The 51594-nt window shown below is 72.6% G+C and carries 45 protein-coding genes and 1 tRNA gene; 15 read left to right on the top strand and 31 right to left on the bottom strand.

Going from position 1 to position 51594, the window contains the following annotated elements; translation table 11 throughout:
* Positions 1–420: 420 nt before the first annotated feature.
* The 3 genes from AB0O29_RS15995 to rsmI form a co-directional block, all read right to left on the bottom strand.
* The gene (locus AB0O29_RS15995; RefSeq protein ID WP_365151964.1) at positions 421–1314 is read right to left on the bottom strand and encodes a TatD family hydrolase; all 894 of its coding nucleotides are present in this window, start codon (positions 1312–1314) and stop codon (positions 421–423) included.
* A gap of 9 nt (positions 1315–1323) precedes the next feature.
* On the bottom strand, positions 1324–1707 hold the full coding sequence (locus AB0O29_RS15990; protein ID WP_365151975.1) for a hypothetical protein: 384 nt from the start codon (positions 1705–1707) through the stop codon (positions 1324–1326).
* Positions 1708–1976: 269 nt separating this feature from the next.
* Positions 1977–2873 carry a 16S rRNA (cytidine(1402)-2'-O)-methyltransferase gene (gene rsmI / locus AB0O29_RS15985; protein ID WP_365151962.1) on the bottom strand — a complete coding sequence of 299 codons (897 nt, stop codon included), beginning with the start codon at positions 2871–2873 and terminating at the stop codon, positions 1977–1979.
* 155 nt (positions 2874–3028) lie between these two features.
* On the opposite strand from rsmI, the gene AB0O29_RS15980 reads away from it, so the two are divergent.
* From AB0O29_RS15980 to AB0O29_RS15970, 3 genes are all read left to right on the top strand, one after another.
* Complete coding sequence (locus AB0O29_RS15980; protein WP_365151973.1) at positions 3029–4708, top strand: phospholipid carrier-dependent glycosyltransferase; 1680 nt, start codon at positions 3029–3031, stop codon at positions 4706–4708.
* A 91-nt stretch (positions 4709–4799) separates the two neighbouring features.
* A complete protein-coding gene (locus tag AB0O29_RS15975; RefSeq protein ID WP_365151960.1) occupies positions 4800–6452 on the top strand; it encodes a penicillin-binding transpeptidase domain-containing protein in 1653 nt (550 codons plus the stop codon).
* Positions 6453–6559: 107 nt separating this feature from the next.
* A complete protein-coding gene (locus tag AB0O29_RS15970) occupies positions 6560–7039 on the top strand; it encodes a YbaK/EbsC family protein (protein ID WP_365151958.1) in 480 nt (159 codons plus the stop codon).
* Between the two features lie 81 nt (positions 7040–7120).
* Here AB0O29_RS15970 and AB0O29_RS15965 read toward each other — a convergent pair whose 3' ends face one another.
* The 4 genes from AB0O29_RS15965 to AB0O29_RS15950 form a co-directional block, all read right to left on the bottom strand.
* A complete protein-coding gene (locus AB0O29_RS15965) occupies positions 7121–8278 on the bottom strand; it encodes a serine hydrolase domain-containing protein (RefSeq protein WP_365151971.1) in 1158 nt (385 codons plus the stop codon).
* A 127-nt stretch (positions 8279–8405) separates the two neighbouring features.
* Positions 8406–9212, bottom strand: a complete 807-nt coding sequence (locus AB0O29_RS15960; RefSeq protein ID WP_365151956.1) for an ABC transporter ATP-binding protein — start codon at positions 9210–9212, stop codon at positions 8406–8408.
* Positions 9200–9961, bottom strand: coding sequence for a cobalt ECF transporter T component CbiQ (gene cbiQ, locus AB0O29_RS15955; protein WP_365151954.1), 762 nt, complete (start codon positions 9959–9961; stop codon positions 9200–9202). Before cbiQ ends, AB0O29_RS15960 begins: the two co-directional genes overlap by 13 nt.
* A 1-nt stretch (position 9962) precedes the next feature.
* Positions 9963–11018, bottom strand: coding sequence for an energy-coupling factor ABC transporter permease (locus AB0O29_RS15950; protein ID WP_365151952.1), 1056 nt, complete (start codon positions 11016–11018; stop codon positions 9963–9965).
* 176 nt (positions 11019–11194) lie between these two features.
* Between AB0O29_RS15950 and AB0O29_RS15945 the strand changes: the two genes are divergently transcribed.
* Positions 11195–11629: an SsgA family sporulation/cell division regulator gene (locus tag AB0O29_RS15945; RefSeq protein WP_365151950.1), complete on the top strand. Its 435-nt coding sequence runs from the start codon at positions 11195–11197 to the stop codon at positions 11627–11629.
* 98 nt (positions 11630–11727) lie between these two features.
* On the opposite strand, the gene AB0O29_RS15940 is transcribed toward AB0O29_RS15945, so the two are convergent.
* Positions 11728–13938 carry an MMPL family transporter gene (locus AB0O29_RS15940; RefSeq protein ID WP_365151948.1) on the bottom strand — a complete coding sequence of 737 codons (2211 nt, stop codon included), beginning with the start codon at positions 13936–13938 and terminating at the stop codon, positions 11728–11730.
* A gap of 159 nt (positions 13939–14097) precedes the next feature.
* Positions 14098–14706: a TetR/AcrR family transcriptional regulator gene (locus AB0O29_RS15935; RefSeq protein WP_365151946.1), complete on the bottom strand. Its 609-nt coding sequence runs from the start codon at positions 14704–14706 to the stop codon at positions 14098–14100.
* 160 nt (positions 14707–14866) lie between these two features.
* Between AB0O29_RS15935 and AB0O29_RS15930 the strand changes: the two genes are divergently transcribed.
* Positions 14867–18130, top strand: a complete 3264-nt coding sequence (locus AB0O29_RS15930) for a S41 family peptidase (protein ID WP_365151944.1) — start codon at positions 14867–14869, stop codon at positions 18128–18130.
* A 93-nt stretch (positions 18131–18223) separates the two neighbouring features.
* On the opposite strand, the gene AB0O29_RS15925 is transcribed toward AB0O29_RS15930, so the two are convergent.
* From AB0O29_RS15925 to AB0O29_RS15915, 3 genes are read right to left on the bottom strand one after another with little or no spacing between them, the layout of a single operon-like run.
* Positions 18224–19108, bottom strand: a complete 885-nt coding sequence (locus AB0O29_RS15925) for an SDR family oxidoreductase (protein ID WP_365151942.1) — start codon at positions 19106–19108, stop codon at positions 18224–18226.
* The gene (locus AB0O29_RS15920; RefSeq protein ID WP_365151940.1) at positions 19105–20085 is read right to left on the bottom strand and encodes an alpha/beta hydrolase; all 981 of its coding nucleotides are present in this window, start codon (positions 20083–20085) and stop codon (positions 19105–19107) included. The genes AB0O29_RS15925 and AB0O29_RS15920 overlap by 4 nt, the downstream gene beginning before the upstream one ends.
* On the bottom strand, positions 20082–21671 hold the full coding sequence (locus tag AB0O29_RS15915) for an NAD(P)/FAD-dependent oxidoreductase (RefSeq protein ID WP_365151969.1): 1590 nt from the start codon (positions 21669–21671) through the stop codon (positions 20082–20084). Before AB0O29_RS15915 ends, AB0O29_RS15920 begins: the two co-directional genes overlap by 4 nt.
* Before the next feature lie 217 nt (positions 21672–21888).
* Between AB0O29_RS15915 and AB0O29_RS15910 the strand changes: the two genes are divergently transcribed.
* Positions 21889–22605 (top strand): MerR family transcriptional regulator, encoded by a 717-nt coding sequence (locus tag AB0O29_RS15910; protein WP_365151938.1) that lies wholly within the window; start codon positions 21889–21891, stop codon positions 22603–22605.
* On the opposite strand, the gene AB0O29_RS15905 is transcribed toward AB0O29_RS15910, so the two are convergent.
* A complete protein-coding gene (locus AB0O29_RS15905) occupies positions 22587–23390 on the bottom strand; it encodes an exodeoxyribonuclease III (protein ID WP_365151936.1) in 804 nt (267 codons plus the stop codon). The two genes, AB0O29_RS15910 and AB0O29_RS15905, sit on opposite strands and share 19 nt — an antisense overlap.
* 38 nt (positions 23391–23428) lie before the next feature.
* Between AB0O29_RS15905 and AB0O29_RS15900 the strand changes: the two genes are divergently transcribed.
* Positions 23429–23938 carry a GNAT family N-acetyltransferase gene (locus AB0O29_RS15900; protein WP_365151934.1) on the top strand — a complete coding sequence of 170 codons (510 nt, stop codon included), beginning with the start codon at positions 23429–23431 and terminating at the stop codon, positions 23936–23938.
* A 134-nt stretch (positions 23939–24072) separates the two neighbouring features.
* Here the strand turns inward: AB0O29_RS15900 and AB0O29_RS15895 are convergent, their stop codons facing one another.
* From AB0O29_RS15895 to galU, 9 genes are all read right to left on the bottom strand, one after another.
* Complete coding sequence (locus tag AB0O29_RS15895; RefSeq protein ID WP_365151932.1) at positions 24073–25389, bottom strand: CoA transferase; 1317 nt, start codon at positions 25387–25389, stop codon at positions 24073–24075.
* Positions 25390–25478: 89 nt separating this feature from the next.
* Positions 25479–26750, bottom strand: coding sequence for an MFS transporter (locus tag AB0O29_RS15890; RefSeq protein ID WP_365151930.1), 1272 nt, complete (start codon positions 26748–26750; stop codon positions 25479–25481).
* Between the two features lie 679 nt (positions 26751–27429).
* Positions 27430–27503: transfer RNA gene (locus AB0O29_RS15885), tRNA-Ala, on the bottom strand.
* A gap of 128 nt (positions 27504–27631) precedes the next feature.
* Positions 27632–28678, bottom strand: a complete 1047-nt coding sequence (locus AB0O29_RS15880; protein WP_365151928.1) for a hypothetical protein — start codon at positions 28676–28678, stop codon at positions 27632–27634.
* Between the two features lie 154 nt (positions 28679–28832).
* Positions 28833–29453, bottom strand: a complete 621-nt coding sequence (locus AB0O29_RS15875; RefSeq protein ID WP_365151926.1) for a GNAT family protein — start codon at positions 29451–29453, stop codon at positions 28833–28835.
* Between the two features lie 17 nt (positions 29454–29470).
* The gene (locus AB0O29_RS15870) at positions 29471–29962 is read right to left on the bottom strand and encodes a MogA/MoaB family molybdenum cofactor biosynthesis protein (RefSeq protein WP_365151966.1); all 492 of its coding nucleotides are present in this window, start codon (positions 29960–29962) and stop codon (positions 29471–29473) included.
* A 101-nt stretch (positions 29963–30063) separates the two neighbouring features.
* The gene (gene moaC / locus AB0O29_RS15865) at positions 30064–30543 is read right to left on the bottom strand and encodes a cyclic pyranopterin monophosphate synthase MoaC (protein WP_365151924.1); all 480 of its coding nucleotides are present in this window, start codon (positions 30541–30543) and stop codon (positions 30064–30066) included.
* Between the two features lie 227 nt (positions 30544–30770).
* A complete protein-coding gene (gene glp / locus AB0O29_RS15860) occupies positions 30771–32114 on the bottom strand; it encodes a gephyrin-like molybdotransferase Glp (protein WP_365151923.1) in 1344 nt (447 codons plus the stop codon).
* 4 nt (positions 32115–32118) lie between these two features.
* Positions 32119–33021 (bottom strand): UTP--glucose-1-phosphate uridylyltransferase GalU, encoded by a 903-nt coding sequence (gene galU, locus AB0O29_RS15855; RefSeq protein ID WP_344151316.1) that lies wholly within the window; start codon positions 33019–33021, stop codon positions 32119–32121.
* 94 nt (positions 33022–33115) lie between these two features.
* On the opposite strand from galU, the gene AB0O29_RS15850 reads away from it, so the two are divergent.
* Positions 33116–33742 (top strand): 5-formyltetrahydrofolate cyclo-ligase, encoded by a 627-nt coding sequence (locus AB0O29_RS15850; RefSeq protein ID WP_365151921.1) that lies wholly within the window; start codon positions 33116–33118, stop codon positions 33740–33742.
* Here AB0O29_RS15850 and AB0O29_RS15845 read toward each other — a convergent pair whose 3' ends face one another.
* Entirely contained in the window at positions 33743–36802 is a 3060-nt protein-coding gene (locus tag AB0O29_RS15845) for a penicillin acylase family protein (RefSeq protein ID WP_365151919.1), read from the bottom strand.
* A 281-nt stretch (positions 36803–37083) separates the two neighbouring features.
* Between AB0O29_RS15845 and AB0O29_RS15840 the strand changes: the two genes are divergently transcribed.
* The 7 genes from AB0O29_RS15840 (at position 37084) to mscL (ending at position 43779) form a co-directional block, all read left to right on the top strand.
* Positions 37084–38544, top strand: a complete 1461-nt coding sequence (locus tag AB0O29_RS15840; protein WP_365151917.1) for a potassium/proton antiporter — start codon at positions 37084–37086, stop codon at positions 38542–38544.
* A gap of 414 nt (positions 38545–38958) precedes the next feature.
* Positions 38959–40290, top strand: a complete 1332-nt coding sequence (locus AB0O29_RS15835; protein ID WP_365151915.1) for an MFS transporter — start codon at positions 38959–38961, stop codon at positions 40288–40290.
* A gap of 67 nt (positions 40291–40357) precedes the next feature.
* The gene (locus AB0O29_RS15830) at positions 40358–40669 is read left to right on the top strand and encodes an FmdB family zinc ribbon protein (RefSeq protein ID WP_365151913.1); all 312 of its coding nucleotides are present in this window, start codon (positions 40358–40360) and stop codon (positions 40667–40669) included.
* Between the two features lie 77 nt (positions 40670–40746).
* Complete coding sequence (locus AB0O29_RS15825) at positions 40747–41580, top strand: S-methyl-5'-thioadenosine phosphorylase (RefSeq protein ID WP_365151911.1); 834 nt, start codon at positions 40747–40749, stop codon at positions 41578–41580.
* Positions 41581–41826: 246 nt separating this feature from the next.
* On the top strand, positions 41827–42384 hold the full coding sequence (locus AB0O29_RS15820) for a carboxymuconolactone decarboxylase family protein (protein ID WP_365151909.1): 558 nt from the start codon (positions 41827–41829) through the stop codon (positions 42382–42384).
* Positions 42385–42618: 234 nt separating this feature from the next.
* Positions 42619–43155, top strand: coding sequence for a hypothetical protein (locus AB0O29_RS15815; RefSeq protein WP_365151907.1), 537 nt, complete (start codon positions 42619–42621; stop codon positions 43153–43155).
* A gap of 123 nt (positions 43156–43278) precedes the next feature.
* Positions 43279–43779, top strand: a complete 501-nt coding sequence (gene mscL / locus AB0O29_RS15810; protein ID WP_365151905.1) for a large conductance mechanosensitive channel protein MscL — start codon at positions 43279–43281, stop codon at positions 43777–43779.
* Between the two features lie 13 nt (positions 43780–43792).
* On the opposite strand, the gene AB0O29_RS15805 is transcribed toward mscL, so the two are convergent.
* The 8 genes from AB0O29_RS15805 to pflA form a co-directional block, all read right to left on the bottom strand.
* Positions 43793–44020 (bottom strand): hypothetical protein, encoded by a 228-nt coding sequence (locus AB0O29_RS15805; RefSeq protein WP_365151903.1) that lies wholly within the window; start codon positions 44018–44020, stop codon positions 43793–43795.
* Positions 44021–44075: 55 nt separating this feature from the next.
* Complete coding sequence (locus AB0O29_RS15800) at positions 44076–45503, bottom strand: NarK family nitrate/nitrite MFS transporter (RefSeq protein ID WP_365151901.1); 1428 nt, start codon at positions 45501–45503, stop codon at positions 44076–44078.
* Positions 45504–45505: 2 nt separating this feature from the next.
* Positions 45506–45874 carry a hypothetical protein gene (locus tag AB0O29_RS15795; RefSeq protein ID WP_365151899.1) on the bottom strand — a complete coding sequence of 123 codons (369 nt, stop codon included), beginning with the start codon at positions 45872–45874 and terminating at the stop codon, positions 45506–45508.
* Complete coding sequence (locus AB0O29_RS15790) at positions 45871–46527, bottom strand: Rieske (2Fe-2S) protein (protein ID WP_365151897.1); 657 nt, start codon at positions 46525–46527, stop codon at positions 45871–45873. Before AB0O29_RS15790 ends, AB0O29_RS15795 begins: the two co-directional genes overlap by 4 nt.
* Positions 46524–47123: a 4Fe-4S dicluster domain-containing protein gene (locus tag AB0O29_RS15785; protein WP_344151276.1), complete on the bottom strand. Its 600-nt coding sequence runs from the start codon at positions 47121–47123 to the stop codon at positions 46524–46526. The genes AB0O29_RS15790 and AB0O29_RS15785 overlap by 4 nt, the downstream gene beginning before the upstream one ends.
* Before the next feature lie 7 nt (positions 47124–47130).
* A complete protein-coding gene (locus tag AB0O29_RS15780) occupies positions 47131–49449 on the bottom strand; it encodes a molybdopterin oxidoreductase family protein (protein ID WP_365151895.1) in 2319 nt (772 codons plus the stop codon).
* Positions 49446–50546: an MFS transporter gene (locus AB0O29_RS15775; RefSeq protein ID WP_365151893.1), complete on the bottom strand. Its 1101-nt coding sequence runs from the start codon at positions 50544–50546 to the stop codon at positions 49446–49448. Before AB0O29_RS15775 ends, AB0O29_RS15780 begins: the two co-directional genes overlap by 4 nt.
* 67 nt (positions 50547–50613) lie before the next feature.
* Positions 50614–51444 (bottom strand): pyruvate formate-lyase-activating protein, encoded by an 831-nt coding sequence (gene pflA / locus AB0O29_RS15770; protein ID WP_365151891.1) that lies wholly within the window; start codon positions 51442–51444, stop codon positions 50614–50616.
* Positions 51445–51594: the final 150 nt, after the last annotated feature.

Raw genomic sequence — 51594 nt, 5'->3', positions numbered from 1 at the left:
CGCGCCTCAAACGCCGGCGGGGCTGGAATGTGCTGCGCACGGAAAGGGGTCCGGGCCGGGGGCGCCGCGGCCCGTGTCCGGGCCCGCGCCCGGGTCGGTTCCCGCGCCGAGGCCGGCGTCCGGGCCCGCGCCCAGGCTCATGTCCGGTTCGGCCTCCGGCCAGGAGACACGGCGGTGACTGCCCTGCGTATCGCTCACGTCGCTCGCTCCACTGGTCCGGCCCCGGCTGGTTCGGGCACGGCACCCTAGCGGGAGCGGCCGTCACGCACCAAAGCCGTTCGACTACCCAGCGTGTCGAACGAACGGGTGTACCGAAGGTGTCGCCACGACATGCCGAAATGTCGGCACATCGCCATGGCGTCATGTCGTTACGTCGTTACGTCGTTATGTGGCCATATCCACACACCCGCGCGGCGGCGGTCAGTAGTCGAAGGCGCGCGCCGTGTTCGCCGCGAGGGCCGTGGCCATCGCGTCCTCGTCGATGCCGCGCACCGCCGCCATCGCCCGCACCGTCAGCGGGATGAGGTACGGGGCGTTGGGCCGCCCCCGGTAGGGCGCCGGCGTGAGGTACGGGGCGTCGGTCTCGACCAGCACGAGCTCGAGCGGGGCCACCGCCAGGGCCTCGCGCAGCGGCGTCGCGTTCTTGAAGGTGACGGTGCCGGCGAAGGACATGTAGTAGCCGGCGGCCGCGCACTCCCGGGCCATCTCGGCGTCCCCGGAGTAGCAGTGGAAGACGGTCCGCTCGGGCGCGCCCTCCTCGCGCAGCACGCGCAGCACGTCGGCGTGGGCGTCGCGGTCGTGGATGACGAGGGCCTTGCCCTGCCGCTTGGCGATCTCGATGTGGGCCCGGAAGGAACGCTCCTGCGCGGCCATGCCCTCCGGCCCGGTGCGGAAGTAGTCCAGTCCGGTCTCGCCGACCGCCTTGACGTGGGCGAGGGCGGCCAGCGCCTCGATCTCGGCGAGCGCCTCGTCCAGCGCGCCCTCCCCGCCGCCGGCCCGGGCGCCCTGGCGCGACCAGCCGTCGGGGTCGCCGAGGACGATGCGGGGGGCCTCGTTCGGGTGGAGGGCCACCGCCGCGTGCACGTTCGGATGGGCCGCCGCCGTCTCGGCGGCCCAGCGCGAGCCCTTCACGTCGCAGCCCACCTGGACGACGGTGGTCACGCCCACCGACGCCGCCTTCGCGAGCCCCTCCTCGACGGTGCCGGACTGCATGTCGAGGTGGGTGTGCGAATCGGCCACCGCCACCCGGAGGGGTTCGGGCAGCGGGGGCGGGGCGTCCTTGGCGGCGGCGGCGGAGGAAGGGCTAGGGCTCATGGGCCGATCTTATGACCGGCGCAGCAGCCCCAGCAGGCGGGCGAGCAGGCCGGGACGCCGCCCGGGCTCGTTGACCGCGACCGGCCCCGGCGAGTCGTGCGAGGGCCTGCGCTGCCTCGGCGCGCGCGGGGGGTTCTCGCCGGCCGGCACGGGTCCGGCGATCCCGGGGGCGATGCGGTGGTGGTAGAGCCGGTCGATGGTGGCGTTCACCTGGGAGACCGTGCCGGCCCGCATGATCCGTACGACGTGCCCGTCACAGTTCAGGCAGGTCGGGTTGGACAGCGGGGAGGGCACCCGCTCGCCGTTCACCTTGTACATGATGAACGGCTGGCCCTTGCCGTCGGTGTGGTGCTCGATCGCGTAGGCCTGCTCCCAGCCGTACCCGCACTTCATGCACGCGAAGGAGTAGGCCTCGTGCACGGTCTGCACGTCGGGTGTGGAAACGGCGGCAGGACCTGCGGCGGTGGGGACGGGTACCGGGGTGTCTGCGATCTCACTCATGCCAGCTCCTCTTGTTCCACTGGTGCCATTGCCAGTGGACGCCTCTTCGGGCGGGAGCGCATCAGGCCCTGTCCAGTGTTGGACGGTCTTTGGGCCAGTCATGTCTCAAAGCGGCCGGTGCGCGGTCTGAGCTTTGCTTTTCAGGTTAGCCCTTTACCGATCTACGGCATCTTTTGTGCCGCATTCTTTGCCGCGACCACCGCGTCGAAGACCTCGCGCTTGGGTACCCCGGCCTCGGCCGCGACCGCCGCGATGGCCTCCTTGCGCCGCTCGCCCGCCTCCTCGCGCACCCGCACCCTGCGCACCAGCTCCTCGTCGTCCAGGTCGCCGGGGCCGGCGGCCGGGGCGCCCTCGACGACGACCGTGATCTCGCCGCGCACGCCCTCGGCGGCCCAGGCGGCCAGTGCGCCGAGCCCGCCGCGCTTGACCTCCTCGTACGTCTTGGTGAGCTCCCGGCACACGGCGGCCCGCCGGTCAGCGCCGAACACCTCGGCCATGGCCGCCAGGGTGTCGTCGAGCCGGTGCGGGGCCTCGAAGTAGACGAGCGTGCGCCGCTCGCCCTCCACCTCGCGGAGCCGGCCGAGGCGCTCGCCCGCCTTGCGCGGCAGGAACCCCTCGAAGCAGAAGCGGTCCACCGGGAGCCCGGAGAGCGCGAGCGCGGTGAGGACGGCGGAGGGCCCGGGCACGGCCGTGACCCTGATGTCCTTCTCGACGGCGGCGGCGACCAGCCGGTAGCCGGGGTCGGAGACCGAGGGCATCCCGGCGTCGGTCACCAGCAGCACCCGCCGGCCCGCCTCCAGGGCCTCGACCAGCTCGGGGGTGCGGGCGGACTCGTTGCCCTCGAAGTACGACAGGACGCGCCCGGTGGTGTGCACACCGAGGCCCTGGGTGAGCCGGCGCAGCCGCCGGGTGTCCTCGGCGGCGATCACGTCGGCCCGTTCCAGCTCGGCGGCGAGCCGGGGCGGGGCGTCGGCGAGGTCGCCGATCGGGGTCCCGGCGAGGACGAGTACGCCGTCGGAGGAGGGGGATCGGTCGGCGCGGGGCTGGTCTGCTGTCACCGCCTCATCCTCTCATTGGGGCTCGTGGGGACTGGGGCTCGCACAGGGGCGTTCCCTACGATGACCCGGTGACCAGTACCGCGACGCCGCCGCCCAGCCCCGCGGGGGCCCCGCCCGTCCCGCCGGGCGGACGCGGCCCCGAGCACGAGCCGCCCGTGTGGCTGCGCCGCCTGCGGGGGTTCGGCTACCTGCCGGCCGCGCCGGCGGCCGATGTCCGCACCCGCCTCGTGCCCCCGTACGCCCGGCCGTCCGCCCAGCTCTGGGCGGCGCTCGGGATCCCGGAGGCGAGCCGGCGCGGCTGGCGGCGGGCCATGGCGTGGGTGGGGCCGCTGCTGGTGGCGGCCGTGGCGGGGGTGCTGCGCTTCACCCATCTGGGCAGCCCGAAGGCGGTGATATTCGACGAGACGTACTACGCCAAGGACGCCTGGGCCACCATCCGGCAGGGCTACGAAGCCAGTTGGCCCAAGGATGTCGACAAGTCGATCCTCGCGAATCCCGACCTCGTCCCGCTGCCGGCCGACCCCGGCTACGTGGTGCACCCGCCGGTCGGCAAATGGGTGATCGGGCTCGGCGAGTGGATGTTCGGGTTCGACCCGTTCGGCTGGCGGTTCATGACCGCGCTGCTCGGCACCCTGTCCGTGCTGATGCTCTGCCGCATCGGCCGGCGCCTCTTCCGCTCCACCTTCCTCGGCTGCCTCGCGGGCGGGCTGATGGCGGTCGACGGCCTGCACCTGGTGATGAGCCGCACCGCCCTGCTCGACCTCGTGCTGATGTTCTTCGTCCTGGCCGCCTTCGGGGCGCTGCTCGTCGACCGCGACAAGGCGCGCGCCCGGCTCGCCGCGGCGCTCCCCGTCGACGAGGAGGGCCGCGCCCGCCCGGACGCGGAGATCGCGGAGACCCTGCGCCTGGGCTGGCGCCCGTACCGGCTGCTGGCCGGCGTCTGCCTGGGCCTGGCGTTCGGCACCAAGTGGAACGGCCTGGTCGTCCTGGCCTTCTTCGGGGTGCTCACCGTGCTGTGGGACGCGGCCGCGCGCCGCACCGCAGGCGCCGGCGCCCCGTACGCGGCGATGCTGCGCCGCGACGCGCTGCCCGGCTTCCTGTCGACGGTGCCGGTGGCGATCGCCGTGTACCTGACCACCTGGCTCGGCTGGATCCTGAGCCCGGACGACGGCAAGGGCGGCTACTTCCGCGACTGGGCCGCCAAGAACGACCAGAGCAGCGCCTTCTCCTTCCTCCCGGAGTGGCTGCGCAGCCTGTGGCACTACGAGACGGAGGTCTACAAGTTCCACGTGGGCCTGACCTCCGGCCACACCTACCAGTCCAACCCGTGGAGCTGGCTGGTCCTGGGACGGCCCGTCTCCTACTTCTACGAGTCCCCCGCGCCCGGTACCGACGGCTGCCCGGCGACCGAGGCGGGCAAGTGCGCCCGCGAGGTGCTGGCGCTGGGCACCCCGCTGCTGTGGTGGGCTGGCTGTTTCGCGCTGCTGTACGTGCTGTGGCGGTGGTTCTTCCGGCGCGACTGGCGGGCCGGGGCGATCGCGTGCGCGCTGGGAGCGGGCCTGCTGCCCTGGTTCAACTACCAGGAGCGGACCATCTTCTACTTCTACGCGGTGGTCTTCGTCCCGTACCTGTGCCTGGCGGTGGCGATGATGATCGGCGCCCTGCTGGGGCCGTCGGGCTCCTCGGAGCGGCGGCGGGCGCTGGGGGCGATCGGGGCGGGCGTGCTGGTGCTCCTGATCGTCTGGAACTTCATCTATTTCTGGCCGATCTACACCGGCCAGACCCTGCCCATGGACTCGTGGCGTGGCCGGATGTGGCTGGATACGTGGATTTGATCTGGAACCGGCCCTTGACCCACGCGTAAGGTAGGCCGCTCAGGTTCTTTGAACATGTTCAGAGAACCGTGGCTCCTGGGGAGGGGACGTAGTGAACGGGGCGGCTAAGGGTGCCATCGTCGGCGGGGTGTTCCTGGCGATGGCCGGCGGCGCGGCGTACGGGGTGGTCACCCTGGTGGGTGACGGCGGCGACGCCGGCGGCGGACCGGGCGGGAACGGGGCCGGGAAGAACGGCTCGGCGACCGCGCAGAAGACGACCGGGCCGGTCACCGACCGGGAGACGGCCCAGGTCGCCAAGGACTTCCTGGCCGCCTGGGCGGCCGGCGACGCCTCCACGGCCGCCGCCCTGACCAACAACGCGCAGGCCGCACAGCCCGCGGTGGCCGATTTCAAGGCCAAGGCACTCGTCTCCAAGGCCGTCATCACGCCCGGCACCCCGAACGGCGCCACCGTGCCCTTCAAGGTCGAGGCCGAGATCGCCCACGACGGGACGGCCACACCGTTCGCCTACGACTCGCAGCTGACCGTCGTCCGCGGCGCCAGCAGCGGCAAGCCGCTCGTCGACTGGCAGCCCTCGGTGATCCACCCACAGCTCCAGAAGGACGAACGGCTGCGCGCGGGCACCCCGGCCAGCCCCCCGGTCAAGGCCGTCGACCGCAACGGCACGGAACTCACCCCGGAACGCTTCCCGTCGCTGCGGCCCGTGCTGGACGCGCTGCGCAAGACGTACGGGGAGAAGGCGGGCGGCACCCCCGGCGTCGAGGTGTGGATCGAACCGGCCACCGCCGACGCCCCCAGGCGGACCCTGGCGACGCTGGTCGAGGGCAAGGCGGGGCAGCTCCAGACGGTGCTCGACGCCGACGTGCAGGCGGCGGCGGAGAAGGCGGTCGCCCGGTACGCGGAGGCCTCGGTCGTCGCCGTCCAGCCCAGCACGGGCGACATCCTGGCGGTGGCCAACCACCGGCAGGACGGCTTCAACGCGGCGATGCTGGGGCGGCGGGCGCCCGGCTCCACCATGAAGATCGTGACGGCGGCCATGCTGCTGGAGAAGGGCCTGGTCGCCGCCGACCGGCCGGCCGCCTGCCCGCCGAGCGCCACGTGGGACGGCAAGGTCTTCCGCAACCAGGGCGGCTTCTCGCTCCAGGGGCAGCCCTTCTCGACCAGCTTCGCCCGGTCCTGCAACACCGCCTTCATCAGCCTGATCGACGACGTGAAGGACAACGGCGCGCTGCCGAGGACGGCCAAGGAGGCCTTCGGGCTCGGGCTGGACTGGAAGACGGGCATCCCCTCGCAGGACGGCACCGTTCCGGTGACCTCGGGTTCGGCCGCGGCGGCCGAGTACATCGGCCAGGGCGCGATCCAGATGAACCCGCTGAACATGGCCTCCGTCACGGCGACCGCCCGCACGGGCGTGTTCCGCCAGCCGGTCCTCGTCAAGGCCTCCCTGGACGGCCGCGCCCTGGCCACCGCGCCGCGCCCGCTGGCGCCGGGGGTGTCGGCGCAGCTGGTGCGGATGATGCGGCAGACGGCGACGAGCGGGACGGCGGCGCAGGCGATGGCGTCGGTCGGCGGCTCCGACAAGGGGGCGAAGACCGGCTCGGCGGAGGTCGACGGCGCGACCGCCCCGGACAGCTGGTTCACCGGCTTCAGCGGCGACGTGGCGGCGGCGGCCATGGTCGAGGGCGGCGGCCACGGCGCGGACGCGGCGGGCCCCGTCGTCGCCACGGTCCTCAACGCCTCCTGACGGGTCCGGGGCTTCGCCCTGCGGAACGGAGGAAGGGCGGGGCAGGGCGGGTCGGGGCGGGGACAAAACACCTCGACTCCGGCCCGGCACGGCGCTAGCGTCCCGCCATGACGACGAGCACCCCGCACCCCCTCTTCGCCCGGGCCCTCACCGACCTCGGCCTCGACCTCGCCATCCGCACCTTCCCCGAAGGCACCCGTACCGCCGCCGACGCCGCGGCCGCGATCGGCTGCGAGCTCAGCCAGATCGTGAAGTCACTGGTCTTCGCGGCGGACGGCGTCCCGGTCCTGGTCCTCATGGACGGGGCCTCGCGGGTCGACGTCGAGGCGGTGCGACGTCAACTCGACGCCGCGGAAGTCACCCGCGCCGACGCGGCGCTCGTCCGCGAGACCACCGGCTACGCCATCGGCGGCGTCCCGCCCTTCGGGCACCGCACCCGCACCCGCGTCCTGGCGGACCGGGGTCTGCTGACGCACGACGTGGTCTGGGCGGCGGCCGGCACCCCGCACACCGTCTTCCCGATGCCCCCGCGCGAACTCGTCACGCACGCCGCCGCCGAACTCACCGACGTCCGCGAACGCGCCTGACGGCCGGCCGCCGGGCCGACCTACCGGCCGACCGGCCGACCGGCCGACAGTCGCCGGAAAAGGCGCCAAAGCGATAAATCCCTACAGGCAGCCGCGCAACGCCCGCACCAGCGCCTGCGCCCTCGGGTCGGCGGTCACCGACTTGGCGTGCGCGTTGGTGACATAGCCGAAGCCGACGCCCGCCTCCGGGTCCGCGAAGGCCAGCGAGCCGCCGCGCCCCGGGTGGCCGAAGGAGGCCGGGGACAGCAGCGGGGACGCCGGACCGTGCAGCATGTAGCCGGGCCCGAAGCGGGTACCCACGACCAGCACCCGGTCCGCTCCCGCCGCGAACTCGGTGCCGGCCAGCGCGGTCGTCGCCGGCGTGAAGATACGGGCCCCGTCCTCCACCACCCCGATGGTCGCGGCGTAGAAGCGGGCCAGGGCGCGCGCCGTGCCGACGCCGGCCGAGCCGGGGAGTTCCGCCGCCTGGTAGACGGGGTCGTTCTCGTCCGGCTGCGGGTCGATGGCGGCGAAGGCGCGGCGGGTGAGGGACGCGGGGTCGGCGTACGCCTCCGAAACGTTTCTCCTCGGCCGCGTCCTCAGCAGTCCCGCACTCGGCGGCGGCTCGACCGGCGCGACCCGGCCCACCCGGTGCGCCTCGCCCTCCGGCAGGCCGATCCAGAAGTCCAGCCCGAGCGGCTCGGCCATCTCCTCGGCCAGGATCCCGCCGATGGTCCGCCCGGTGGCCCGCAGCACCAGCTCGGACACCAGCCAGCTGAAGGTCTGCGCGTGGTAGCCGTGCGCGCTGCCCGGCTCCCAGAACGCCTGCTGCGCGGCGACCGCCCGTGCCCCGGAGACCCCGTCCGCGGCCTCGGCCACCGTCAGGCCCCGGTCCAGGGCGGGGACGCCGGCCTGGTGGGCGAGCAGGTGGCGGACCAGCGTCCGCTCCTTGCCGCCCGCCTTGAACTCCGGCCAGTACGAGCTCACGGGCGCGTCCAGGTCCAGCAGCCCGCGCTGGTGCAGCAGCAGCGGGACGGCCGCTGCCACGCCCTTGGTCGCGGACCGGACGATCGTCGCCGTGTCCTCGGTCCAGGGCTCGGTGCCGTCCGCGTCCTTCGTGCCGCCCCACAGGTCGACGACCTTGCGGCCGTCGCGGTACACGGCCACGGCCGCGCCCCGGTCCCCGAGGACCTCGAAGTTGCGCGCGAAGGCCTCACGGACGGGCTCGAAGCCCTCGGTCACCACACCCTGGATGTTCACGAGCACACCAACAACCAAAGACCTGCGCTTATGCCGCGCCGACGACACCCCCGGCGCACGCTCCGGCCCGCCTCGGCCGCCCCTCGTCCACCCCTCCGAGGCCCCTCCGGAGCCCCTCCGGGCGGGCTTACGCCGCAGCCACCGAACGCGGGTCGAAGCCGAACGGCAGCTCCAGCCGGTGCGCGCCCATCAGCTCCTCGTCGCACAGCAGGTCGCGGGTGCGTCCGTCGGCGGCGATGACCCCCTCGCTGAGGATGACCGAGCGCGGGCAGAGCTCCAGGGCGTAGGGCAGGTCGTGCGTCACCATCAGCACGGTGACGTCCAGCGCGCGCAGGATGTCGGCCAGCTCGCGGCGCGAGGCGGGGTCGAGGTTGGAGGAGGGCTCGTCGAGGACGAGGATCTCCGGCCGCATCGCGAGCACGGTCGCCACGGCCACCCGGCGCCGCTGCCCGAAGGACAGGTGGTGCGGGGGCCGGTCGGCGAAGCCGGCCATGCCGACCAGTTCGAGTGCCTCACTGACGCGGGTCTCCAGCTCGGCGCCGCGCAGGCCGGCGGCGGCCGGGCCGAAGGCCACGTCCTCGCGGACGGTCGGCATGAACAGCTGGTCGTCGGGGTCCTGGAAGACGATGCCGACGCGCCGCCGGATCTCGGCGAGGTTGCGCTTCTCCACGGGCAGCCCGGCCACGGTGACGGAGCCGACGCCGCCGCCCAGGATGCCGTTGAGGTGCAGGACCAGGGTGGTCTTCCCGGCGCCGTTGGGTCCGAGGAGGGCGACGCGCTCGCCGCGGCCGACGGTGAGGTCGACCCCGAAGAGGGCCTGGTGCCCGTCCGGGTAGGCGTAGGCGACCCCGGAGACCTCCAGCGAGGGCGCGGGGCTAACGTCACCAGAGGCGGCGGATGCATTAGGAGCGGGGGAAGCGGTCACAGCGTCCATCCCATCAGACAGACGGCGAGCGCCGTCACCGGGAGCACGGCCGAGTACGCCCACTGGGCGCGGGTGGCCGTCACTTCGTCGATCACCGGCATGGAACCGGCGTAGCCGCGGCTGACCATCGCGAGGTAGACCCGCTCGCCGCGCTCGTAGGAGCGGATGAACAGGGCGCCGGCGGTCTTGGCGAGCACCCCCCAGTGCTGGATCCCGCGCGCCTCGAAGCCGCGCGAGCGGCGGGCGATGGACATCCGGCGCAGTTCGTCGCTGATGACGTCGCCGTACCGGATCATGAACGAGGCGATCTGCACGAGCAGCGGCGGGAGCTTCAGCCGCTGGAGGCCCAGCAGCAGCGCGCGCAGTTCGGTGGTGGAGGCCAGGAGCACCGAGGCGGCCACCCCGAGGGTGCCCTTGGCCAGCACGTTCCAGGCGCCCCACAGCCCGGAGACGCTCAGCGACATGCCGAGGAAGTCCACCCGCTCGCCCTGCGACACGAAGGGCATGAGCACGGCGAACAGCACGAACGGCACCTCGATCAGCAACCTCCGCAGCAGGAACCCGGCGGGGATGCGGGCCGCGACGGCGACGGCGGCGACCAGCACGGCGTACACCCCGAAGGCCCACATCGCCTCGCGCGGTGTCGACACGACGACGACCACGAAGCCGGCGGTCGCGGCGATCTTGCAGTGCGGCGGCAGCTCGTGCACGGGCGAGTGCCCCCGCCGGTAGAGCTTGTGCGCGTGACCCGCCCCCATGTCAGCTCGCCGACGGGGCGGCCGTGGAGGAGGCGGTCAGGTCCTGGGCGCGGCGGCGGCGCACGGCCCAGAAGATCCCGCTGCCGACGGCGACGGTCGCGCCGACGCCGATGACTCCGGCCATGCCGCCGGACAGGCGGGCGTCGCCGACGTCCTTGACGCTGTAGTCGGCGAGCGGGGAGTCGGCGCTGGTGTGCGGGCGGGTCTTGGCGTCGATGCCCTGGTCGGCGGCGACCTTCTCCAGTCCGTCGGGGCTGCTGGAGGCGTAGAAGGAGACGAATCCGGCGAGCACGAGGGCGGTGACCAGGCCGGTCAGCCAGAGCTTGCGGGTGGAGCGGGCGGCGACCGGCGCGGGGGCCGCGGCGGGGGCGTCGACCAGCTCGCCGCCGACGCGCAGCTTCAGCGGGGCGGTCAGGCCGCGCGCGCCGTGCACCAGGTCGGGCCGTACGGCGATCACGGCGCCGACGGTCGCGGCGGTGATCAGGGCCTCCCCGATGCCGATGAGCACGTGGACGCCGACCATGGCGGTGAACACCTTGCCGATCGGGACGTCGGTGGTGCCGCCGAGGGCGTAGAGGAGGGTGAACATCACGGCCGCGGCGGGCACCGAGAGCAGGGCTCCGGTGAAGGCGGCGACGGTGACCGAGCGCCGGCCGGCGGGCAGGAGCCGCAGCAGGACGCGGAAGACGGCGTAGGAGACGAGGACGGTCACCACGGCCATGTTCAGGATGTTGACGCCGAGCGCGGTCAGGCCGCCGTCGGCGAAGAGGATGCCCTGCATCAGCAGGACGACGGCGACGCAGAGCACGCCGGTGTAGGGGCCGACGAGTATCGCGGCGAGCGCGCCGCCGAGGAGGTGGCCGCTGGTGCCGGCGGCGACGGGGAAGTTCAGCATCTGCACGGCGAAGATGAAGGCGGCGACGAGGCCGGCCAGGGGCGCGGTGCGTTCGTCGAGCTCGCGGCGGGCGCCGCGCAGGCTGACCGCGACAGCGGCGGTGGCCGCCACTCCTGCGGCCACCGAGACGGGTGCGTCGATGAATCCGTCGGGCACGTGCATGGAGCGGCTCCGCTTCCTCTTCCTCACATGAGTGTTTAACCGTTCAAGAGTAGTGCTTACTTGCAAACGGTTGGCAAGAGCTGGCGGCTCACAAATACATACGTGCGGTTTCGTGGGAATGTGCGAGGCTGGACGGGCAAACGGACGTGAATGTTCCGATTCGAGGAGTCCGGTCGATGTCAGCCACCGCCGAGAATCCACCAGCCACCGCCGCGGCCGTCGACGAGCGGGTCAGCGCCCGCGTGATCACCGACGACCCCCTCTACCGGGCGGTCCCGGTCGCCCTGCGGTTCACCCCCGCCGAGCCCCTGGCCGTACGCATCGTCTTCCCCGCCGAGCTGTCCCCCGAGGGCACCGACAACGAGTGGGTCTTCCCCCGCGCCCTCCTGGAGGCCGGGCTGCTCGCGCCGACCGGGACCGGGGACGTACGGGTCTGGCCCTGCGGCCGGGTCCAGGCGGTCGTCGAGTTCCACTCCCCCGAGGGCGTCGCCGTCATCCAGTTCGACAGCGCGGTCCTGCGCCGCTTCCTGCGCCGCACGTACGCCGCCCCCGCCGCCGGCGGCGCGAGACCGGGCTCGGTCGCGCGGCCCACGGCCACCCGTACGGCGTAGCGCACGCGAGCGGCCCCGCACCTGGGGTTCCAGATGCGGGGCCGATGTTCACATGCTTCGCGGGCTCAGTCAGGCATTAGCCGCACGCGGGCGCCAGGTCAGGCGTTGACCAGCTCGCGCTGCTTGTCCGGGTCCTCCGGGGACCCGGCCTTCCCCTCGGACTCGCCGAGGTGCTTGCGCAGGCTCTCGCCCTCCACGTCCACGTTGGGCAGGATCCGGTCCAGCCAGCCCGGCAGCCACCAGGCCTTGTGGCCGAGCAGCGCGAGCACCGCCGGCACGATCGCCATGCGCACCACGAAGGCGTCGAAGAGGACGGCGACGGCCAGGCCGAAACCGATCATCTTGACCATCGCGTCGCTCGCGCCCAGGAAGCCCGAGAACACGGCGATCATGATGACCGCGGCGGCCACGACCACACGCGCGCTGAACTGGAAGCCGGTCACCACGGCCTGGCCCGGGCGCTCGCCGTGGACGTACGCCTCCCTCATCCGGGTGACGAGGAAGACCTCGTAGTCCATCGCCAGGCCGAAGACGACGCCCACCATGAAGATCGGCATCATCGACATGATCGGACCGGTCTGCTCCACCCCGAACACGGAGCCGAGCCAGCCCCACTGGAACACCGCGACGACCGCGCCGAGGGCCGCGACGACCGACAGCAGGAAGCCGAGGGCCGCCTTCAGCGGCACCAGGATCGAGCGGAACACCAGCATCAGCAGCAGGAACGCCAGTCCGACCACGAGCGCCAGGTAGGGCAGCAGCGCGTCGTTCATCTTCTGCGAGAAGTCGATGTTCATCGCGGTCGCGCCGGTGACGAACACGTCGCCGCCGTTACCCGCGCGGATCTTGTGGACCAGGTCCTCGGTCTCGGTCGAGGACGGGCGCTCCTTCGGGATCACGCTGATGACAGCGGCGTCCTTGGCCTCGTTCTGGTGCGGCGGGGTCACCGCGACCACGCCCTCCAGCCCCTTGATCCGGTCGACGGTCTTGTCGGCGAGCGCCTTGTCGCCGTCCACGACCACCATCAGCGGACCGTTGAAGCCGGGGCCGAAGCCCTCGGACAGCATGTCGTACGCCTTGCGCTGGCTGGTGGAGACCGGCTTGGAGCCGTCGTCCGGCAGGCCCATCTCCAGCTTGCTCGCCGGCACCGCGATGGCGCCGAGGCCGACCACACCGGCCAGCAGCACCGTCACCGGGCGGCGCAGTACGAAGCGGGCCCAGCGGGTACCGCCGTTGGGCTTGGCCTCGGCACCGTCGGGACGGCCCTTGCCGAAGAGCCGGCTCTTCTTGCCGGCGGGCAGCACCTTCTTGCCCGCGAAGCCGAGGATCGCCGGGACCAGCGTCAGGGCGACGAGCACCGCGATGACCACCGTTCCGGCGGCCGCGACACCCATCTTCGTCAGCATCGGGATGTTGACGACGGCCAGGCCCACCAGGGCGATGACCACGGTCAGACCGGCGAAGACGACCGCGGACCCGGCGGTTCCGGCGGCGCGGCCGGCGGCTTCGTCGCGCTCGCGGCCCTCGGCGAGCTCCACGCGGTAGCGGGAGACGATGAACAGCGCGTAGTCGATGCCGACCGCGAGGCCGATCATCATCGCGAGGGTGGAGGTGGTGGAGCCGAGGTCCAGCACGTTGGCGAGCGCGGTGATCGAGGAGACGCCGATCCCGACGCCGATCAGCGCGGTCAGCAGCGGCAGCCCGGCCGCGACCAGCGAGCCGAAGGTGATGACCAGCACGATGCCGGCGATCAGGATGCCGATGGCCTCGCCGGAGCCCGTCTCGGGGGCCTCCATCAGCGCGTCGCCGCCGATCTCCACCTGGAGGCCGGCCTTCTGCGCGTCGTGCCCGGAGTCCTTGAGGGCGTCACGCGTGACGTCCTTCAGCTCCATACCGCTGACCTTGTACTTCACCGTGATGTAGGTGGTGGAGCCGTCCTGGCTCACCGCCTGCATCTGGTAAGGGTCGTCGACGGTGGCGACCTGCGCGGCGCCCTCGCCCTGCTTCAGGCCGGAGATGAGCTTCTGGACCTCGGACTTGGGGCCCTGGTCGGTGACCTTGGCGCCGGCTGGGGCCTTGACGACGATCCGGGCGGTCGCGCCGTCGGCGGACATGCCCGGGAACTTCTTGTCCAGCAGGTCGAAGGCCTTCTGGGCCTCGGTGCCGGGGATCGAGAACGAACCGGAGGTCGGCGCGGCGGCCGTCGCGGCGCCGAAGCCCGCGGCGAACAGCAGCGCCACCCATATGAGGGCGACGAGGCCGCGGCGCCTGAAGGCGCCGCGCCCGAGCCGGTAGAGGAAGGTGGCCACGTCGTGGTTCTCCCGTTTCAGGTCGTGGGATGGATCCTGCGCCCGCGCGGACCGGGGGTGCGCGCGGGCGGATCAGGGCGTGTAGAGCCGGCCCGACGACGAGAGCGGCGTGTCAGGAGCAGCAGGCGGTCTTGCTGGGGTGCGGGGAGGTGCGGGGACTCAGACGCCGAGGGCGGGGAAGACCACGGCGTCGATGAACTGGGTGAGGAACGCCCGGTCGACGGACCGGTCCTCGATCAGCGGGAGCGCGATGAACGCCCCGATGAGCATGTGCGGCACGAAGTCCAGCGCCGGACAGTCCGGACGGACCTCGCCCCGCTCCACCGCGCGCCGGAGCATGGCCTGGAGACCGTTGATCTCCGGGTCGACGAGCAGGTCGCGCAGCGCCCGGTGCAGCTCCGGGCTCTCGTGGACGGCATGGGCCAGACCCCGCATCAGGGCGGTGTCCTTGGCCATCTGCGCGTCGTCGGAGTGCGCGACCATCCGTGCGAAGTCCCCGCGCAGGGTGCCCGTGTCGATCTCCCCCAGGGAGACCGGCTGGGCGCACCGGAGGGCCTTCGCGACCAGCTCCGGCTTGCTCCCCCACTGGCGGTAGAGGGTGGCCTTGCTGGATTTCGTACGGGCGGCGACCGCGTCCATGGTCAGCGCCTCGTATCCGACCTCGCGGAGGAGGTCGAGGACCGCCCCGTGGAGTTCGGCCTCCCGCTCGGGGGTGATCCGGCTGCGCCGCGCCGACATCGCGTCGGAGACCCGGCAGCTTCCCTTCATCACGACCACCCATCCGAACGAAACGGTTTCGTACACCTGAGAGCCTACCCGCGCCCTTAACGAAACGAAACCGTTCCGTTTCGCTTCGGCGGTGGCGTCGGTCACACACCGGTCACCTGTACGAGTTGCCGGGCCCCCCTGGCGCGGAAAGCATTGGGGGGTGAGTCACGACGTCGCGTACCTCCGCTTCCCGCACCTGCACGACGAACTCCTCTGCTTCGCCACCGAGGACGATCTGTGGGTCGCCCCCCTCGTCCCGGCGGGCCACAGCCCCGGCCGGGCCTGGCGGCTCACCGTCGACCGCACCCGGGTCGGCCACCCGCGCTTCTCCCCCGACGGACGGCACATCGCCTTCACCACCTGGCGCAGCCTCGACCCCGAGATCCACCTCGCCCCCGTGGACGGCGGCCCCGCGCGCCGGCTCAGCTACTGGGGCTCCACCGACACCCGCGTCTGCGGCTGGGACCCCGACGGCAACGTCCTCGCCGTCTCCTCCCACGGACAGCCGTTCTCCTACTACTCCTGGGCCTACAAACTGCCCACCGACGGCAGCCCCGGCGGCCGCCTGCCCTGGGGCCCGGTCTCCGACATCCAGGTCGCCGACGTCGACGGCGAACACCACAGCCTGCTGCTGACCGGCAAACCCCCGCACGAGCCCGCCGCCTGGAAGCGCTACCGCGGCGGCGCCACCGGACGGCTCTGGCTGCACGGCAAACGCCTGCTGGAGGACATCGAGGGCCACCTGGAGGCCCCCATGTTCGTCGGCGGCCGCATCGCCTTCCTCTCCGACCACGAGGGCGTCGGCAACCTCTACTCCTGCCTGCCCGACGGCACCGGCCTGCGCCGCCACACCGACCACGAGGAGTTCTACGCCCGCCACGCCTCCAGCGACGGCTCGCGCGTGGTCTACCAGTGCGCCGGCGACCTCTGGCTCGTCGACTCCCTCGCCGAGGACGCCTCCCCGCGCCGGCTCGACGTCCGGCTCGGCGGGCCGCGCGCGGGACGGCGTACGTACCAGGTGCCCGCGGCCAGCAACGTCGACTCGCTGTCCGTCGACACCACCGGCCGGGCCAGCGCCGTCGTCGTCCGCGGCAGCCTGTACTGGCTCACCCACCGCGACGGCCCGGCCCGCACCATCGCCGACACCCCCGGCGTACGGGTTCGCCTCCCCGAGATGCTCGGCGGCGGCGGCCAGGTCGCCTACGTCACCGACGCCGAGGGCGAGGACGCCGTCGAGATCGCCTACCTGCCCCGCGCCTCCGGGGAGCGCGAGCCGCGCCGGCTCGCCTCGGGCGAGCTGGGCCACGTCACGGAACTGCTGTCGGACCCGGCCGGCGAACGGCTCGCCATCGCCTCCAACGACGGACGGCTGCTGCTCCTCGACGCGACGGAGGAGTCCAACGGCGAGGTCACCGAGCTGATCCGCTCCATCAACGGGCCGGTCACCGACCTCGCCTTCTCCCCCGACGGCTGCTGGCTGACCTGGTCGCACCCGGGCATCGGCCGCTCGCTGCGGCAGATCAAGATGGCGAAGATCTCCGGGCCGGGCGCGCGCGTCGTCGTCGACGTCACCAACGGCAGGTTCGTGGACGAGAACCCGGTTTTCACCCGGGACGGCCGCTACCTCGCCTTTCTGTCCTGGCGCGGGTTCGACCCGGTGTACGACGTCCACACCGGCGACCTCTCCTTCCCGCTGGGCTGCCGCCCCTACCTGGTGCCCCTGTCCTCCGCCACCCCCTCCCCCTTCGCCTTCTCCCCCGACGGCCGCCCGGCGGCGGGCGGGCTCGACCCCGTCGAGGGGGAGCCCGGGGAGGCCGACGGGACGGTGACCGTGGAGGTCGAGGGGCTGGAGAGCCGGGTCACGCCCTTCCCCGTGACCGCCTCGAAGTACTCGGCCCTGCACCCCGTCAACGGCGGCGGACTGGTGTGGCTGCGCTGGCCCATCTCCGGCGCGCTCGGCGAGACCTTCGCCAACCCGGCCGACACCAGCGGCAAGCCCACGCTGGAACACTTCGACATGACCAAGGCCCGCAAGGCCGAACTGGCCTCCGGACTGGACTGGTTCGAGGTCAGCGGCGACGGCACCCGGCTCGTCGTCAACGACGACGGTGACCTCCGCGCCGTGCCGGCCACCGAATCGGGTGACGGCGACTCCACCGTCTACCTCGACCTGCGCCGCATCCTGCACGAGGTGGACCCGGCCGCCGAGTGGCGGCAGGCGTACGAGGAGGCCGGCCGGCTCATCCGCGCGTACTTCTGGGAACCGAACATGTGCGGCATCGACTGGGACGCGGTGCTCACCCAGTACCGCCCCCTGGTCGAACGGGTCGCCTCCCCCGACGAGTTCGCGGACCTGCTGCGCGAGGTCCTGGGCGAACTCGGCACCTCGCACGCGTACGTCTCCCCCGCCCGCCGCAACGAGGGCCCGCCCCACTACCAGCGGGCGATCGGCCTGCTCGGCGTCAACCTGCTGCGCCGGGAGGAGGGGTGGGTGGTCGCACGGATCCTGCCCGGCGAGTCCTCCGACTCCAAGGCCCGCTCCCCGCTCGCCGGCACCGGCATCCGCGACGGCGCGGTGCTCACCCACGTCGACGGCCGGGCCGTGGACCCGGTCGCCGGCCCCTACCCGCTGCTCGCGGCGGCCGGGGGCACCACCGTGGAGCTGACGTTCACCCCGGCCGAGGGCGAGGGCCGCTCCCGGCGCGTCGCGGTCGTACCGCTGGTCGACGAACGGCCGCTGCGCTACCAGGACTGGGTGTCCAAGCGCCGCGCCGTGGTCCGCGAGGTCAGCGGCGGCCGCTGCGGCTACCTGCACATCCCCGACATGGGCGGCTCGGGCTGGGCGCAGTTCAACCGCGACCTGCGGATGGAGATGTCCCGGCCCGCCCTGATCGTGGACGTACGGGGCAACGCAGGCGGCCACATCAGTGAACTCGTCGTCGAGAAACTCACCCGATCGATTCTGGGCTGGGACCTGACGCGCGACGCCCAGCCGGTCAGCTACGCCTCCAACGCGCCGCGCGGGCCGATCGTGGCCCTGGCCGACGAGGCGACCTCCTCCGACGGGGACATGATCACCGCCGCGTTCAAGCTGCTCGGCCTGGGCCCCGTGGTGGGCCAGCGCACCTGGGGCGGAGTGGTCGGCATGACCGGCCGGCACACCCTCGGCGACGGCACGGTCATCACGGTGCCGATGAACGCGGCCTGGTTCCCGGAGTACGGCTGGTCGGTCGAGAACCACGGGGTGGAACCGGACCTGGAGATCATGCGCACCCCGCTCGACTGGGCGGAGGGCCGGCACGCCCAGCTGGACGACGCGGTGTACCTGGCGCTGGAACTCCTGGAACAGGACCCGGCCGCGATCCCGCCCGGCTACACGGACGTCCCGGACGGCCGCCGCCCGAAGCTGCCGCCGCGGCCGTAGCCCGGCGCCGGCGCAGGGGGCACGAGCGCAGGGGCGCGACCCGCCGGAGGTGCGGGTCGCGCCACCCGGCGCCGTGACACCGGTGATGTCGACTTAGCGACTCTGTGAGCGCTCCTGCTCGTCGGCGGCCCCGCCCGCGCCCACCAGCCCCTTGGGCACGCCGGCCAGCCGGGGTTCGAACCGCTTCATCTCGCGCTGCCCGCCCGCCGCGATGAGCGCCGGCAGGTAGCCGCGTACGCCCTGCATGCCGCGCAGCCACCACTGCGCGTACACGTGCGCCGAGCGCCGCTCGATGCCGGCGACGATCCGGTCCACGGCCGGGCCGAGCGGGTAGGTCCGGTTGGCCGGCCAGGGCAGGCGTCCGCGCAGCTCGCGCATGACGTCGTGCTGGTCGGCGCCGCGCACCATGTCGGTGTCGGTCCAGGAGAGGTAGCCGACGCCGACCTTGACGCCCTTGTAGCCGACCTCGGCGCGCAGGCAGTGCGCGAAGGCCTCGACCCCGGACTTGGAGGCGCAGTAGGCGCTCATCATCGGCGCGGGGGTGATCGCGGCGAGCGAGGCGATCTGGAGGAAGTAGCCGCGGCTCTCCATGAGGACGGGCAGGAAGGCGCGGGCGGTGACCGCGCCGCCGACCAGGTTGACCTCGATCACCCGCCGCCAGGCCTCCGGGTCGGAGTCGGCGAAGGGGCCGCCGGAGGCGACGCCCGCGTTGGCGACGACGATGTCCACCTTGCCGAAGCGCCGCTTGACCTCCTGCGCCACCCGGGCCATCGCCTCGTGGTCGGTGACGTCGGCGTACCAGTGGTCGCTGTCGCCGTGCAGCCGTTCGGCGACCTCCTTGAGGGCCTCCGGCTCCAGTCCGACGAGCGCGACCTTCGCGCCGCGCGCGGACAGCTTGCGGGCGAGCAGTTCGCCGACCCCGCGGGCGGCGCCGGTGATGACGGCGACCTGGCCTTCCAGACTCCTGCGAGCGCTCACGGCGTCTTCTCCTTCTCGGTGTCGGTGGTGGTCGCGGCCGGGGCCGCCGGGGTGGCCGGGGCCGCCGGCGCCGGCGCGGTCAGGTAGCGGGACGTCAACTCGCGCAGGGCGGAACTCACCGCTTCGGGTGCCTCGACGGGGGTCATGTGCCCCATCCCGGTGAGTTCGGTCAGCCCCACGCAGTCCGGCAGCGCGGCCGCGAGCCGGCGGGCGTGCACGACGGGGGTCAGCCGGTCGTCGCGGCCGACGATGACGGCGGTCGGAACCGCCAGCCCCGCCACCCCCGCGTCCAGGTCGAGGCCGGCCAGCACGTGCGACCAGGCGCGGCGCACCCCGGCGGGGCAGCCGTGGACGATCCGGGCGCAGGCCTCCACCCGCTCGGGCGCGGATCCCGGGCCCATGGTCGCGTACTTGAGCACCGCCCGGGTGGCCGACGTGACGGGCCCGAGCGGGGCGGGCGACCCCAGCAGCCCGCGGGTGATACGGGTCCGGGCGCGCCCGGGGCGCAGCGGCAGCACGGTCGCCTCCGCGACCAGCCGCGAGCTGCCGGTGCTGCACAGCAGGGCGGCCGCGGCGTGTTCGGTGAACCGGGGGCGTCCGGCGGCGGCCATGACGGTCATGCCGCCCATGGAGTGCCCGGCGATCACGGCCCGTTCGCCGCGGCCGAGGGTGGCCTCCAGTACGGCGACCAGGTCGTCGGCGAGGGCGTCCGTGCCGTACGAGGCGGCGGCCGGGCTGCGGCCGTGGCCGCGCTGGTCGTAGGCGATGACCCGGTGGTCGTGGGCCAGGTCCCGGATCTGGGCGGCCCAGAAGGCGGTGGAGCAGGTCCAGCCGTGGGAGAGGACGACGGCCGGGGCGCCTTCGGGTCCGTGCACCTCGACGTGCAGACGGGACCCGTCGGCGGAGACGGCGGCCAGTTCGCGGGCGGCGGCCGGCGGGGCGTACCGCCCGGCGGTGACGTGCGGCGGGCGGCTCACTCCGCGCCCTCGCCGTCGGCGGCGGCCGTGGCGGCCGAGGTGGTCGCGGCCGCGGGGGCCGGAACCCGCGCGGGCCGGTCCTCGCCCGCCCGTACCCGTACGACCTCGTACTCGGCCAGGTCGACCGTCAACGTCGCGCGCCGGAACTCACCCGTCGTGCCCGGCCACACCGTGGTGTTGCGGCCCTGTGCGTCCAGGTACCAGCTGGTGCAGCCGCCGGTGTTCCAGACCGTCCGCTCCATCCGCGCCTGCACGTGCCGGTTCCACTGGTTGACGGCGGAGGGGCGGGCGGCGAGCGCGGTGCGCCCGCCGCGGCCGCCGCCTCCGAGGAGCGACAGCTGGCGCAGGTAGTCCGCCATGTAGTTCAGCTGGGACTCGATCATCAGGATCATCGAGCTGTTGCCGAGACCGGTGTTCGGTCCGATGATCGTCATCCAGTTGGGGAAGCCGGCGGCCGTCGCCCCGCGCAGCGCCTGCATCCCGCCCTTCCAGGTGTCGGCGAGGGTCTGCCCGTCCGCGCCGACGACGCGGTCGGCGATCGGCATGTCGGTGACGTGGAACCCGGTGCCGAAGATGATCGCGTCGACCTCGGTCTCCGTCCCGTCCTCGGCGACCAGGACCGAGCCCCGGATCTCCTTCAGCCCGGAGGCGACCAGGTCCACGTCGGGCCGCGCGAGCGCCGGGTAGTACTCGCTGGAGAGCAGGATCCGCTTGCAGCCGATGCGGTACGAGGGCGTCAGCTTGGCCCGCAGCACCGGGTCCTTGATGGAGCGCGCCATATTGGCCTTGGCCAGCGATTCGATGAGCCCGAGCTGGTTGGGCCGCTTGGTGAAGGCGCTGACCTGCAGTTCCCGGATCCCCCACAGCAGCCCGCGCCGGGCGGCCTGGGTGAAGGGCAGCTGGCGGTGCAGCCGGCGTTCGAGGGAGCTGATGGCCCGGTCGGTGCGGGGCATGACCCACGGGGGCGTGCGCTGGAAGAGGGTGAGGCGCTGCGTCCGCGGGGCGATCGCGGGCACGATCTGGATCGCGGAGGCGCCCGTGCCGATCATCGCGACGCGCTTGCCGCTCAGGTCGTAGTCGTGGTCCCAGCGCGCGGAGTGGAACACCTTGCCGGGGAACCCGTCCAGCCCGGGGACGTCCGGCGTCTTCGGGTCGGACAGCGGCCCGGTCGCCGAGACCACGACGTCGGCCGTGAACGCGCCCGCCGAGGTGTCGATCTCCCAGTGGAGCTCCTCGGTGTCCCAGCGCATCATCAGGACCTCGTGGCCGAAGCGGATGTGCGGGCGCAGCCCGAAGGTGTCGGCGACGTGTTCCAGGTAGGCGCGGATGGCCGGCTGCCCGGAGAAGGTGCGGGGCCAGTCGGGGTTGGGTGCGAAGGAGAAGGAGTAGAGGTGCGAGGGGACGTCGCAGGCGCACCCGGGGTAGCTGTTGTCCCGCCAGGTGCCGCCGACGGAGTCGGCCCGTTCCAGGACGACGAAGTCCGTGATCCCCTCGCGCCGCAGCCGCACGGCCGCGCCGAGTCCGCCGAACCCGGACCCGATCACCGCCACCCGTACGTGCTCGCGTCCGTGCCCGTGCCCGTCCATGCCGCTCATGCCCGCCGCCTCCCGCTTCCGCAGTCCGTCCCAGCCACGCCAAGCCACGCCGTCACACTCATCGCAACGCTGCCAGCAATCACTGGCACAATCGGGAGGGTAGAGCAGCCCAGTACTCATGGGTAGGGGTAGCGCCCGGAAAGTTACCGGGGGTACGCCCTAGGCTGCGCATGTGGAGACCCGGGGGACGTGGGAGGCGGAGGCGGCTGTGACGCGCGAGTACCGGACGCAGGAGCTGGCCGAGGCGGCCGGCATCCCGGTGCGCACCCTGCGCTTCTACCGCGAGCGCAGGCTGCTGCCGCCACCCCGCCGCGAGGGCCGCATCGCCTGGTACGACGACCAGCACCTGGCCCGGCTGCGCACCATCGCCGCCCTCCTGGAACGCGGCCACACCCTCGGCGGCATCGCGGAACTGACCGCCGCGTTCGAGAAGGGCCGCGACGTCGGCCAGCTCGGCGAGCTGCTCGGCATGGGCTGGTCGGAGGAGACCCCCGTACGGCTGACGCCCGAGGCCCTGGCCGACTACTTCGAGGGCGAGGCCACCCCGGAGAACCTGGCGGCCTCCCTCGACCTCGGCTACCTCGCCGCCGACGGCGAGGAGATCGTGCACGTCAGCCGGCGCCTCCTCGACGCCTCCTCGGCCCTGGTCCGCGAGGGCGTACCGCTCGCGGCGGTCCTGGAGACCGGCCGCCTGGTGCGCGAGCACGCGGACGCGCTGGCGGCGCTGTTCACCGACCTGATCACCGCGCGCCTCGGGGAGGAGGCCGTCACACGGCTGCGCCCGCTGGCCAAGAGCGTGGTCGAGGCCGAGCTCACGATGGCGATGGACCGCCTCCAGCAGCGCCGCGGCCCCGGCCCGGGGCAGGGCCCGCACCCGCCGCACGCCCCGCACGGCCCCGGGACGTCTCAGACGCCGAGCTCGTAGACCACGGTCACCGGCGCGTGGTCCGACCACCGCTCCGGGTGCGTCTCGGCCCGCTCGACGAACGCCTTGACGGCCTTGGCGGCCAGCCCCGGCGTCGCGACCTGGAGGTCGATGCGCCAGCCGGCGTCGTTGTCGAAGGCCCGCCCGCGGTAGGACCACCAGGAGTACGGGCCCTCCGTGTCGGGGTGCAGCCCGCGCACGACGTCCGCGTACCCGGCCTCCGAGTAGACCTTCCCGAGCCACTCCCGCTCCTCGGGCAGGAAGCCGGCGTTCTTCCGGTTGGTCTTCCAGTTCTTGAGGTCGGCCTCCTGGTGGCAGATGTTCCAGTCGCCGCACACCACGACCTCGCGCCCGTCGGCGGCCGCCCGCTCCTTCAGCGCCCGGAGGTAGGTGTCGAACTCCGCCATGAAGCGGTACTTCTCCTCCTGCTTCTCCGTCCCGGCCTCGCCGGAGGGCAGGTAGAGGCTCGCCACGGTCACCCCGGGCAGGTCGATCTCGATGTACCGCCCGCTCGTGTCGAACTCGTCACTGCCGAAGCCCACCTGTACCCGTTCAGGTGACTTGCGCGTATACAGGGCGACGCCGGCCCGGCCCTTCGCGGCGGCCGGAGCGAACACGGTGTGCCAGCCCTCGGGCTCCCGGGCCTCCACCGGAATCTGCGCTTCCTCGGCCCGTACCTCCTGGAGGCACACGACGTCGGCGTCGGATCCGGCGAGCCACTCCACGAAGCCCTTCTTGGCGGCGGCGCGGATCCCATTCACATTCACGGAGGTCACGGTGAGCATCCCAGCACGATAACCGCAGCCTTCCGTACGATGTTCGGATGTCTCACGGGATACACCTGCGCGCCGTACCGTACGACCACCCCGACGCGCTGAAACTCGACGCCCAGGTACAGCTCGAATACCAGGCCCGCTACGACGGCGAGGGCGACGCCACCTTCCTCGACCCGGCGATGTTCGTCCCGCCGGCCGGGCTCTACCTGCTCGCCTACGACGCCGCGGACACCCCGGTGGCGAGCGGCGGCTGGCGTGCCCAGGATCACAACGACGAGGGCTACTCGGACGGCGACGCCGAGGTGAAGCGCATGTACGTCGTCCCCGCGGCCCGCGGGACCGGACTGGCCCGCCGCATCCTGGCCGAACTGGAGGCCGACGCGACGGCGGCCGGACGCCGCCGGATGGTCCTGGAGACGGGCGACCAGCAGCCGGAGGCGATCGCGCTGTACCTGTCGTCGGGGTACGCGGAGTCGGCGAAGTTCGGCTACTACCGCCACCACGACTCCAGCATGTGCATGACCAAACCCCTCCCCTCCTCCGGCGCCCCCGCCTGAACCACTCCAGCCCAGGCCCCGCCTGGGCCACCCCGGCCCCCGGCCCCAGCCCCGCCGGGGGTCCGCCCCGACCCCCGACCCCGGCCCTGCCGGGGCGCCGCCCCGCCCCCGGCCGCCCGGCCCCCAGCCGGCCCCTACCGCCCGAGCCACACCGCCGGGTCGCTCCCCCACCGCGACGGCCCCCGCCCCCACTCCCCGAGCGGGCTCGCGGCGTGCCGCAGCGCCCCGTACCCCGAAGCCGCCTCCCGCAGCCACGGCCCGGCCTCGCACCCCGGCACCCCGGCCCCCGCCCCGGGCACGTCCCGCACCAGCCACGACGCCGTCCCCGCCAGGGAGAACCGCAGCAGCCCCCCGGCCCCGCCCGCCAGGGCCCGCAGCACGCCCGCCGCCATCAGGTACCCCGTCCCGTGGTCCAGCGCCTGCGCCGGCAGCACCCCCGGCGCCCCGTCCGGGCCCGCGCACCGCGCGGCGATCCCGTACCCGGCCTGCACCAGCGAGTCGAACCCCCGCCGCCCGGCCCACGGCCCGCGCCACCCCCACGCGCACAGCTCGGCCACCACCAGCCCCGGACGCCGCTCCAGCAACTGCTCCCCGCCCAGCCCGAACCGCTCCAGCGCCCCCGGCCGGTACCCCGTCACCACCACGTCGGCCCCGTCGAGCAGCCCCTCCAGCACCGCCCGGCCCTCCGGCCGCGCGAGGTCCACCAGCGCGGACCGCTTCCCGAAGCCGGTGTCCGCGTACGCGTCGTCCGCCTCCGCCAGCCCGGGCGCGTCGATCCGCAGCACGTCCGCCCCCAGCACGCCCAGCGTGCGGGTGGCCACCGGACCGGCGATGACCCGGGTCAGGTCCAGCACCCGCACCCCGGCGGCCGCGGGCCCCGCCCCCACGGCCGCCGGCTCGCGCGCGTCCCCCCGTACCCACTCCACCAGCGGCTGCGGCTCCCCGTACTCGGGCGCCACCGCGACGGCCAGCCCGCCCCCGGCGTAGACCAGCTCCTGCACCTCCACCGCGCCGCGGGCCCCGATCGCCCCGCGCACCGCCTCCGGCGTCGCGGGCACGCCCAGCGCCCGTACGAGGGCCGCCTCGTGGTGCGGATAGTTGGCGTGGGTGCGCACCCACCCGTCGGCCGCCCGCCAGAACCCCGACAGCGGCGCGAAGCCCTCCGGCGCCCGGCCCTCCACCCGCAGGTGCCGCTCGCTGACGAACGCCGTCGCCACGGCCCCCTCGTCCACCACCACGGGCTCCGCGTCCAGCGCCGTCCCCCCGGCCCGTACGGCGGCCAGCTCGGCCGCCGCGAGCGCGCACACCCCGACGGCGGCCCGCGCCGCCTCCCTCACCGGAAGCGGCCCCTCCAGGCCGCTGGGCCCCCGGTAACCCACCCGCCCGGCGAGCCCGTCCGCCCCGCCGAGTGCCTCCCACGCCTGCGCCGTGGCGCCGTCCTGGCTCGTCATGCGCCCAGTGTGACGTGACACCCCTTCAGGAAGACACGAGGGTCCCGCCCGGCCCCGATCCCCCCGGAGCCGGGCCTCAGACACGGGCTTCAGACACGGGTGTCGGGGGCCGGTGCGGCGGACAGGACGAGCCGGTCCATTCCGATGATCGGAAGAGCCGTCAGGAAGGCGCCCGTCACGCCGATCCACAGGCAGGGCACGACGCCGATGTGCGAGCCGAGCCAGCCGGCCAGGACGGCGGCCACGGGCATGCTCCCCCACACCACGAAGCGGATGGAGGCGGTCATCCGGGCCAGCATGTCCTTGGGGCAGACCCGCTGCCGCACGCTCACCTGCGCGATGTTGAAGGTCACCGCACCCCAGGTCATACCGAACTGCCCGAGGACGAGCAGGGCGACGGGGACCGCGGACCCGGAACCCCCGAGGGTTCCGGCCAGCGGGAAGGCCACCATGGAGACACCCGCCAGCACGAGGCCGACCGCCATGACCCTGCCCGCGTCGAACCGGGCGCGGACCTTCGGGAGGGTGAGGGAGGCCAGCAGGCCGCCGAGCGTGCCGACGCCGAGGACGACGCCCATGACCGTGGAGCCCAGCCCCAGCGTCCGCAGGATGAGCAGGGGCGTCAGCGTCATGGTGATGGTGGCGAAGAAGTTCGACACCCCCACCGATACGCACAGCCGCCGCAGCACCGGGCTGCCCACGACGAACCGGACCCCGGCCAGGATGTCCCGCGTCAGCCGCGAATCCCCTCCCGCCGTCTCGCGGCGGGACGCCTCGGTGTCCTTGACCGTCGCCAGGAAGCCGGCGCACACCACGTAGGCGACCGCGTCGACGGCGATCACCACGGGCGCGCTCAGCGCCTTGAGGAGGAGTCCCGCCGCGGCCGGCCCGCCGGCCGCGGATATCTGGGCCGACGACTCCAGCCGTGCGTTCGCCCGTTCGATGTCCTCGTCGGGGACGATGAAGGGCACGTACGACTGGTACGCGACGTCGAAGAAGACCGAGGCGACCCCGACGATCACCGCGATGGCGTACAGCCACCCGAGCGAGAGCCGGTCGAACGCCCACAGCACGGGGACACCGGCCAGCACGACGGCGCGTACCACGGCCGCCCTGATCATCGTGGTCCGCTTGGACCACCGGTCGACCCACACCCCGGCCGGCAGGCCGATCAGCAGGTAGCACACGGTGAGCGCGGCGGTCAGGTATCCGACCTGCGCCGGCCCGGCGTGCAGGGTGTCGATCGCCACCACGGGCAGGGCCACCAGGCCGAAGCGCTGGCCGACCTGCGACGCGGTCTGCGCGGTCCAGAACCGGAGGAACCCGCCGCCGCCCACGTCCGCCGCGGTGGCATCGGACACGGAGGCGCTCATCAGGCCGCCACCCGGTTCGCCGGGCGGCCGGCCGTCAGGTTCCTCACGAGTCCGGGGGTGAACCCGGAGCCCGGGTCCCGAACGATCCGGCTGAACTGGCGGTTGTCGAAGGGATGGAAAACGGGGTGCGGCAAATTGGTCGTCCCTCACTACGAGTTCGTCGTCAGGCAGGTGCTCGTCGATGAAACTTCGATGTACGCGTACGGGCGGTACCCGCGGGTCCGGCAACAGGTCCTCCGGCGGGTCGCCACGCCGCTCATCGCCTGGTGCGCGTCCGTGTGAGCCGCCAGGAGCGGGGCCGGGCGCCGGCTCGCTTCCCGCGAAGGGCCGGAAGTCCGAGTCGACGAGGCCGTTCTGCGCAGCCTTTCTCTGCTTCGGCGACCTACCGGGCAGGCGTTGACGGCCGGATATCAGCCGGGACGTCCCCCCTGCTCGAAAATCGAGGGCGTCGCTTTCAATGTTGCGATCATCGCCGACGGAGAAAGGCCGGACCAGAGGTCCCGGCCGGCACATTCCGCCCGTGAACGGTTCATGCCGGGGCCGTAGGGGGCGCTCGCACGCGGCCATCACCGCGAACACGCCCCGGAAACGCCGAGATCCCGCCCCGCCTTTCGGCGGAACGGGATCTCGTGACGATTCTTGAGAGCTACTCAAGAACTGTCGTCTGTGGACCTGTGGGGATTTGAACCCCAGACCCCCTCGATGCGAACGAGGTGCGCTACCAGACTGCGCCACAGGCCCTTGCGACGTGTGAAACATTAGCATCCCCGCGCCGCTGCTCCAAAACGCGTTCCCGGCCGGCGGCCCGTCGGCCGCGGGCGCCGCGCCCGGCGGGGTCGGTGCAGGTCACCCGCCGGATGCCCGGGGCGTCACTCGTTCGCGGCGCGCGGCCGCTCGTCGCTCTCGTACTGGTCGAACAGCGGGGTACGCCCTGCCTCGCGGCCGCGCGGGCGCGGGGGTGCCGGCTGGGGCCGGGGGTCGGGCTTCGCGGGGGCCGGGCCCGGCTGGGCGCGCAGGCGCGGGTTGGTCGGCTCCGCGGTGCTGGAACGGGTCGCGCTCCAGCCGTCCGGGTTGACCGGCCCGGTGGCGCGCGGGGCGACGGGCGCGGTCACGTACGTCGGCAGCGGGACCGGTACGGGCTCCCAGCTGTCGCCGCGCGCCGGGCCGCGCTCGCGCTCGCGCTGCTGGTCGACCCACTCGGCGTGGTCGGTCTGCTCGACGAGCGCGCGACGGCCGGCCTCCTGGGGGGACACCGGCGGCGCGGGGTCGGGCTCGGCGGCGCCGGCCGGCTCGGGGTCACGATCGCGGTCGCGGTCACGGTGGCGGCCGCGGCTCTCGCGCAGGGCGCGGGCCGCCGCCTCGGCGCGCCGCCGGTCCATGGTGAACTCGTAGCGCCGGCGCTCCTGGACCCTCAGGTGCACGATGTACGCGCTCAGCAGCAGGGCCGGCACGGCCGGGGCCCACAGGTAGCGCAGCCCGCCGACGGCCGCGGCGATCGCGCCGCCGCTGAAGGCGAGGAAGAGGAGGGCCGTGGTGCGCCGGCGGCGCGCGAGGACCTGGAGGCGCTGCTGGCGCCGGACCCGCTCGACCCGTTCGACCTCGACCGATCTCGGCTCGGCCCTGGTCGGGGACACGCCGAGGGCCCGGGCGTCGGCGTCCACGGAATTCACCGTTTCCGTCGCCGCTTCCGGGTCCGCGTGGGCCTGGGGCTCCGCCTCGACTTCACCGCGCTCACGCAGCCCCTTGGCGTAACGGCGCTCCATTCCCGCCCGGCCGGAAAGCAGCCGAATCGCGGTGGAGAAGCGTTCCGTCGGACGGGCTTCGTTCAGCTCGTCCTGCCTCCGGAGCCACATGGGCACCAAGTAGGCGGCCCAGGCCCCGACGATGACTGCGTAGATGAGGCCGCTGCTGCTCACACCCCACACCGTAGAGGGGCGCGGCCGACCGGATCAGCCAATTGGGCCGGTGTGTCGCACGATCCGGCTGATATCACCGACTTTTTTTGTGATTCTTCGGATCAGGTTATGGGCGAACCGGGCAGCAATTCGAACGCTTTTGCGATTACCGGCTTTACGGTGCGGTCGCCGGCGGCGGGCTTTCCTTCTTGCGCAGCCGGCTCCAGCGGCGCAGCAGCCCCTCCGGGACCTCCTCCGCGGTGAGCGCGAAGACCAGGTGGTCGCGCCACGCCCCGTCGATATGTAGATAACGCGGCCGCAGCCCCTCCTCCCGGAAGCCCAGCTTCTCGACCACCCGCCTGCTGGGGCCGTTCTCCGGACGGATGCACACCTCCATGCGGTGCAGCCCGACCTTCAGGAAGCAGTGGTCCACGGCGAGCGCGACGGCCGTCGGCATCACCCCGCGTCCGGCCACGTCGCGGTCCACCCAGTAGCCCACGTGGGCGGCGCACATCGAGCCCCAGGTGATCCCGGCGACCGTCAGCTGTCCGACCAGCCGCCCCCGGTACTCGATGACGAAGGGCAGCATCCGGCCGGCGTTCGCCTCCGCCCGCAGGTGGCGGACCATCTGCCGGTACGTCGGCCGGTGGATCACCGGCCCCCACGGCGCGGGCGGCGGGATCGTGGCCTCCCACGGCCGCAGCCAGTCGCGGTTGCGGCGGTTGACCTCGCGCCAGGCGCGCTGGTCGCGCAGTTTTATGGGCCGCAGCGTGACGTCGCCGTCCGCCAGCACCACCGGCCAGGACGGGCCGTTCAGCTCGGGCTCCCGGTGGCCGCGTCCGGTCTGGGATGGTCGCCGCCCCGGATCTGGTCGACGGCGTGCGGCAGGATCCGCGCCAGCACCGCGAGGCCGTCCTTGACCCCGCCCGTGGAGCCGGGCAGGTTCACGATCAGCGTGCGGCCCGCCACGCCCGCCAGACCCCGCGACAGGGCGGCGGTCGGCACCTTGGCGAGGCCCTCGGCGCGGATCGCCTGGGGGATGCCGGGGATCTCGTAGTCGAGCACGCGGGCGGTCACGTCCGGCGTCCGGTCGGTCGGCGAGATGCCGGTGCCGCCGGTGGTCAGGATGACGTCGTAGCCGGCGGCCACGCCCTCGCGCAGCGCCTGCTCGACCGGATCCCCGTCCGGGACGACGCGCGGTCCGTCGACCGCGAAGCCCAGCTTCTCCAGCGCCTCGGCCAGCAGCGGGCCGCCCTTGTCGGCGTACACGCCCTGCGAGGCGCGGTTGGAGGCGGTGACCACCAGGCCGCGGGACGCGGGCGCCCCCGCGGCGGCCGGCGCCGCGTCGGCGGCCCCGGTGGCGGCGGGCGGTACGTGGCTGTGGACCTCGCCGCCGCGCGGGGGCGTCACGAGCGGGTCCAGTCGCCGGACTTGCCGCCCGTCTTCTCCTCCACCCGGACGTCGGTGATGACCGCGCCCTTGTCGACGGCCTTCACCATGTCGATCACGGTGAGGCCGGCGACGGCGACCGCGGTCAGCGCCTCCATCTCCACGCCGGTGCGGTCGGTGGTCTTGACGGTGGCGAGGATCTCGACGGCGTCGTCGGCGACCTTCAGGTCCAGCTTCACCCCGGAGACCGCCAGCGGGTGGCAGAGCGGGATCAGGTCGGGGGTCTTCTTCGCCCCCATGATCCCGGCGATCCGCGCGGTGGCGAGGGCGTCGCCCTTCGGCACCCCCTCGCCGCGCAGCAGCTCGATCACCCGGGACGAGACCAGGACGCGGCCGCTGGCGCGCGCCGTGCGGGTGGTGACGTCCTTTGTCGATACGTCGACCATCCGGGCCGCGCCGGCCTCGTCGATGTGCGTCAGCCTGCTCTGCGTACTCATGTCTACGTGCCGCTCCCGCTCCGGGCCCCGAAACGCCGGGGCCTGTGTGATGCAACACGCTACCCGCACCGGGCGCTCCCCAGCCGGGCAGGACCACTGGCCGAACGGCACGGCGGCCCGCGCCGCCCGCCCGGGCCGGCGCGGCCGCCCGACGGGCGGGACGGCCGGGCGGGACGGCCTGGCGGGCGGGTGCTCCGGGTGACGGGGCGGCCTGGCGCGGCGGGCCCCTAGCCCAGCGGGATCACTTCCAGCTCGGTGCCCGGTTCCACCGAGGTGACGTCCTCCGGTACGACCATCAGCGAGTCGGCGTGCGCCAGCGCGGCGATCAGGTGGGAGCCCGATCCGCCGACCGGGCTGACCGTGCCCGCCTCGGGGTCGTACTTCCCGCGCAGGAACTGCCGCCGGCCGGCCGGGGAGCCGAGCGGCGCGTCGGCCTTCAGCACGGCCCGCACGCTCGGCCGGCTGACCTGCGCCGTCGGCAGCCCCATCAGGGCCCGGATCGCGGGACGCACGAACAGCTCGAAGGAGACGTACGAGGACACCGGGTTGCCGGGCAGGGCCAGCAGCGGGGTGTGGTCGGGGCCGACCGTGCCGAAGCCCTGCGGCTTGCCGGGCTGCATGGCGAGCTTGCGGAAGTCCACGCCGCCGGCCTGGGGCTCCTCGCCGTCGCCGGTGCCGGCCGTGGTCAGGGCCTCCTTGACCACGTCGTACGCGCCGACGCTGACCCCGCCCGTGGTGACCAGCAGGTCGGCGCGGATCAGCTGGTCCTCGATGGTGGAGCGCAGCGTGTCGGCGTCGTCGGCGACCGCGCCGACGCGGTAGGCGATGGCGCCGGCGTCGCGGGCGGCGGCGGCCAGCGCGAAGCTGTTGGAGTCGTAGATCGTCCCGGCGGCCAGCGCCTCACCCGGCTGGACCAGCTCGCTGCCGGTGGACAGGACGACCACGCGCGGGCGCGGCCGGACCCGTACGGTGCCCCGGCCGATCGCCGCCAGCAGCGCGATCTGCGGCGGACCGAGGACGGTGCCGGCGGCCAGCGCCAGGTCGCCGGCCTGGACGTCGCTGCCGCGGGAGCGTACGTGCGCGCGCGCCTCGGCCGGGCGGTGGACCCGCACCTCGCCGGCCGCGCCCTCGGGCGCGGAGCTGGCGGGGGTCATCCCGGAGGCGGCGCCGCCACCGGTGCCGCCGTCGGTCCACTCGACCGGTACGACGGCCTCCGCGCCGGGCGGCAGGGGGGCGCCGGTCATGATGCGGGCGGCCTGGCCGGGGCCGACGGTGGGCAGGTCGCCGCTGCCCGCCGCGACGTCGCCGACGACCGCGAGCACCGCGGGGAACTCCTCGCTCGCACCCTGGACGTCGGCCGTGCGGACGGCGTACCCGTCCATGGAGCTGTTGTCGAAGGGCGGGAGGGCGACGGGCACGGTGACGTCCTCGACCAGGACGCAGCCCTGGGCGTCGAGCAGCTGGAGCTCGATGGGCTCCAGCGGCCGGACGGCGGCGAGGACGTCCGCGAGGTGCTCGTCCACCGACCACAGGCGGTGGTGGCCGGTGTCCTGCGGTGCTCTGCTGCTCAAGGTGCTACATCTCCTCCGTGACGTAACGGTGAAGCCAGGTGCGGAACTCCGGGCCCAGGTCCTCACGCTCGCACGCGAGTCGGACGATGGCCCGCAGGTAGTCCCCCCGGTCCCCGGTGTCGTAGCGGCGGCCGCGGAAGACCACGCCGTGCACCGGGCCGCCCACGGTCTCGTCGGCGGCCAGCTTCTGCAGGGCGTCGGTGAGCTGGATCTCCCCACCGCGGCCCGGCTCGGTCTCCCGCAGTATGCCGAAGATCGCGGGGTGCAGTACGTAGCGTCCGATAACCGCGTAGTTGCTGGGCGCCTCGGCGGGCTCCGGCTTCTCGACGAGGCCGGTGATGCGGACGACGTCGTCCTCGCCGGTCGTCTCGACGGCGGCGCAGCCGTAGAGGTGGACGTTGGCGGGGTCGACCTCCATCAGGGCGATGACGGTGCCGCCGGTCTTCTCGTGGACCTCGACCATCCGGCGCAGGAGGGGGTCGCGCGGGTCGATGAGGTCGTCGCCGAGGAGGACGGCGAAGGGCTCCTCGCCGACGTGGGGCTCGGCGCACAGGACGGCGTGGCCGAGGCCGCGCGGGTCGCCCTGGCGGACGTAGTGCATGGTGGCGAGGTCGCTGGACTCCTGGACCTTCTTCAGCCGGTCGTCGTCGCCCTTCGCGATCAGGGCCGACTCCAGCTCGTAGTTGCGGTCGAAGTGGTCTTCGAGGGCCCGCTTGTTACGTCCTGTGATCATGAGGACATCGTCGAGTCCGGCCGAGACGGCCTCCTCGACCACGTACTGGATGGCCGGCTTGTCCACGACCGGGAGCATTTCCTTGGGGGTTGCCTTGGTCGCCGGGAGGAACCGGGTGCCGAGGCCAGCTGCCGGGATGACGGCCTTCTTGATCACGGGGTGCGACTGAGTCATGGGCAGAACCATAGTGGGTCGTACCGAACGCCCATCCAGATTCCGGTAAATAGATCCAACTCTGTCCGGATAGAAAAGGAAATGTGACTGAACTGTGGTAAAGAACGCGACCGGAAACCTACCGGTACCTCCCGATAAGTCTGCCCTGCGCCGGGAACTCCTGGCCGCCCGCCGGGCCTTGTCCCCCGAGTCCCGCCGCGCGGCGGCCGACGCGCTGGCCGGCTCCGCCCTGGCACTGCCCGAGCTGGCCGGCGCGCGGACGGTGGCCGCGTACGTCTCCGTCGGCGCGGAGCCGGGCACCCGTGAGCTGCTCGACGCGCTGCGGGACGCCGGGAAGCGGGTGCTGCTGCCCCTGCTGCTGGCGGACAACGACCTCGACTGGGCCGCGTACGAGGGCCCGGGCAGCCTCGCCGAGGCCGCGCACCCGGGGAAGATGCGGCTGCTGGAACCCTCCGGTCCGCCGCTGGGCCCGCAGGCCGTCACCGGGGCGGACGCGGTGCTGCTGCCCGGGCTGGCGGTGGACCGGCGCGGGATGCGGCTCGGGCGCGGCGGGGGCTCGTACGACCGGGTGCTGGCCCGGCTGGAGCGGGCCGGCGCGCATCCGGCGCTGGTGGTGCTCCTCTACGACGACGAGGTGGTCGCGCGGGTCCCGGAGGAACCGCACGACCACCCCGTCCAGGCGGTCGCCACCCCGTCGGGGGTGCTGCGCTTCAGGCCGTGATCACGGCTTCAGCGTCAGGGTGTCCACTGTCGACTTGTCGACGGCGGCCTTTCCGAACGGCCAGTCCAGCAGCTCGCCCTTGGCCCACAGGGTCGTCTGGTCCGTGTAGTTGCCGTCGTAGGCGTGGCCCGAGGCGCCCGTCAGGTTGATCCAGCGCGACTTGTCCAGGTCGTTGAGGTTGACGACCATCCGCATCGACGGCACCCAGGTGACGTCGTAGCCGCTGGAGGCGTTCCAGCCGGTGGCGTTCACGGTGGCCTCGCCGCCGCCCAGGTTCCACGGGCCGCGGTTGAGGAGCCACTGCATGAAGCCGGGGCCCTCCTTGCCGATGGTCTGGTTCTTCAGCGTCAGCTGGTGCAGCCGACCCCAGCTCCAGGTCGACTGGTCCTTGCCGAGCTTGGCGGTCAGCTCCCAGCGCGCGTCCTCCATCGCCCGGGCGAAGAGCTCGTCGCGGGTCTTGATGGGCTTGTCGTGGACGGTCTTCGGGGTGGCGGTCCACCACGGCGACTTCTCGTCCTTGACCAGGCGGCGGACCACCTCGAACCAGCGGTCGCCGCCGTCGGGCTGCGCGGAGTCGGGGCCGCGCGTGCCGCACTCGCGGACGGTCTTGGACAGGTCGTCGTTCGGGCCGGTGCCCTCCTCGATGACGTTCATGCAGCTGCCCTCGACCCGCAGCTCCTTCGGCATCTTGTCGCCGAACGCCAGCTTGAGGATGTTGCGCCAGACCGCGTTGAAGTACGCGGCCGCCGCCGAGTCGTTCTCCTGGGTGTAGTTCCAGCCCTCCAGCAGCTTCTGCGCCGAGCGCACGTCCGGGTCGGAGACCGGGATCTTGGCCAGCATCGGGGTCAGCAGCGCGGCGATCTCGCTGCTGTTGTCCATCTGCATGGTGCGCATGTCGTCGGTGGAGATCTTGCCGCTGTCCTTGATCTTCGCCTCGATGAGGTCGTTGATCCGCTGGCTGCGGGCGCCGTAGCCCCAGTCGGTGGTCAGCACGTACGGGTACTTGCCCGCGGTGGTGCCGGTGCCCGTGCCGGTTCCGGTGCCCACGCCGGTGCCGGTGCCGGTTCCGGTGCCGGTTCCGGTGCCGGTTCCGGTTCCGGTTCCGGTGCCGGTTCCGGTTCCGGTTCCGGTGCCAGTGGCGGCGCCAGTGCCGGTGCCGGACTCGATGACGGCCTGGTTGGCGGTGACGATGTAGCCGCGCTGCGGGTTGAGCTCCCAGGGGAGCTCGTTCTGCGGGATGTAGCCGGCGTTGCCGTCGCGGCCGCCCTTCCAGGCGTACTTGGGGTCCCAGCCGGGGGCCGGCATGCGGCCGTCGCCCTGGCCGCGGACCGGGATGCGGCCCGGGGCCTGGTAGCCGATGTTGCCGTTGGGGCCCTTGTTGTCGGCGTAGATGAGGTTCTGCGACGGGACCTCGAAGTCCGCGGCCGCGGCCCGGAAGCTCGCGAAGTCCTTGGCGCGGTCGAGCTTGAAGACCGCGTCCATCGACTTGCCCGGGTCCAGGGCGGTCCAGCGCAGGGCGACGGCGTAGCCGGTGCCGCGGTCGGGGGCCGAGCTCGGGACGGGTGCGCGGGAGCCTACGGTCTCCAGCTCGTCGCTGCGGTCGGAGATCAGCGGTCCGTTGTTGGTGCTGCGGACGGTGATCTTCTTGCTCGCGCCGCCGGCGACCTTGATCTCCTCTTCACGGGTGGTGAAGGGGACGACCTTGTTGTCGTAGACGTAGCCCTCGGGACGGACCTGCTCCAGGTAGAGGTCGGTGACGTCGGCGCCGAGGTTGGTCATGCCCCAGGCGATGTCGGCGTTGTGGCCGATGACCACGCCCGGCATGCCGGAGAAGGTGAAGCCGGCGACGTCGTACTGGCACTGGGGCGAGACGGCGCGGCAGTGCAGGCCCATCTGGTACCAGACCGAGGGCAGCTGCGGGGAGAGGTGCGGGTCGTTCGCGAGCAGCGGCTTGCCGGTGGTCGTGTACTTGCCCGAGATGACCCAGGAGTTCGAGCCGATGCCGCTGCCGTTGGGGCCGAGGATGGCCGGGATGTCGTCCAGGGTCTTGGCGAGGGAGGTCAGCTGCGTGCGCAGGCCGACGGTCGCGCCCTGGGCGCTCGCGTTGTCGGCGAGGCCGGTGGCGGGGTTGACGCCGCCGTTGGGGACGGCCTGCGAGCCGGTGCCGGTGCCCGTACCCGTGCCGGTGCCGGTGGTGGAGCCGGTTCCGGTGCCGGTACCCGTGCCCGTGCCCGTGGTGGAGCCGGTGCCCGTGGAGGAGGAGCCGGTGGTGGAACCGGTGCCGCTGCCCGGGGTGCCCTGGGGGGTGTACTTGCCGCCCGCGACGGTGCCGCCCTCGACGATCGGCTTGTTCCGGTCGAAGGGGTACGCCGGGTAGAGCTCGTCGATCTGCGCCTGCGTGAGCTTGTTCGACATCAGCGAGCGGTCGATCTCGTCCTGCATGTTGCCGCGCAGGTCCCAGGCCATCGCCTTGAGCCAGGCCACCGAGTCGACCGGCGTCCACTTCTCGGGCTTGTAGCCGTCGGTGATCTTCAGGGCGGCGTGCTCGACGGAGAGGTCCTTGCCGGACTTCCCCTTCAGCCACGCGTTGACCCCGTCGGCGTAGGCCTGGAGGTACTTCTTCGTCTCGGGCGAGAGCTTCTTGTCGTACTCCTCCTGCGCGACCTGGCGCCAGCCGAGGGTGCGCAGGAAGGCGTCGGTCTCGACCTGGCCGGAGCCGAACATCTCCGAGAGCCGGCCGGAGGTCATGTGACGGCGTACGTCCATCTCCCAGAACCGGTCCTGCGCGTGCACGAAGCCCTGCGCGCGGAAGAGGTCCTCGTCGTTGTCGGCGTAGAGCTGGGGAATGCCGTGCTCGTCGCGCTTGACGTCGACGGTCCCGGTCAGGCCGGGGACCTTGAGGGAGCCGGTGGTCTGCGGGAACGAAGCGCGCACGGTGTCCACGCTCCAGTACGCGCCGTAGCCGAGGCCCGCCAAGAGCGCCAGGACCAAGACGAGCACGAGCAGGCGTGCGCGTCGTCCCTTCTTCTTGACGGAAGGTCCGGATTCTTTGGCGGGCATCGCTGTCCTTCGAGGGGCAGGGTGGTCCTGGGAGTGCTGGGAGCAACCATAGGCGCAGGACCGCCTTCGTTGATCCGCCAGGGGTCAAGGTCCGTAGGACAGGGGCGAAGCGCCGTTTCACAATGTGGGTATCGCGTAAAGAGTCCGTCAAAGATTAGGTAAGGTAACGAAGCACTTGCCGAATACGCCGCCGGTGGAACGTTCCGCCGCGCGCGCTTTGAGGAAAGGGCCGCCCGCTGACTGTCCACACGCTCAATGAGCTCCTGCTGGTCTGCTCGCTCGTGCTGCTCGTCGCGGTCGCGGCGGTACGCATCTCTTCACGCAGCGGCCTCCCCAGCCTGCTCATCTACCTCGGCATAGGCATCGCGATAGGCCAGGACGGCATCGGCAACGTCGTATTCGACAACGCCGAGCTGACGCAGGTCATCGGATACGCCGCGCTCGTCGTCATCCTCGCCGAGGGCGGTCTGGGCACGAAGTGGAAAGAGATCAAGCCGGCCCTGCCGCAGGCGGTCGTCCTGTCGCTGGTCGGCGTCGCGGTCAGCGTGGGGGTCACCGCGGCCGGCGCGCACTACCTGGTCGGACTCGAATGGCGGCAGGCGCTGCTGATCGGTGCGGTCGTCTCCTCGACCGACGCGGCGGCCGTCTTCTCCGTGCTGCGGAAGGTCCCGCTCCCCGCGCGCGTGACGGGTGTGCTGGAGGCCGAGTCCGGCTTCAACGACGCCCCCGTCGTCATCCTGGTGGTGGCCTTCGCGACGGTCGGGCCGGTGGACGACTGGTACGTACTGCTCGGCAAGATCGCGCTGGAGCTGGCTATCGGCGCCGCGATAGGCCTGGCCGTGGGCTTCCTCGGGGCGTACGGGCTACGGCACGTGGCCCTGCCGGCCTCCGGCCTGTACCCGATCGCGGTGATGGCGATCGCCGTCTCCGCGTACGCCGCCGGCGCGATGGCGCACGGCTCCGGCTTCCTCGCGGTGTACCTGGCGGCGATGGTCCTGGGGAACGCGAAGCTGCCGCACTGGCCTGCCACGCGGGGGTTCGCGGACGGGCTGGGCTGGATCGCGCAGATCGGCATGTTCGTGCTGCTGGGCCTGCTGGTGACCCCGCACGACCTGGCCGGGGACTTCTGGCCCGCTGTGATCATCGGACTGGTGCTGACGATGGTGGCGCGGCCGCTGGAGGTGTTCGTCAGCCTGCTGCCGTTCCGGGTGGCGTGGCAGGAGCAGGTGCTGCTGTCGTGGGCGGGTCTGCGCGGAGCCGTGCCCATCATCCTGGCGACGATCCCGATGGTGACCGGGATCGAGGGCAGCGACCGGGTCTTCAACATCGTCTTCGTGCTCGTCGTCGTCTACACGCTGGTGCAGGGGCCGACGCTGCCGTGGCTGGCGCGGAAGCTGAACCTGCGCGAGACCGACGAGGCCGCCGCCGACCTGGGGATCGAGTCGGCGCCGCTGGAGAAGCTGCGCGGGCACCTGCTGTCCTTCGCGATACCCGGGGCCTCCCGGATGCACGGGGTGGAGGTCGGCGAGCTGCGGCTGCCGGCCGGGGCCTCGGTGACGCTGGTGGTGCGGGACGCGAAGAGCTTCGTGCCGGCGCCGTCGACGGTGCTGCGCCGGGGGGACGAGCTGCTGGTGGTGGCCACGGACCCGGTGCGGGACGCGGCGGAGGCCCGGCTGCGGGCGGTGGCGCGCGGGGGCAAGCTCGCGGGGTGGCTGGGCACCGGTGGCGGATCGTCACTCTAGGTGCCGGAGGGTGGCCGACGGGGCCACCGGGGTGGCGGTTTTCGGTTAGAGCGCCGTTCCAACTTGGCCATTTTCGGTGGCTTGCACCCGGCCTTGCCCCCATTTCAGAGGGTCGGAATGCGAAGTTCCAGTTAATCGCAGGTGAAGACATGCCTTGTCACCGTAATCACAGGGCGTGGTAGTGGATTCCCCTGTACGATGAAGGCACACCACATCGAACCAACTCTGCCTGACGCAGAGCTGGCGCGACCGCAAAGCGGCCGTGGCTCCCTCCCGCAGTGGGCGCCCAGGTATCACTCGGTTCTGCGCAAGAGGACAGCTCTCGGGGCTCCCACATGTACGGGTCGGTCGCTCACAAAGCGGCCTGCCGACCGCAGACGGGGACGCTCTACCAGGCAGCGGAAAGGCCAGGCCGTGACATCCGCGGTCACGACCGACAAGTCCGCCCGACCCGGCTACGGGCAGCTCCTGCGCACGCCCGGTGCCCTCTCCTTCGTCCTCCCCGGCTTCGCCGCCCGTCTGCCCTTCGGCATGCTGACCATCAGCATCCTGCTGCTCGTCCAGCACGCCACCGGCTCCTACGGCGACGCGGGCATCGTCTCCGCCGTCACCGGCGTGTCCATGGCCCTGTTCGCCCCGGTCATGGGCAAGCTCACCGACCGCCGCGGCCAGAGCGCCGTCCTCGTGCCGGGCGTCCTCGCCCACGCCACCTCGGTCTCCGCGCTGACCGCGCTGGCCCTCCTCGGCGCCCCGCTGTGGGCGCTCGCGCTGGCCGCCGTCCCGGCCGGCGCCTCCGTCCCGCAGGTCGGGCCCATGGTCCGGACCCGCTGGGCGGCCAAGCTCGAGGGCTCCCCGCTGCTGCCGACGGCGGCCGCGTTCGAGTCCGTCACCGACGAGTTCACCTTCGTCATCGGCCCGGTGCTCGCCACAGCGCTCTGCACCGGCGTCCACCCGGCGGCCGGTCTGGCCACCGAGGCGGCCCTGACCCTGCTCGGCGGCCTGTTCTTCGCCGCGCAGCGCTCCACCGAGCCGAAGGCCACCGCCCGGGCCGCCCACGGCGAGAAGCACGCCTCGGCCCTGTCCTTCCCCGGCCTGCGCGTCCTGATCGTCGCGTTCCTCGGCATCGGCGCCGTCTTCGGCGGCATGCAGGTGTCGCTGACCGCCTTCGCCGGCGAGATCGGCAGCCCGGGCGCCAACGGCCTGCTGTACGGCGTCTTCGCGGCCGGCAACATGATCGCGGGCATCACCATGGGCGCCGTCGCCTGGAAGATCGGCCCGCGCCGCCGCCTGATCCTCGGCTACGTCGGCCTGACCGCCGCCGCCTCGGTCCTGTGGGCCGTGAACTCGGCCGTCCTGATGGGCGCCGTCGGCCTGGTCGTCGGTCTGTGCATCGCCCCCGCGCTGATCACCGGCTACACGATGGTCGAGCAGCTGGTCCCGGCCGCCTCGCGCACCGAGGCCTTCACCTGGCTGACCGGTGCGGTCGCCTTCGGGCAGGCCGTCGCCGTGATCGTGGCCGGCCGCCTGACGGACGCGCACGGGTCCTCGTACGGGTTCCTGGTGCCGCTGGCCGCCACCGCGCTCGCGCTGGTCACCCTGCTGGCGCTGCGCGGGAAGCTCGCACCGAAGGCCCCGAGCCGCATCGTGAGCTCGTCCGCGCCGGCCGCCGCCGCGCCTGCGGACACCGGGCGGGAGCGCGCGACCGAGCGTGGGATCGGTCACCGCACGCCTGTGACGGTGGACTGATCCGCCGGAATACGTCACCATGGAGCGTCGTTAGCACTCATTGAGTCAGAGTGCCAGGAGGAAATTCGTGCCGACCTACCAGTACCAGTGCACCGAGTGCGGTGAGGGCCTTGAGGCCGTGCAGAAGTTCACCGATGACGCGCTGACCGTGTGCCCGAGCTGCGACGGACGCCTGAAGAAGGTGTTCTCCGCCGTCGGCATCGTCTTCAAGGGCTCCGGTTTCTACCGGAACGACAGCCGCGGCGCCTCGTCGAGCAGCACGCCTGCCTCGAAGCCGTCGTCCTCGTCGTCCACCACGACGTCGACCGCTTCGGCCCCGGCCGCCGCGTCCTCCTCGACGTCCTCGAGCACGGGCGGCAGCTCCAGCTCGGCCGCCTGACCCCGCTCCTCTTCCGCAAGGCCCCGCACGCCCTCCTGGGCGGCGGGGCCTTGCGCGTCCCCCGTTAGGGTGGCGGCATGGTGAACGCAGAGATCGGTGTAATCGGCGGCTCGGGCTTCTACTCCTTCCTGGAGGACGTCTCCGAGGTCCAGGTCGAGACCCCTTACGGGCCCCCGAGCGACTCGCTGTACCTGGGCGAGCTGGCGGGCCGGCAGGTGGCGTTCCTGCCGCGGCACGGGCGCAGCCACACCGTGCCGCCGCACAAGATCAACTACCGGGCCAACCTGTGGGCGCTGCGCTCGGTCGGCGTCCGGCAGGTGCTGGGCCCCTGCGCGGTGGGCGGCCTGCGGACGGAGTACGGGCCGGGCACGCTGCTGGTCCCGGACCAGCTGGTCGACCGGACGAAGTCCCGTGCGCAGACCTTCTTCGACGGGGAGCCGCTGCCGGACGGAAGCGTGCCGAACGTCGTCCACACCACCTTCGCCGACCCGTACTGCCCGGTGGGGCGCACGGTGGCGCTCGCCGCGGCGCGCGGGCGGGACTGGGAGCCGGTGGACGGCGGCACCATGGTCGTCATCGAGGGGCCGCGGTTCTCGACGCGCGCCGAGTCGCGCTGGCACGCGGCGGCCGGCTGGTCGGTGGTCGGCATGACCGGGCACCCGGAGGCGGTCCTCGCCCGTGAGCTGGGGCTCTGCTACACGTCGATGGCGCTGGTGACGGACCTGGACGCGGGCGCCGAGACGGGCGAGGGGGTCTCGCACGCGGAGGTGCTGAAGGTGTTCGGCGAGAACATCAGCCGGCTGCGCGAGGTCCTCTTCGACGCCGTGGCGGGCCTCCCGGCGACCGAGGACCGCGACTGCCTGTGCACCCACGTCCACGACGGCTGGGACCTGGGCATCGAGCTGCCGTAGCCGCACCGGAGACGGGCCACAGGCCTGCCGGAGCCCGTCGGGTCTGTTTTTCGGAGCCGCCGGGCCCGGCACGCGGCCCTGTGGGCGGTCGACACGACACGGCACGGCCCAGCCCGGCCCGGCACGGCCCAGCTCGGGCCGGCCCGGCCCGAGGAAACGATTCCTCGGGTGGTGTCACGTTCCGCGGGGCTGTCCTGTCTCCCTGGTGAAGGGGTCGACGGGACCCCCCTCCGGAAGAGGCCAGCCATGCCGCGCATCTCGCTCACCCCGCCTCGCACCCTCCTCACCCGCATCGGCGCCTGGTACTCGCGCCGCACCTACGGCAAGGTGCTCGACCCCGGCCAGGCGTACGGGCACAACTCGCGCGTGCTGTTCTCGTACGTCCGGATGGAGCAGCGGGCGGCGAAGTGGAACCGGCTCGACGCCGGGCTGAAGCACCTCGCGGTGATGGCCTGCGCCGCCCGGATCAACTGCTCGTGGTGCATGGACTTCGGCTACTGGGAGGGCCACGAGCTGGGCCTGTCGCCGGAGAAGGTCGAACGGGTGCCTCGGTGGCGTGAGGCCCGGGAGGTGTTCACCGGGCTGGAGCTGCTGGTCATGGAGTACGCGGAGGCGATGACCGAGACCGAGCCGACGGTGACCGACGAGCTGGCGGCCGACCTCATCGCGCGGCTCGGCGAGGCGGCGTTCGTCGAGCTCACCGCCGTGGTCGCCCTCGAGAACTGGCGCTCGCGGGTGAACAGCGCCTTCGGTCTGACCAGCCAGGGATTCTCGGAGGCCTGCCGGGTGCCGGACCGGGCCTGAGCGGCGGCCCGTGGCGGACGGCGGGCGGCGGTCAGCGGGCGGCCGGCGGGCGGCGGTCAGCGGGCGGCCGGCGGGCCGGCGCCGGCCGGTGACCCACCCCGGCGGGTGAACGGGTTGTCCACAACCTGGGGATCGTCCACAGGCCGGAGCGGGCCGCGGCGAAGGGGCGGATCGTGGGAGGGTCCGGGCGGTGGACCCGGGCACCGGATCTCGACCCTTTCGGCGGTGACCAGCATGTCCAGTACCTCTCCCGACTCCCCCGCTTCCCAGGCCCCTCCCCCGCCCTCCCCTTCCCCCGCGTGCCGCCCGGCGCGCCCCGTACCGCCGTTCCCGCCGCTGCGCGTGGGCCGGGCCCGGGGGCGGCTGCGCCGCGCGGTGCGCCGCAGGCGGCGGGTCGCTTCGGCCGGGCTGGCCGTGGTGGCGGCCGCCCTGGCCGTCGGCGGGACGGACGCGAGCGCCTCCCGGGGCGCGGCCCCGCCCGAGGTGAAGCCGTCGCCCGCCGCCGTGCGCCTGGTGTCGGCTCCGGTGCGCATCGCGGACGGGGCCACGGTGCGGCTGCTGCGTCCCGGGGACCGGGTGGACGTGGTGGCGGCGGAGCGCGCCGGACCGCCGAGGGTGGTGGCGTCGGGGGCAAGGGTGGCCGAAGTGCCGCCGCCGGAGAAGGGGCTTGGGGACGGCGGTGCGCTGGTGGTGCTGTCGGTTCCCCGGGACACCGCGCGGGCCCTGGTGGGTGCGGGCGCAGTGGCACGACTGGCGGTGGTCCTGTGCTGATTCGCACTGGCGCTCAGTCAAGTCGCTCTGGGGTGGGCGCCGATTGGACATGGCGTGCCATGACTGCCGTAGCTTTCGGAACCGTTGGCTCCGTGTACAGCAGTGACGAAGAGAGGCTCAGTCGTGAGCGAGAAGAAGAAGGAGAGCGTCCTGGCGGGCTTCAAGGCCTTCCTGATGCGCGGCAACGTGGTGGACCTGGCCGTGGCCGTGGTCATCGGCGCCGCGTTCACGAACATCGTGAACTCGATCGTGAAGGGCATCATCAGCCCGCTGGTGGGCGCCATCGGCACGAAAAACCTGGATGTCTACACCTCGTGTCTGAAGGCACCTTGTGGGGTGGACGCCAAGGGCGAGCCGACCGGCGTCAACATCATGTGGGGCTCGGTCCTGAACGCGACGCTCAGCTTCGTGATCACCGCCGCGGTCGTCTACTTCCTGATGGTCCTGCCGATGGCGAAGTACCTGTCCCGTCAGGAGGCGCGCCGCAAGGCCCGCGAGGGCGTGAAGGAGACCATGGAGATCACCGAGCTCGAGGTCCTCAAGGAGATCCGCGACACCCTGGTCGCGCAGCGCAGCGGGAACGGCGAGAACGCCAGGACCCCGGGGGCGCGCGACGGCTCCTGACCGCCTCGGCGGATCAGATGTGGTGCGGGGGCTTCTCGTCGAGGAAGCGGGCCAGGTCGGCCGCGCCTCCTCCGGCGGGGGGCCGCTCGCCCCAGCCGCGGTCGGTGTCGTCCGAGGACTGCTGGTCGAGCGGGTCGTCGAAGACCAGCTTCGGCCTGGGCTTCGGGGCCGGCGTGGCTTCGGCCTTCGCCCCGGCTGCGGGCTCGGGGGACTGCGGGTCGGAGGCGGGGGCGGTGCTCATGCCTCAAGGGTACGGCCGCCCCCGCCCGGGGCCCGGGCTCCGGCCCCGGCTCCCGTCAGCTGGGGGCTTCCGCGCCCTTGCGGGCGTAGAACCACCAGCAGACCGCCAGACAGGTCGCGTAGAAGCCGATGAACATCCACAGGGCGTTCGTGACGGCGGTGGCCGCGAACATGGCGGGGATGAAGAAGAAGCCGTACGCGGCGATGGCGGACGAGAAGCCGGTGACGGCGCCCGCCTCCATCTCCGACTGCTTCATCGCGGCCGCCTGCGCCTCGGGGCCCTGGCCCTCGGCCTGGCGCATGTGCTGGTCCCGGAAGATCACGGGGATCTGCCGGAAGGTCGATCCGTTGCCCAGGCCGGAGAAGGCGAAGGCCACCAGGAAGCCGGCGAAGAACGCCCAGAAGCTGCCCTGGTCCCCGCCGGACGGCAGCGCGAAGATCACCACGACCAGGGCGGCCGCCATGCCGACGAACGACAGCATGGTCACCCTGGCGCCGCCGATCCGGTCGGAGAGCCAGCCGCCCGCCCAGCGCATCATCGCGCCGATGAACGGGCCGATCCAGGCGTAGGTCGTCGCCTGGTATCCCTGCGCCTCGAAGTTGTTCTTGATGAGCAGCGGCAGGCCGGCGGCGAAGCCGATGAAGGACCCGAAGGTGCCGACGTAGAGCCAGGTCATCAGCCAGTTGTGCTTGCGCTTGAAAATGACCTTCTGCTGGCTGAAGGGGGCGGCGGCCACCTTGAGGTCGTTCATCAGGAACCAGGCGAGCAGCGCCATGATGACCAGCAGCGGCACCCAGAGGAAGGCGCCGTTCTGCAGCCAGATGTCCGTGTTCTTCTTCGCGTCGTGCTGCGGGCCGCCCGCTGGCGGGCCCAGGACGGCGGCGGTGACGACCAGGGGCGCGACCAGCTGGACGACGCTGACGCCGAGGTTGCCGAGGCCGCCGTTGAGGCCGTTGGCGCTGCCCTTCTCCCGCTTGGGGAAGAAGAAGCCGATGTTGGCCATGGAGGAGGCGAAGTTGGCGCCTCCGATGCCGCAGACGGCGGCGATGAGGGCCAGTTCCCAGTACGGGGTGCCCGTGTCCTGGAGCGCGAAGCCCAGCCACAGCATGGGGGCGACGAGGACGAGCGTGCTGAGGGCGGTGAACTTGCGCTCGCCGAACATCGGGCCGATGAACGTGTACAGGATCCGGAAGGTGCCGCCGGTGATGCCGGGGATGGCGGTCAGCCAGAACAGCTGCGACTTGGAGAAGCCGAAGCCGACGTCGTTCAGCTTGACCACGGTGACCGACCAGACCTGCCAGACCACGAAGCCGAGCATCAGGGCGGGGATGGAGACCCACAGGTTGCGCTGGGCGACCCTGCGGCCGGTGGTCTGCCAGAATCCGTCGTCCTCGGGCCGCCAGTCCCCGATGACGGCCCCCGGCTTGTAGGTCTCCTTGCGGTGCGAGCGCACCGCGGACGGGGTGGGCGTCGGGATGGACATGATCATCGGTCCTTCGGGTCGAGGAGCCACAGGGCGATCACGACCAGGAAGGACAGGATCAGGAATCCCGCCCCCCACCAGGCCGTGGCCGTGTTGCCCTTCATCCACTCGTTGACGGTCACGGTCAGCGCCCAGAGCTGCCCGATGACGACGGTGAGGGCGAGGGTGAGACGGGCGTTGAGCTTCGAGGAGCGCTCCGGCTCCTGTTCGGTGCCGGCGCCCGGGCCGGGGCCGGTGCGCCGGATCCGCGGGTCGCCGTAGCCGCTGGTGGGGCGGATCTGCGGGTAGCGCTCGTGGACGGGGCGGTTCAGCCGGGGCTGGGCGCTCCCCGGCCGGTAGGCGGGTCGGGGTGGCAGCTGGGGGTCGGTCATGTCCGCCTGCTCTCGGTGGCGCGGGCCGCTGCGGGGCAGCCCAGGCGCTGGGCCGCCGCGGGGCGGGAGTCGCCGAACTGCCGGCAGAGGGCTTCCTTGGCGGGCTCTCCCGAGCGGGCGGTGGCGATGGCCCAGACGCTGCCGTCGCTCCGTTCGGTGAGGAAGATCCTGGGGAGGGGGCGGGGCGGCGGTCCGGCGGTGACCTCGCCGGTGCGGGCGTCGAAGACGCCTTCGTGGCAGGGGCAGTACAGCTCCCCCTCGGGGCCCCGGTCCTCGCGCCACAGGACGGCGCAGGCGAGGTGGGTGCAGACCGCGGAGTAGCCGACGAGGCTTCCGTCGGCGAGCCGGACGGCGAGGGCGCGGTCCTCGTCCCCGGGGAACCGGAAGGCGACGGACTGGCCGGGGGCGAGCGCGTCGGTGACCTTCTTGGCTTCGGGCAGGTGCTCGCTGTCTCCGTGCCGGTGCAGGATGCCGGCGGCGACGCCGACTCCGCCGATGGCGAGGCCGCCGGAGACGGTGGCGACGATCCGCAGGTAGTCGCGGCGTGTGGTGAGGGAGTCGGCGCTGATCCGGTCGCGCAGCTGCTGGGCGGCCGCGTCGTCGCCGCCGTCGCCGGAGCCGGGCTGTGGGGCGGGCTGTTCGGTCACGCTCATCGCACATCCACCCCGTTGACTTCGACGACGGGCAGCCCGCCGGGGACGGGCCACTGGACCTTGTCGGCGGGGACGACCATGGCCACGCCGGTGGAGACGACCACGTCGCCGAAGGCGAAGGAGTCGGCGACCTCGACGCCGGGGCGTTCGGCCCGGAGCTCTTCGAGGGTTCCGTAGAAGAGGGCGCCGGTCGGGCAGACGGTGGCGCACATGGGGGCCAGGCCGTAGGCGGTGCGGTCGTAGCAGAGGTTGCACTTCATCTGGAGCTTCGCCTGGAGGTCGATCTTCGGGACTCCGAAGGGGCAGGCGTTGACGCAGTTGGCGCAGCCGATGCAGCGGGTGGTGTCGGCCTGCTGGACGACGCCGTCGGCGGTCACCAGGATCGCGTCGGCGGGGCAGACCTCCGCGCAGGGGGCGACGGGGTCCTCGCAGTGCATGCAGACGGTCGGCAGGGAGGCGACGGACTGGCCGGGGTCGCTGTAGTCGAGGTGGATCATCGACTTGCCGCGGTGCGAGTCGCATTCGCGGCAGGCGGAGACGCAGGCCTGGCAGCCGATGCAGCGGCCCGGGTCGATGAAGATCGTGCGGCCCATCATGGCGGCGTCAGCTCCTCTCCGCGGTGCCGCGGCCCTGGGGGGACGTGGGCGGCAGGGGGTCGGTACGGGAGGCCTGGGCCTCCGGGTAGGCCTGGTGGCCGGGGGGTGTGGGGGGTGCGGGGACCTCGTCGACGCGCTCGGCCGGCTCGATGCGGGCGGCGCAGACCTTGTACTCGGGGATCTTCGAGCGGGGGTCGAGGGCGTCGATGGTGAGGGCGTTCGCGGCCGTCGGGACGGGCCAGTGGTAGGGGATGAACACGGTGTCGGGCCGGATGGCCTCGGTGACGAGGGCCGGGAAGACCTCGCTGCCGCGCCGGGTGACGACCCTGACGGGGTCGCCGTCGCGGAAGCCGTGGGAGGGGTGGACCTCGACCCAGGGGCGCGGCGTCTGTTCGACGAGGGCGCCCAGGCGGCGGGTCTGGTTGCCGGAGAGGAAGTGGGCGACGGTGCGGCCGGTGGTGAGGGAGAGGGGGTACTCCTCGGTGTAGGCGTCCATCGGCGGATGCCATTCCACGACCTGCATGTGGATCTTGCCGTCGGGGTGGTAGGTCCGGCCGTCCTCGAAGAGGCGGGGGGTGCCGGGGTGTTCGGTGGTGGGGCAGGGCCAGGCGATGCCGCCGGTGGCGTCGAGGCGGTCGTAGGTGATGCCGTAGTAGTCGTTGACGGTGCCGGCGGAGGCGATGCGCAGTTCTTCGAACACCTCGCGGGAGCCGGGGAAGTCGAAGTGGTGGCCCGCGCCGAGGCGTCGGGCGAGTTCGCAGATGACCCAGGTGTCGGTGCGTACGCCGGCGGGCGGTTCCTGGGCCTTGTTGTGTTTGACGACGCGTGCTTCGGCGTTGGCCATGACGCCCTCGTCCTCGGCCCAGGTGGTGACGGGGAAGACGACGTGGGCGTTGGCCGCGGTCTCGGAGAGGAAGAAGTCGAACTGGGCGTGGAACTCGGCGGTGTCGTAGCCGGCCTTGACCACGGCGTAGTTGGGGAGGGAGACGAAGGGGTTGTTGCAGATGCCGATGAGGCCGCGGATCTCCTTGCGCTGCATCTGCCAGACCATCTCCATCATGGAGGTGCCGGCTCCGGGGAGCTCGGACTCCTCGATGCCCCAGATGCGGCAGATCTGTGCGCGGTGTTCCGGGTTGGTGATGGAGCGGCCGCCGGGGAGCAGGTCGGATTTCTGGCCGTGTTCGCGGCCGCCCTGTCCGTTTCCCTGGCCGGTGATGGTGCCGTAGCCGGCGCCGGGTTTGCCGATGTTGCCGGTGGCGACGCACAGGTTGATGACGGTCAGGCAGTTCTCGACGCCCTGGGAGTGGTGTTCGATTCCGCGGGCGTGCCAGGCCATGGCCTTGCCCGCGGCGGCGAAGGCGCGGGCGACCTGGGTGATCTGTTCGGCGGGGATGCCGCAGATCTCGGCGGAGCGGGCGGGCGGGTACTGGGCGACGGTTTCCCTGACCTCGTCCCAGCCGGTGGCGTGTGCGGCGAGGTAGGCCTCGTCGGTGAGGCCTTCGGCGACGATCACGTGCAGGACGGAGTTGAAGAACGCGGCGTCGGTGCCGGGTCTGAGGGCGACGTGGATGTCGGCGGTGCGGGCGATGGCCGTCTCGCGCGGGTCGACGACGATCAGGGTGGCTCCGCGGTCGCGCGCGCCCCACAGGTACTGGGTCATCACGGGGAAGCACTCGCCGACGTTGGATCCGGCGATGAGCAGGCAGTCGGTGAGCAGGATGTCGGAGAAGGGGTTGCCGGCGCGGTCGATGCCGAAGGCGAGTTTGTTGGCGCCGGCGGCGCTGACCATGCAGAGCCGGCCGTTGTAGTCGACGTGTTTGGTCTTGAGGGCGACGCGGGCGAACTTGCCGACGAGGTAGGTCTTCTCGGAGAACAGGCTGGCGCCGCCGAGCAGCCCGAAGGCGTCGTTGCCGTGGGCGGCCTGGATGCGGCGGATCTCGGAGACGGTGAAGTCGAGGGCCTCGTCCCAGGAGGCCTCCTTGAACTCCTCGTCGCGGGAGCGGCGCATCAGTGGTGCGGTCAGCCGGTCGGGGTGGTTGACCTGCTGGTAGGCGTTGATGCCCTTGGGGCACATCCGCATCCGGTTGATGTCGTGGTTGCGGGGTTCGACGCCGAAGACCTTGCCGGCGCGGTCGACGCGCAGGTACATGCCGCACTGCACGCCGCAGAAGCAGCAGTGGGTGGGGACGAGGGTCTCGCCGTTCTGGTCGGCGTGCCAGCGGTCGGCGGGGATGCCTCCGGCGTCGCGGAAGTTGCGGGTGCCGGGCGGGGCGATGGCCGGGTCGAGGGGCAGGGGCGCCGGCTTGGCGGGGTCCGTCGCGGTCACTTGAAGCCCTTCTTGACGTGGGTCAGGTAGGCGTTGCCGCGCAGGATCCGCTTGCAGCGGGGGCAGTACTCGACGAAGGCGTTGAAGTCGAGGCGGAGGTCGCGCATGGTGCCGCGGAGGTTCTCGACGTACGGGGTGGTGTCGATGGGTTCGCCGCACCGTTTGCAGGCGAAGACCTGTTCGTCCTGGCGGGCGGTGTATTTGAACAGCTGCATGCCGACGGCGGCCGGCCGCTGGACGATGTGGAAGAACTTCCCGAACGGGATGTAGATGAGGGTGAAGACGACGGACACCATGTGGAGGATGGCCAGGAACTCGTAGCCGCCGCCGTGCAGGAAGATCGACGAGAAGGTGAGCAGGAGTCCGGTCACCGAGATCACGATGAGGCAGATCAGCGGGAGCAGGTCGTAGGCGAACCGCTGGCCGGTGATGGCGCCGCGGTCCTTCATGCGGCGCCACAGGAAGTACGAGGCTCCGGGGATGACGAGGACGGCCGCGATGTCCAGGCCGTGGAACATCAGCCAGCCGAGGATGTTCAGCGAGTTGAAGCCGAGGACCTTGAAGCCCCAGATCCGCATCTCGTAGCCGGGGCCGGAGCCGCTGCCGGAGGTGAAGGTGAACCAGCCCCAGGTGAGGGGGAAGGTGATCGCGGCGGCCAGCAGGCAGCCCCAGAAGATCAGCTGGTGGGCGGCCCAGCGGGGGCGGGAGCGGGCGCCGAGGAACTTCTGGAAGCCGAGGTAGGTGGCGATCATCCGCGGCAGGGCGGTGGGTGCCTTTTTGAAGTTGGCGGCCGAGAAGAAGCTGCCGAAGCCCTTTTTGAAGAGGCGGCGCGCGCCGGGTGCGGAGACCCAGACGGTGTACCGGTAGGCCACGCCGAAGGCCAGGAAGACCGTGGCGACGGCGTAGGGCAGCAGCGCGGAGTCGAAGTCCCGCAGGAGGCGGCTGCCGAGCACGATCGCGGCGATGAGCAGGAGTGACACGGCCGTGCCGGCCAGGGTGGCCCGTGCGGTGACGGACCGGCCGGCCGGCGGCGGGGGCTGCGGTGCGCCGGGCGGTGGCGGCGGGTCTGCGGCGAGTACTTCTGTGGGCTCGGACACAGCACCACGCTAGGTGGTCTGTACCGTTTTAGCCCGTTATGCGGACTTTACGGTTGCTCCGAACGGGTCATACGGCCTCCAGCCCGCAGGCGGCGAACACCGCCTTGGCCTCGGCGACCTGTGCGGCGGTCGGCGACGGCGTGTCGTGGAGGGTGAAGGGCATGCCCAGGGCTTCCCACTTGCTCTCGCCGAGCTTGTGGAAGGGCAGGACGTCGACCCGCGAGACGTTGCCGAGGCCGGCGGCGAACGCGGCCACGCCGTCGACGTTCTCGCGGGCGTCTGTGAGGCCGGGCACCAGCACGAACCTCAGGTGCACCTCCTTGCCCAGGGCGGCGAGGCGGCGGGCGAAGTCGAGGGTGGGTTCGAGCGGGCGGCCGGTGACGTGCCGGTAGGTGTCGCGGTCCCAGGACTTGATGTCGAGGAGGACGAGGTCCACGTCGCGCAGCAGTGCGTCGGTGGCGCGGGCGCCGAGGAACCCGGAGGTGTCGAGGGCGGTGTGCAGACCGAGCTCGTGCTTCATCCGGTGCAGGAGCTCGCCGGCGAAGACGGGCTGGAGCAGCGGCTCCCCGCCCGAGACGGTGGCGCCTCCGCCGGAGGCGGAGATGAAGCGGGTGTACTTGCGGGCTTCGGCGATGACGTCGTCGGCGGAGGTGCGCTTGCCGCTGCGCATGCGCATGGTGTCGGGATTGTGGCAGTAGAGGCAGGTCAGCGGGCAGCCGGCGAGGAAGGTGACGAACCGGGTGCCGGGTCCGTCGACGCCGGTGGACAGGTCCCAGGAGTGGACGGAGCCCTCGCTGGGGCGCTGGGTCGCGGCGGCGGCCGGGGTGCGCCCGCAGCTGGCGGGGGCGGCGGCCGCGGCGGGGCCGACGGGGAGGCTCGTACCGAAGAGGACGGTCATGGCGGGTGCTCCAGACGTGTTCCGGTGTCCGATGGAGGCGCGCGGTCCCGGGGGCCGGGGTGAGGGCCCGGCCCCCGGGCCGGGCGGCCCCGGGGCCCGCCCGCCCGGGGGGAACGGGCGGCGGGCGGGGCCCGGGGGGCCTTACAGCGA

Source organism: Streptomyces sp. NPDC089915, assembly GCF_040684675.1.
Classification (GTDB): domain Bacteria; phylum Actinomycetota; class Actinomycetes; order Streptomycetales; family Streptomycetaceae; genus Streptomyces.
The sequence above is the reverse complement of the archived record's forward strand: the minus strand, read 5'-3'. Positions and strand labels throughout refer to the sequence as shown.

Coding starts and splice junctions, on each gene's coding strand:
- AB0O29_RS15805 (WP_365151903.1), bottom strand. CDS start 44,020: ATGAGCACCGCCCCCGCCTCCGACCCGCAGTCCCCCGAGCCCGCAGCC.
- moaC (WP_365151924.1), bottom strand. CDS start 30,543: ATGAGTACGCAGAGCAGGCTGACGCACATCGACGAGGCCGGCGCGGCC.
- AB0O29_RS15825 (WP_365151911.1), top strand. CDS start 40,747: ATGGTGAACGCAGAGATCGGTGTAATCGGCGGCTCGGGCTTCTACTCC.
- AB0O29_RS15995 (WP_365151964.1), bottom strand. CDS start 1,314: ATGAGCCCTAGCCCTTCCTCCGCCGCCGCCGCCAAGGACGCCCCGCCC.
- AB0O29_RS15800 (WP_365151901.1), bottom strand. CDS start 45,503: ATGTCCATCCCGACGCCCACCCCGTCCGCGGTGCGCTCGCACCGCAAG.
- AB0O29_RS15785 (WP_344151276.1), bottom strand. CDS start 47,123: ATGATGGGCCGCACGATCTTCATCGACCCGGGCCGCTGCATCGGCTGC.
- AB0O29_RS15895 (WP_365151932.1), bottom strand. CDS start 25,389: ATGACGAGCCAGGACGGCGCCACGGCGCAGGCGTGGGAGGCACTCGGC.
- AB0O29_RS15950 (WP_365151952.1), bottom strand. CDS start 11,018: ATGCACGTGCCCGACGGATTCATCGACGCACCCGTCTCGGTGGCCGCA.
- AB0O29_RS15990 (WP_365151975.1), bottom strand. CDS start 1,707: ATGAAGTGCGGGTACGGCTGGGAGCAGGCCTACGCGATCGAGCACCAC.
- AB0O29_RS15945 (WP_365151950.1), top strand. CDS start 11,195: ATGTCAGCCACCGCCGAGAATCCACCAGCCACCGCCGCGGCCGTCGAC.
- AB0O29_RS15960 (WP_365151956.1), bottom strand. CDS start 9,212: ATGGACGCTGTGACCGCTTCCCCCGCTCCTAATGCATCCGCCGCCTCT.
- AB0O29_RS15795 (WP_365151899.1), bottom strand. CDS start 45,874: ATGACCGACCCCCAGCTGCCACCCCGACCCGCCTACCGGCCGGGGAGC.
- galU (WP_344151316.1), bottom strand. CDS start 33,021: ATGACTCAGTCGCACCCCGTGATCAAGAAGGCCGTCATCCCGGCAGCT.
- pflA (WP_365151891.1), bottom strand. CDS start 51,444: ATGACCGTCCTCTTCGGTACGAGCCTCCCCGTCGGCCCCGCCGCGGCC.
- AB0O29_RS15915 (WP_365151969.1), bottom strand. CDS start 21,671: ATGGACGGGCACGGGCACGGACGCGAGCACGTACGGGTGGCGGTGATC.
- AB0O29_RS15970 (WP_365151958.1), top strand. CDS start 6,560: ATGACGACGAGCACCCCGCACCCCCTCTTCGCCCGGGCCCTCACCGAC.
- AB0O29_RS15815 (WP_365151907.1), top strand. CDS start 42,619: ATGTCCAGTACCTCTCCCGACTCCCCCGCTTCCCAGGCCCCTCCCCCG.
- AB0O29_RS15820 (WP_365151909.1), top strand. CDS start 41,827: ATGCCGCGCATCTCGCTCACCCCGCCTCGCACCCTCCTCACCCGCATC.
- AB0O29_RS15900 (WP_365151934.1), top strand. CDS start 23,429: ATGTCTCACGGGATACACCTGCGCGCCGTACCGTACGACCACCCCGAC.
- cbiQ (WP_365151954.1), bottom strand. CDS start 9,961: ATGGGGGCGGGTCACGCGCACAAGCTCTACCGGCGGGGGCACTCGCCC.
- AB0O29_RS15845 (WP_365151919.1), bottom strand. CDS start 36,802: ATGCCCGCCAAAGAATCCGGACCTTCCGTCAAGAAGAAGGGACGACGC.
- AB0O29_RS15935 (WP_365151946.1), bottom strand. CDS start 14,706: ATGAAGGGAAGCTGCCGGGTCTCCGACGCGATGTCGGCGCGGCGCAGC.
- AB0O29_RS15905 (WP_365151936.1), bottom strand. CDS start 23,390: ATGCTCACCGTGACCTCCGTGAATGTGAATGGGATCCGCGCCGCCGCC.
- AB0O29_RS15790 (WP_365151897.1), bottom strand. CDS start 46,527: ATGAGCGTGACCGAACAGCCCGCCCCACAGCCCGGCTCCGGCGACGGC.